Source organism: Campylobacter sp. RM16189 (genome assembly GCF_012978815.1).
Taxonomy (GTDB): domain Bacteria; phylum Campylobacterota; class Campylobacteria; order Campylobacterales; family Campylobacteraceae; genus Campylobacter_A.
In genome coordinates this window covers 1-57,471 of sequence record NZ_LIWR01000002.1, presented here as the reverse complement: position 1 = coordinate 57,471, position 57,471 = coordinate 1, and the positions used below count along the sequence as shown (strand labels likewise).

Annotated in this window: 60 protein-coding genes, 9 tRNA genes and 1 pseudogene (1 of these 70 only partly in view); 32 read left to right on the top strand and 38 right to left on the bottom strand. The window is 36.4% G+C overall.

The features are described 5' to 3' along the window. Positions 1 to 166, top strand: partial view of a M3 family oligoendopeptidase gene (locus tag CDOM16189_RS01215; RefSeq protein WP_169973674.1) — the 3' portion only. 1,547 nt of this gene lie to the left of the window's left edge; only the last 166 of its 1,713 coding nucleotides appear in the window; the start codon falls outside the window, past its left edge; its stop codon occupies positions 164 to 166. Continuing rightward, entirely contained in the window at positions 166 to 609 is a 444-nt protein-coding gene (locus CDOM16189_RS01210) for a hypothetical protein (RefSeq protein ID WP_169973673.1), read from the top strand. Before CDOM16189_RS01215 ends, CDOM16189_RS01210 begins: the two co-directional genes overlap by 1 nt. Positions 610 to 653: 44 nt before the next feature. Here CDOM16189_RS01210 and CDOM16189_RS01205 read toward each other — a convergent pair whose 3' ends face one another. Then, positions 654 to 1,526 carry a LysR family transcriptional regulator gene (locus CDOM16189_RS01205; protein WP_169973671.1) on the bottom strand — a complete coding sequence of 291 codons (873 nt, stop codon included), beginning with the start codon at positions 1,524 to 1,526 and terminating at the stop codon, positions 654 to 656. Between the two features lie 183 nt (positions 1,527 to 1,709). Between CDOM16189_RS01205 and CDOM16189_RS01200 the strand changes: the two genes are divergently transcribed. The 13 genes from CDOM16189_RS01200 to CDOM16189_RS01140 all read left to right on the top strand — a co-directional run bounded on the left by CDOM16189_RS01200 (position 1,710) and on the right by CDOM16189_RS01140 (position 12,946). Next, entirely contained in the window at positions 1,710 to 3,788 is a 2,079-nt protein-coding gene (locus tag CDOM16189_RS01200) for an ATP-dependent helicase (RefSeq protein ID WP_169973669.1), read from the top strand. Next, positions 3,785 to 4,606 (top strand): tRNA pseudouridine(55) synthase TruB, encoded by an 822-nt coding sequence (truB, locus tag CDOM16189_RS01195; protein ID WP_169973667.1) that lies wholly within the window; start codon positions 3,785 to 3,787, stop codon positions 4,604 to 4,606. The genes CDOM16189_RS01200 and truB overlap by 4 nt, the downstream gene beginning before the upstream one ends. After that, entirely contained in the window at positions 4,600 to 4,830 is a 231-nt protein-coding gene (csrA, locus tag CDOM16189_RS01190) for a carbon storage regulator CsrA (RefSeq protein ID WP_169973665.1), read from the top strand. Before truB ends, csrA begins: the two co-directional genes overlap by 7 nt. Then, complete coding sequence (locus CDOM16189_RS01185) at positions 4,827 to 5,594, top strand: 4-(cytidine 5'-diphospho)-2-C-methyl-D-erythritol kinase (RefSeq protein WP_169973663.1); 768 nt, start codon at positions 4,827 to 4,829, stop codon at positions 5,592 to 5,594. The genes csrA and CDOM16189_RS01185 overlap by 4 nt, the downstream gene beginning before the upstream one ends. Next, positions 5,569 to 6,024 carry an SsrA-binding protein SmpB gene (smpB, locus tag CDOM16189_RS01180; RefSeq protein WP_169973661.1) on the top strand — a complete coding sequence of 152 codons (456 nt, stop codon included), beginning with the start codon at positions 5,569 to 5,571 and terminating at the stop codon, positions 6,022 to 6,024. The genes CDOM16189_RS01185 and smpB overlap by 26 nt, the downstream gene beginning before the upstream one ends. A gap of 16 nt (positions 6,025 to 6,040) precedes the next feature. Beyond that, positions 6,041 to 6,646, top strand: coding sequence for a thioredoxin domain-containing protein (locus CDOM16189_RS01175; protein ID WP_169973659.1), 606 nt, complete (start codon positions 6,041 to 6,043; stop codon positions 6,644 to 6,646). Next, complete coding sequence (locus CDOM16189_RS01170; protein ID WP_169973657.1) at positions 6,636 to 6,947, top strand: ATP-dependent Clp protease adaptor ClpS; 312 nt, start codon at positions 6,636 to 6,638, stop codon at positions 6,945 to 6,947. The genes CDOM16189_RS01175 and CDOM16189_RS01170 overlap by 11 nt, the downstream gene beginning before the upstream one ends. Further along, positions 6,947 to 9,112, top strand: coding sequence for an AAA family ATPase (locus CDOM16189_RS01165; protein ID WP_169973655.1), 2,166 nt, complete (start codon positions 6,947 to 6,949; stop codon positions 9,110 to 9,112). Before CDOM16189_RS01170 ends, CDOM16189_RS01165 begins: the two co-directional genes overlap by 1 nt. Positions 9,113 to 9,208: 96 nt before the next feature. After that, the gene (gene aat / locus CDOM16189_RS01160) at positions 9,209 to 9,817 is read left to right on the top strand and encodes a leucyl/phenylalanyl-tRNA--protein transferase (RefSeq protein WP_211436554.1); all 609 of its coding nucleotides are present in this window, start codon (positions 9,209 to 9,211) and stop codon (positions 9,815 to 9,817) included. 65 nt (positions 9,818 to 9,882) lie between these two features. Further along, on the top strand, positions 9,883 to 10,320 hold the full coding sequence (gene flgB / locus CDOM16189_RS01155; protein WP_169973651.1) for a flagellar basal body rod protein FlgB: 438 nt from the start codon (positions 9,883 to 9,885) through the stop codon (positions 10,318 to 10,320). Between the two features lie 11 nt (positions 10,321 to 10,331). Next, a complete protein-coding gene (flgC, locus tag CDOM16189_RS01150) occupies positions 10,332 to 10,826 on the top strand; it encodes a flagellar basal body rod protein FlgC (protein WP_169973649.1) in 495 nt (164 codons plus the stop codon). 2 nt (positions 10,827 to 10,828) lie between these two features. Then, positions 10,829 to 11,128, top strand: coding sequence for a flagellar hook-basal body complex protein FliE (gene fliE, locus CDOM16189_RS01145; protein ID WP_169973647.1), 300 nt, complete (start codon positions 10,829 to 10,831; stop codon positions 11,126 to 11,128). 6 nt (positions 11,129 to 11,134) lie between these two features. Beyond that, positions 11,135 to 12,946, top strand: coding sequence for a peptidoglycan D,D-transpeptidase FtsI family protein (locus CDOM16189_RS01140; protein ID WP_169973645.1), 1,812 nt, complete (start codon positions 11,135 to 11,137; stop codon positions 12,944 to 12,946). Here CDOM16189_RS01140 and CDOM16189_RS01135 read toward each other — a convergent pair. The 3 genes from CDOM16189_RS01135 to CDOM16189_RS01125 are packed head-to-tail and all read right to left on the bottom strand — an operon-like array spanning position 12,941 to position 15,297. After that, a complete protein-coding gene (locus CDOM16189_RS01135) occupies positions 12,941 to 13,423 on the bottom strand; it encodes a response regulator (RefSeq protein WP_169973643.1) in 483 nt (160 codons plus the stop codon). The genes CDOM16189_RS01140 and CDOM16189_RS01135 overlap by 6 nt on opposite strands. A gap of 57 nt (positions 13,424 to 13,480) precedes the next feature. Next, entirely contained in the window at positions 13,481 to 14,437 is a 957-nt protein-coding gene (gene hemH, locus CDOM16189_RS01130; protein ID WP_169974027.1) for a ferrochelatase, read from the bottom strand. Then, positions 14,434 to 15,297: a Gfo/Idh/MocA family oxidoreductase gene (locus CDOM16189_RS01125; RefSeq protein WP_169973641.1), complete on the bottom strand. Its 864-nt coding sequence runs from the start codon at positions 15,295 to 15,297 to the stop codon at positions 14,434 to 14,436. The genes hemH and CDOM16189_RS01125 overlap by 4 nt, the downstream gene beginning before the upstream one ends. 200 nt (positions 15,298 to 15,497) lie before the next feature. Here CDOM16189_RS01125 and alaS point away from each other — a divergent pair, with 200 nt between their 5' ends. From alaS to CDOM16189_RS01105, 4 genes are read left to right on the top strand one after another with little or no spacing between them, the layout of a single operon-like run. Beyond that, positions 15,498 to 18,065, top strand: coding sequence for an alanine--tRNA ligase (gene alaS, locus CDOM16189_RS01120; protein WP_169973639.1), 2,568 nt, complete (start codon positions 15,498 to 15,500; stop codon positions 18,063 to 18,065). Further along, positions 18,065 to 18,559, top strand: a complete 495-nt coding sequence (locus CDOM16189_RS01115) for a 3-isopropylmalate dehydratase (RefSeq protein ID WP_169973637.1) — start codon at positions 18,065 to 18,067, stop codon at positions 18,557 to 18,559. The genes alaS and CDOM16189_RS01115 overlap by 1 nt, the downstream gene beginning before the upstream one ends. Next, positions 18,559 to 19,104, top strand: coding sequence for a septum formation inhibitor Maf (maf, locus tag CDOM16189_RS01110; protein WP_169973635.1), 546 nt, complete (start codon positions 18,559 to 18,561; stop codon positions 19,102 to 19,104). The genes CDOM16189_RS01115 and maf overlap by 1 nt, the downstream gene beginning before the upstream one ends. Beyond that, a complete protein-coding gene (locus tag CDOM16189_RS01105) occupies positions 19,104 to 21,029 on the top strand; it encodes a PBP1A family penicillin-binding protein (RefSeq protein WP_169974025.1) in 1,926 nt (641 codons plus the stop codon). The genes maf and CDOM16189_RS01105 overlap by 1 nt, the downstream gene beginning before the upstream one ends. Position 21,030: 1 nt before the next feature. On the opposite strand, the gene CDOM16189_RS01100 is transcribed toward CDOM16189_RS01105, so the two are convergent. The 34 genes from CDOM16189_RS01100 to CDOM16189_RS00935 form a co-directional block, all read right to left on the bottom strand. Then, positions 21,031 to 23,400, bottom strand: coding sequence for a tetratricopeptide repeat protein (locus CDOM16189_RS01100; RefSeq protein ID WP_502707245.1), 2,370 nt, complete (start codon positions 23,398 to 23,400; stop codon positions 21,031 to 21,033). A gap of 24 nt (positions 23,401 to 23,424) precedes the next feature. After that, positions 23,425 to 24,915, bottom strand: coding sequence for an NADH-quinone oxidoreductase subunit NuoN (gene nuoN, locus CDOM16189_RS01095; protein ID WP_170000687.1), 1,491 nt, complete (start codon positions 24,913 to 24,915; stop codon positions 23,425 to 23,427). Further along, a complete protein-coding gene (locus CDOM16189_RS01090) occupies positions 24,915 to 26,429 on the bottom strand; it encodes an NADH-quinone oxidoreductase subunit M (protein ID WP_169973629.1) in 1,515 nt (504 codons plus the stop codon). Before CDOM16189_RS01090 ends, nuoN begins: the two co-directional genes overlap by 1 nt. After that, positions 26,422 to 28,278, bottom strand: coding sequence for an NADH-quinone oxidoreductase subunit L (gene nuoL / locus CDOM16189_RS01085; protein WP_169973628.1), 1,857 nt, complete (start codon positions 28,276 to 28,278; stop codon positions 26,422 to 26,424). Before nuoL ends, CDOM16189_RS01090 begins: the two co-directional genes overlap by 8 nt. Continuing rightward, positions 28,275 to 28,583 carry an NADH-quinone oxidoreductase subunit NuoK gene (gene nuoK, locus CDOM16189_RS01080; protein ID WP_169973626.1) on the bottom strand — a complete coding sequence of 103 codons (309 nt, stop codon included), beginning with the start codon at positions 28,581 to 28,583 and terminating at the stop codon, positions 28,275 to 28,277. The genes nuoL and nuoK overlap by 4 nt, the downstream gene beginning before the upstream one ends. Next, positions 28,570 to 29,103 (bottom strand): NADH-quinone oxidoreductase subunit J, encoded by a 534-nt coding sequence (locus CDOM16189_RS01075; RefSeq protein ID WP_169973625.1) that lies wholly within the window; start codon positions 29,101 to 29,103, stop codon positions 28,570 to 28,572. Before CDOM16189_RS01075 ends, nuoK begins: the two co-directional genes overlap by 14 nt. Continuing rightward, positions 29,096 to 29,740: an NADH-quinone oxidoreductase subunit NuoI gene (nuoI, locus tag CDOM16189_RS01070; RefSeq protein WP_169973623.1), complete on the bottom strand. Its 645-nt coding sequence runs from the start codon at positions 29,738 to 29,740 to the stop codon at positions 29,096 to 29,098. The genes CDOM16189_RS01075 and nuoI overlap by 8 nt, the downstream gene beginning before the upstream one ends. Before the next feature lies 1 nt (position 29,741). Next, positions 29,742 to 30,731, bottom strand: a complete 990-nt coding sequence (gene nuoH, locus CDOM16189_RS01065) for an NADH-quinone oxidoreductase subunit NuoH (protein WP_169973622.1) — start codon at positions 30,729 to 30,731, stop codon at positions 29,742 to 29,744. A gap of 1 nt (position 30,732) precedes the next feature. Beyond that, entirely contained in the window at positions 30,733 to 33,186 is a 2,454-nt protein-coding gene (locus tag CDOM16189_RS01060; RefSeq protein ID WP_169974023.1) for an NADH-quinone oxidoreductase subunit G, read from the bottom strand. Between the two features lie 21 nt (positions 33,187 to 33,207). Continuing rightward, a complete protein-coding gene (locus CDOM16189_RS01055) occupies positions 33,208 to 33,942 on the bottom strand; it encodes a hypothetical protein (protein WP_169973620.1) in 735 nt (244 codons plus the stop codon). Positions 33,943 to 33,944: 2 nt separating this feature from the next. Next, complete coding sequence (locus tag CDOM16189_RS01050) at positions 33,945 to 34,175, bottom strand: NADH-ubiquinone oxidoreductase subunit E family protein (RefSeq protein WP_169973619.1); 231 nt, start codon at positions 34,173 to 34,175, stop codon at positions 33,945 to 33,947. Further along, positions 34,172 to 35,398: an NADH dehydrogenase (quinone) subunit D gene (nuoD, locus tag CDOM16189_RS01045; RefSeq protein WP_169973617.1), complete on the bottom strand. Its 1,227-nt coding sequence runs from the start codon at positions 35,396 to 35,398 to the stop codon at positions 34,172 to 34,174. The genes CDOM16189_RS01050 and nuoD overlap by 4 nt, the downstream gene beginning before the upstream one ends. Before the next feature lies 1 nt (position 35,399). Further along, entirely contained in the window at positions 35,400 to 36,194 is a 795-nt protein-coding gene (locus CDOM16189_RS01040) for an NADH-quinone oxidoreductase subunit C (RefSeq protein ID WP_169973616.1), read from the bottom strand. Further along, complete coding sequence (locus tag CDOM16189_RS01035) at positions 36,194 to 36,703, bottom strand: NuoB/complex I 20 kDa subunit family protein (RefSeq protein WP_169973614.1); 510 nt, start codon at positions 36,701 to 36,703, stop codon at positions 36,194 to 36,196. The genes CDOM16189_RS01040 and CDOM16189_RS01035 overlap by 1 nt, the downstream gene beginning before the upstream one ends. After that, positions 36,685 to 37,074, bottom strand: a complete 390-nt coding sequence (locus CDOM16189_RS01030; RefSeq protein ID WP_169973613.1) for an NAD(P)H-quinone oxidoreductase subunit 3 — start codon at positions 37,072 to 37,074, stop codon at positions 36,685 to 36,687. The genes CDOM16189_RS01035 and CDOM16189_RS01030 overlap by 19 nt, the downstream gene beginning before the upstream one ends. A gap of 109 nt (positions 37,075 to 37,183) precedes the next feature. Beyond that, complete coding sequence (cuyB, locus tag CDOM16189_RS01025) at positions 37,184 to 37,867, bottom strand: cysteate racemase (RefSeq protein ID WP_169973611.1); 684 nt, start codon at positions 37,865 to 37,867, stop codon at positions 37,184 to 37,186. A gap of 62 nt (positions 37,868 to 37,929) precedes the next feature. After that, positions 37,930 to 39,273 carry an anaerobic C4-dicarboxylate transporter gene (locus CDOM16189_RS01020; RefSeq protein ID WP_169973610.1) on the bottom strand — a complete coding sequence of 448 codons (1,344 nt, stop codon included), beginning with the start codon at positions 39,271 to 39,273 and terminating at the stop codon, positions 37,930 to 37,932. 78 nt (positions 39,274 to 39,351) lie between these two features. After that, positions 39,352 to 40,752: an aspartate ammonia-lyase gene (locus tag CDOM16189_RS01015; protein ID WP_169973609.1), complete on the bottom strand. Its 1,401-nt coding sequence runs from the start codon at positions 40,750 to 40,752 to the stop codon at positions 39,352 to 39,354. Positions 40,753 to 41,473: 721 nt separating this feature from the next. Next, positions 41,474 to 41,830 (bottom strand): 50S ribosomal protein L19, encoded by a 357-nt coding sequence (gene rplS / locus CDOM16189_RS01010; protein WP_169973607.1) that lies wholly within the window; start codon positions 41,828 to 41,830, stop codon positions 41,474 to 41,476. Continuing rightward, entirely contained in the window at positions 41,827 to 42,531 is a 705-nt protein-coding gene (trmD, locus tag CDOM16189_RS01005; RefSeq protein ID WP_169974021.1) for a tRNA (guanosine(37)-N1)-methyltransferase TrmD, read from the bottom strand. Before trmD ends, rplS begins: the two co-directional genes overlap by 4 nt. Further along, positions 42,531 to 43,061, bottom strand: coding sequence for a ribosome maturation factor RimM (gene rimM / locus CDOM16189_RS01000; protein ID WP_169973606.1), 531 nt, complete (start codon positions 43,059 to 43,061; stop codon positions 42,531 to 42,533). The genes trmD and rimM overlap by 1 nt, the downstream gene beginning before the upstream one ends. Next, entirely contained in the window at positions 43,051 to 43,296 is a 246-nt protein-coding gene (locus tag CDOM16189_RS00995) for a KH domain-containing protein (protein WP_169973604.1), read from the bottom strand. Before CDOM16189_RS00995 ends, rimM begins: the two co-directional genes overlap by 11 nt. 5 nt (positions 43,297 to 43,301) lie before the next feature. Continuing rightward, positions 43,302 to 43,532, bottom strand: a complete 231-nt coding sequence (gene rpsP, locus CDOM16189_RS00990; RefSeq protein WP_169941939.1) for a 30S ribosomal protein S16 — start codon at positions 43,530 to 43,532, stop codon at positions 43,302 to 43,304. A gap of 73 nt (positions 43,533 to 43,605) precedes the next feature. After that, complete coding sequence (ffh, locus tag CDOM16189_RS00985) at positions 43,606 to 44,946, bottom strand: signal recognition particle protein (protein ID WP_169973603.1); 1,341 nt, start codon at positions 44,944 to 44,946, stop codon at positions 43,606 to 43,608. A gap of 146 nt (positions 44,947 to 45,092) precedes the next feature. After that, positions 45,093 to 45,851 carry a pseudouridine synthase gene (locus tag CDOM16189_RS00980; RefSeq protein ID WP_169973602.1) on the bottom strand — a complete coding sequence of 253 codons (759 nt, stop codon included), beginning with the start codon at positions 45,849 to 45,851 and terminating at the stop codon, positions 45,093 to 45,095. Further along, positions 45,829 to 46,983 carry a lipid IV(A) 3-deoxy-D-manno-octulosonic acid transferase gene (gene waaA, locus CDOM16189_RS00975; protein ID WP_169973600.1) on the bottom strand — a complete coding sequence of 385 codons (1,155 nt, stop codon included), beginning with the start codon at positions 46,981 to 46,983 and terminating at the stop codon, positions 45,829 to 45,831. Before waaA ends, CDOM16189_RS00980 begins: the two co-directional genes overlap by 23 nt. Before the next feature lie 9 nt (positions 46,984 to 46,992). Next, on the bottom strand, positions 46,993 to 47,703 hold the full coding sequence (locus tag CDOM16189_RS00970; protein ID WP_169973598.1) for a zinc ribbon domain-containing protein: 711 nt from the start codon (positions 47,701 to 47,703) through the stop codon (positions 46,993 to 46,995). A gap of 15 nt (positions 47,704 to 47,718) precedes the next feature. Then, complete coding sequence (locus CDOM16189_RS00965) at positions 47,719 to 48,447, bottom strand: Nif3-like dinuclear metal center hexameric protein (protein ID WP_170000686.1); 729 nt, start codon at positions 48,445 to 48,447, stop codon at positions 47,719 to 47,721. Further along, positions 48,448 to 49,320: a glycine--tRNA ligase subunit alpha gene (gene glyQ, locus CDOM16189_RS00960; protein WP_169941920.1), complete on the bottom strand. Its 873-nt coding sequence runs from the start codon at positions 49,318 to 49,320 to the stop codon at positions 48,448 to 48,450. It abuts the gene before it with no gap. 8 nt (positions 49,321 to 49,328) lie between these two features. Next, the gene (locus CDOM16189_RS00955; RefSeq protein WP_170000685.1) at positions 49,329 to 49,751 is read right to left on the bottom strand and encodes an effector binding domain-containing protein; all 423 of its coding nucleotides are present in this window, start codon (positions 49,749 to 49,751) and stop codon (positions 49,329 to 49,331) included. Further along, positions 49,751 to 50,221, bottom strand: a complete 471-nt coding sequence (locus CDOM16189_RS00950) for a DUF3972 domain-containing protein (protein ID WP_169941916.1) — start codon at positions 50,219 to 50,221, stop codon at positions 49,751 to 49,753. Before CDOM16189_RS00950 ends, CDOM16189_RS00955 begins: the two co-directional genes overlap by 1 nt. Positions 50,222 to 50,232: 11 nt before the next feature. Continuing rightward, positions 50,233 to 50,730, bottom strand: a complete 498-nt coding sequence (gene purE / locus CDOM16189_RS00945; protein WP_169941913.1) for a 5-(carboxyamino)imidazole ribonucleotide mutase — start codon at positions 50,728 to 50,730, stop codon at positions 50,233 to 50,235. Next, the gene (locus CDOM16189_RS00940) at positions 50,727 to 51,986 is read right to left on the bottom strand and encodes a U32 family peptidase (RefSeq protein WP_170000684.1); all 1,260 of its coding nucleotides are present in this window, start codon (positions 51,984 to 51,986) and stop codon (positions 50,727 to 50,729) included. The genes purE and CDOM16189_RS00940 overlap by 4 nt, the downstream gene beginning before the upstream one ends. Beyond that, positions 51,983 to 52,708 (bottom strand): chemotaxis protein, encoded by a 726-nt coding sequence (locus CDOM16189_RS00935; protein WP_169973584.1) that lies wholly within the window; start codon positions 52,706 to 52,708, stop codon positions 51,983 to 51,985. The genes CDOM16189_RS00940 and CDOM16189_RS00935 overlap by 4 nt, the downstream gene beginning before the upstream one ends. A gap of 134 nt (positions 52,709 to 52,842) precedes the next feature. On the opposite strand from CDOM16189_RS00935, the gene CDOM16189_RS00930 reads away from it, so the two are divergent. The 13 genes and pseudogenes from CDOM16189_RS00930 to CDOM16189_RS00870 all read left to right on the top strand — a co-directional run. After that, positions 52,843 to 53,622 (top strand): histidinol-phosphatase, encoded by a 780-nt coding sequence (locus CDOM16189_RS00930; protein ID WP_169973582.1) that lies wholly within the window; start codon positions 52,843 to 52,845, stop codon positions 53,620 to 53,622. 88 nt (positions 53,623 to 53,710) lie between these two features. Further along, positions 53,711 to 55,141, top strand: a complete 1,431-nt coding sequence (glnA, locus tag CDOM16189_RS00925; RefSeq protein ID WP_169973580.1) for a type I glutamate--ammonia ligase — start codon at positions 53,711 to 53,713, stop codon at positions 55,139 to 55,141. Positions 55,142 to 55,261: 120 nt separating this feature from the next. Further along, positions 55,262 to 55,337: transfer RNA gene (locus CDOM16189_RS00920), tRNA-Lys, on the top strand. Positions 55,338 to 55,342: 5 nt separating this feature from the next. Continuing rightward, positions 55,343 to 55,418, top strand: a tRNA-Val gene (locus tag CDOM16189_RS00915). A gap of 12 nt (positions 55,419 to 55,430) precedes the next feature. Then, positions 55,431 to 55,507, top strand: a tRNA-Asp gene (locus tag CDOM16189_RS00910). A gap of 12 nt (positions 55,508 to 55,519) precedes the next feature. Beyond that, positions 55,520 to 55,595 (top strand) — tRNA-Lys (locus CDOM16189_RS00905). 14 nt (positions 55,596 to 55,609) lie between these two features. Further along, a tRNA-Glu gene (locus CDOM16189_RS00900) sits at positions 55,610 to 55,685 on the top strand. A gap of 37 nt (positions 55,686 to 55,722) precedes the next feature. Next, a tRNA-Val gene (locus tag CDOM16189_RS00895) sits at positions 55,723 to 55,798 on the top strand. Between the two features lie 12 nt (positions 55,799 to 55,810). Beyond that, a tRNA-Asp gene (locus tag CDOM16189_RS00890) sits at positions 55,811 to 55,887 on the top strand. Positions 55,888 to 55,906: 19 nt separating this feature from the next. Beyond that, positions 55,907 to 55,982: transfer RNA gene (locus CDOM16189_RS00885), tRNA-Lys, on the top strand. A gap of 16 nt (positions 55,983 to 55,998) precedes the next feature. Beyond that, positions 55,999 to 56,073 (top strand) — tRNA-Glu (locus CDOM16189_RS00880). Positions 56,074 to 56,405: 332 nt separating this feature from the next. After that, a pseudogene (locus CDOM16189_RS00875) lies at positions 56,406 to 56,651 on the top strand (ComEA family DNA-binding protein); the annotation flags it as partial. A gap of 453 nt (positions 56,652 to 57,104) precedes the next feature. Further along, positions 57,105 to 57,471 (top strand): transposase (locus tag CDOM16189_RS00870; RefSeq protein ID WP_170000683.1); only part of this gene is annotated, 367 nt, incomplete at its 3' end.

Below are 57,471 nucleotides of genomic sequence, written 5' to 3'. Positions count from 1 at the left end.
ATGTAAAAATTTCGTGCAAATTTACACTGAATTTTTAAGTCTTGGCGGAAGCCAAAGCCCAAAAGATATGGTTGCGAAATTTGGCTTTGACATAGAGGACTCAAAATTTTGGAACATAGGAATAAATGAAGTTAAAAAATTAGTTAAAGAATTTGAGGAGTTATAATGCTTGATAAAATTTTAGATGATGAAAAATTTGCACTACTTATGAAAATGCATGTTTACGAGTGCATAGACTATTTGCTTCAAAACAAGCATCCGTTTTCGGTAATGACAAACTCGGACTTAGTAAAATTTGAGCCGGAGCTTCCAAAGAGTATAAGCTCTACTTTTACATCTCCGGTAATTCTTTTTACTCTTGACGGATATACATTTTCTAGTGCTAAATTGATGCAAGACAGCCTTAGTTTTGAGGCGGGTTTTGGCAGTGATGATTTTGCTTCGCTTGTTAGCTTTCCACTTGGAGCAGTAGTTCAAATTTTAGTAGAAAATAGCCCAATTCTGATCAATTTTTCTATTCACAAAGCAAAAGAGGCTAAAAGTAAAACTCAAAAATCAATGTCAATCTTTATGTCAAATCCAAAAAATAAAGATTTTTTCAATAAATAAAAACACTTTTGCAGACATAGAATCACTATGTCTGCTATAAATTTTTAAAAATTAAAGCTATTTTTTATCTTTAAAAAGCTATTTAATATGTCTTCATTCTCTTTAAGTACCGCTACATAAACTGAGCGCGTAAGCTTTATTCTATTGATTTTGATCTCAAAAAGTTTTTCGTTTTTTAGATGATCTTCTATTAAAAATTTAGGCAAAAAGGCAACATAATCTTCAGCAAAATTATTTAAAATTGCTCTTTTTACCATTATTGAACCGTCTAATACATAAGCACTTTTTAAATCATTGTAATTTATTCCGTATTTTACGAAAATATCATTAAGATAGTATTTTGTGCGATCTTTTATCAATTTGTATTTATAAAGCTCTTCGGGCTTAATAGAGTCAACCAGTTTTTTATTGGAAACTAAAATAATCTCATAATCAAAAAGCTTTTTAACTATCAGATTTTCATCATAAGACTGATCTAAAACCATTGCAATATCGCTTCTTCTATCCTTTAAATGTGGAATTAGATCGTTTTGCTCTTTTATTCTTATGTCAAGCTCCGCATCGGCAGTTTGCGAAATTTTATCAAGCAATAAAGGCACAAAAGTTTCTCCGATAAGCTGAGTGGTTGATATTATAAGTGGAGCTTTGTCATTTTTGATATGAGAAATTTCATCTTTAAATCTAAACATTGCACTTTCAAATCTAAGACAAAGTTTATAAAATTTTTCACCCTCTCTAGTTAAAATTATTCCATTTTTTTTACGCATTATTAGAGTTGCTTGTAAAATCTCTTCTAGTTTTTTTATTTGAAGCGTAACAGCAGGCTGAGATATACCAAGAGTCTTTGAAGCCTTAGAAAAGCTCCTCTCTTTAACTATCTCCATAAAAGTGTAAATTTTGCTAAAATCATTAATCATATTTATCCCCTCTTTGATAAAGTAATATATATATTACTTTAAGTTATAAATTATAGCGGATATAATTATATTAATATATACTAAAATTTTACTGAAAGCGAAACGGTAATATTAATTCATGTAGGCGGGGATTTTTAAGCTTATTGTGTTAAAATCTATAAATAATATATTTTTGGAATTTTAATGCGAGATATCCTAGATAGTTTAAACGAAGAACAAAAAAGAGCTGCCACTCATTTAGATGGAGCTATGTTGATTTTAGCAGGTGCCGGAAGTGGAAAGACAAAGACTATAACGACAAGGCTTGTCTATCTAATAAGCGAAGTTGGAATAGATCCCACTAGTACGCTTACTCTTACTTTTACAAATAAAGCCGCTAATGAAATGCGAACCAGAGCCATTAATATGCTATCTGAAAATAACAAAAATTTTACTCCATTGCTCTGCACTTTTCATAAATTTGGACTCTTGTTTTTAAAATTTTATATAGACAGACTCTCTCGTAAAAACAGCTTTGTCATAATCGACACCGATGATAAAAAAAGAATACTAAAAAGCTTTGAAAGCTCAATCGCAACATCGATATTATCAAGTGAAATATCAAATTTCAAAAACTCCCTTTTAAGCGTAGAAGATGTTATCTCGAGCACCAATTTATTTGGCAATAACGAAAAACACAAAGATGGCTATTACTCAAAAATAGCAAATATATACAAACGGTATGAAGAGTATTTAAATACAAATAATTTAGTCGATTTTGACGATCTGCTCTCGCTAACTTATAAAATTTTAGACGAAAACGAAGATCTTGCAAATGAAATTTCACAAAGATATCGCTATATAATGGTAGATGAGTATCAAGACACCAATGATTTGCAATACAAACTTCTCAAAAAACTTTGCAAAACTCACGAAAATATCTGCGTAGTAGGAGATGACGATCAAAGCATCTATGGCTGGAGAGGCGCAAAGATAGAAAATATCCTAAATTTCAAAGACCAATTTAAAGATACAAAAATAATCAGGCTAGAGCAAAACTACCGCTCAACAAACTCTATCCTAAAAGCTGCAAATGAGCTAATTGATCATAATAGAAACCGTCTTGGCAAAAAGCTAATTAGCACCAAAGAGAGCGGAGAAGATATAGTATTTATGGAATCATCCGACGAAACCATGGAATCCGGCAAGATAGCAAAAAGCATCAAAGAGCTACTTGCAAAAGGCGTAGATGCAAGCCAAATAGCCATATTATACCGTATAAACGCACTCTCTCGCTCCCTTGAAGAGGGTCTTAATAAGGAAAAAATACCGTATAAGATGGTTGGCGGTGTAAAATTTTATGAAAGAGCGGAAGTAAAAGATGTTATTAGCTATCTTAGGCTAGTCGCCAACGAAAACGATGACTTTTCGTTAAAACGCATAATAAACCGTCCAAAACGCGGTCTTGGTAAAGTAAGCATAACCAAGATTGAGAAGATAGCTTATGAAAATAAAATTTCTCTATTTGAGTCAATATCTACTCTGGATGAAAAAGATGAAGCCTTTAGCAAAAAAACAATATCTGCTCTAAACGATTTTACAAGCGGTATAAAAGAGCTAAAGGAATGCGGCTCTTTATATGAACTAATTGATAAACTAGAGTCTAAATTCGGTATTAAAAAATATTACGAGAGTCTTCCTGACGGTGCTGAAAGAGTAGCAAATATCGATGAATTTTACGCGATGATCAAAGATCAAATCAAGCAAAATCCGGAATTTGAACTAGAAGAGTTCTTAAACGAACTTGCTTTAGCCAGCGAACAAGACGCCATAAGCGATAAGGCTATCTCTATAATGAGTATTCACGCAAGCAAAGGGCTTGAATTTGATCATCTTTTTGTAATCGGGCTTGAAGAGGGATTTTTCCCGCTAATAGGAGACGGAAGCGATATAGAAGAGGAGAGAAGATTGGCTTACGTGGCAATAACAAGGGCTAAAAAAACTCTTGTTCTAAGCTGCGTAAATTCAAGATTTTATAAAGGACAAAGAACAAGACTTGAAAGAAGCAGGTTTTTAAGCGAGGCAGGAATCTGCACAGGAAGCCTAATTATCCAGCCTCAAGCCACGAGCGAATATAAAAAAGGTGACTTGGTAAAACACAAGATATTTGGCATAGGACGAGTCACTGGCATAAGCAAGATCAAAAAAGATCTAAAGCTAACTATAAATTTTGGCGGTATAGAGCGAGATATAATGTCAAATTTTGTAGAAAAAGTTGTATGAACGCCCTATTTGTAGCAAATAAACCAATCGCAATCAGTTCAAATCACTTTCTAGGCCGTCTAAAAAGAAAATATTCAACTAAAAAGGCAGGTTTTTCAGGCACCCTAGATCCATTTGCAAGTGGTTGTCTTATAGTGGCTCTTGGTAACTATACAAGGCTTTTTAACTACATTAGCAAATCACCTAAAATTTATGAAGCCACGATGTGGATAGGGGCAAAGAGCAAAAGCGGAGACAACGAAAATATAAGCGAGATTGAAATTTTAAACCCTCTTGATTTAAATACCATCAAGCTTGCCAAAAAATCCTTACTTGGCAAAATCAGCTACACTCCGCCAAAATTTAGTGCAAAAAACATAGACGGAACGAGAGCTTATAAGCTGGCTAGAGCTGGAGTGGAATTTGAGCTTAAAAAAGAGGAGATGGAGGTTTTTAGCTGCGAAATAATGCATTACTTCCATCCTTTTTTAACGTTTAAAATTAGCGTGGATGAGGGCTCGTATATAAGATCATACACTCAAATTTTAGCTAAAAAACTTGGGGTAAATGCAACGCTTAGCTCTTTAAAAAGGCTAAGTGAGGGCAAATTTAAATTCGAAAAAGAGAAGTTTTTAAATCCTCTTGATTTTATAGACTTAGAAACTAACGAATATTTAGGTGATTTTAAAGATATTCTTTTTGGCAAAAAACTTGAATATACAAGCTTTAAAAAGCGTGAAGATGGAATATATTTAATAAAATTTGATAAATTTTTTAGTATTATTGAGATAAAAGATCAAACGGTTTCGTACCGATTAAACAAGGTTGAATTATGCTGATACTTTCGCGTAAAGAGGGTGAGAGTATATTGCTTGGAAACAATATAAAGATCACTATCGCAGGGATTTCAAAAAGCGGAGTTAAAGTGGGCATAGATGCTCCAAAAAACATGATGATATTGCGCTCCGAGCTTGCAGACGAAGTCGCCAACGAAAACAAACAGGCTATAAATTTAGCCAGCGAGATAGAGCTTAGCGAGCTTAGCCAAAAAATAAAAAAATGAAAAGCTTTGCCAAGATAAATATATTTCTTAAGATAGTCGGCACTCGGGCAAACTATCACGAGCTAGTCTCTCGATTTATTTTACTAGATCAAATTTATGATGAAATTTGGTTTGAAAAGAGTGAAAATTTTAAACTTGTTTGTGATAGTGCAGACATAAAAGACAATATTGTATTAAAGGCCAAAAAAGCGCTTGAAGACGCTGGATTTAAAAATGAGCTTGATGAGTTTTTTAGCTCGCATAAAATAGTTTTAAATAAAAATATCCCTATGGGGGCAGGACTTGGCGGAGGAAGTTCTAATGCGGCAACCTTTTTAAATCTAACAAATAACGAGCTAAATTTAAAAATTTCAAAAGAACGCCTTTATAAGATAGCAGAGAGCATAGGTGCCGATGTGGCGTTTTTCGTAAGCGGATTTAAAAGTGCAAACGTGAGTGGTATAGGCGAGATTGTAAAAGAATTTGATGATGAAATTCCTAAAATTAAAATTTTTACGCCTGATGTTTTTTGCTCCACTCCAGAAGTTTATAAAGAATTTAGAAGAAATTTTATGGATAAAATAGATACAAATTTGGCAAATAAGATGCAACATATAAAAAGTAGCGAGTTGCTCGCAACTTACAAAAATGATGTGTTAAACGATCTTTATGCGCCTTGTTTTAAAATTTATAACGATATGAAAGAGTATAAGGATATGTTTTTAAGCGGAAGTGGCAGTACTGTTTTTAAGGTAATAAATGGGCAAAGATTTAGCAAAAAATAAAAAAGCTCTGCATGATTTTAGTATAATAGAAACTTACGAGGCTGGAATTGTACTAAAAGGAAGCGAAGTAAAGGCACTTCGTGCAGGACGGGCAAATTTAAAAGATAGCTTTGTGAGAATTATAAAAGGCGAGATGTTTTTACTAAATGCGCACATCAGCCATCTTAGTACGACACATTCGACATTTCGCCCTGACGAAAGAGCTCCAAGAAAACTGCTTATGCACAGAAAGCAGATAGATAAACTCTTTGGAGCGGTAACACAAGAAGGTCTTACTTTAGTTGCGCTGGTGCTTTATCTAAACGATAAAAATATAGTAAAAGCTAAAATAGCCCTAGCCAAAGGTAAAAACTTGCATGACAAACGCGAAAGTTTAAAAAAGCGAGAGGCCGACAAAGAGGCTCGTGCAGCAATGAAAAGATATATATAAAATTTAAAGGAATAATATGAAAAAAATATTTTTAGCAATTCTATGTGTGATTTTTTTAGTCGGTTGCGGCAAAGAGGACGAGACAGCAAAAGCTCCTGCTAAGGTAGAGGGTTACAAAACAGGCGAAGAGATCAAGCTTACTAGTGTATTTGGAAAAGAGCTAACCTTGCTTAGAACACAAGGTGGATTTGTCATAAAAGGCGATGAGAGCAAGGTAATAATGTTTGATATCTTTGGCACATTTTGTCCTCCTTGTCAAAAAGAGGCGCCTGAACTAATGGATTTTCAGCTAAAAAACAATAAAGATTTTACAATAATTGCATTAACTCACTTTGAAAATGTAACAAACCAACACGTTATAGAGAATTTTGCACAAAAATACAACGCATATTATTTCATCTCAAACGATATGCCTGTGAACGATAAGCTTAGCGCTCAAATTCTAGAAGATATCAAATATCCGCATCTTGAGTCTGTGCCTATAAAAATGGTGCTTAAAAACGGAATCTATCAACCACTAACAGATATTGCCAGCGGAAAATTTGGAGTACATTACTATCTGGGCGGGATTCACTTAGACAAATTGACTCAGGATTTTGAGAGAATCAAAAATGTCAACTAAAACTAGCGAAAGAACGCTGAAAAATACGAGTCTAAAAGAAAAAATTAAATTTCCTAAAAAATTTAAAGTTATTTTATTAAACGATGATGTGACAAGTATGGATTTTGTAGTAGATGTTTTGACGCAAATTTTTCATCATAGCGCACAAAGCGCCATTGCATTGATGTTAAAAGTTCACAACGAAGGAAGTGCTGTATGTGGGGTTTATATCAAAGAAATTGCTCTTAGTAAGCAAAATGAAGTTAGAAAAGCGGCTATCAGCGCTGGATATCCGCTAAGAGTAAATATAGAGGAGGAGTGATGCTGGATGCAAATTTAAGCTATTTTTTGGAAAAAGCAGGACAGTTCGCATACTCAAATTCGCACGAATATTTAACAAGTGAGCATATATTATTTGTATTAATAAATCTAAATGAAGAGAGTAGAGATATGCTTACTCGTGCAGGACTTAAAGATATTGAAGGATTAAGAAACGATCTTAAAAACTATCTTGCACAAAATAACGAACAAGTTACACAAAACAAACAACCTAAAATGACACTGTTGCTTGAGCAAATTTTCAAAGAACTTACAGATGAAACAAAGGCGCAGAATAAAAATATAGGAATTAGAGAGCTTTTGTATAAAATTGCGGTCAGCAAAGATAGCTTTTGCTCACAAATTTTAGATTTTTATGGGGTAGATGCACAAAAGATAAAAGAGGAAACAACGGCTGAGAGCGATAAATTTGAAAATTTAAGTAAATTTGCAATAAATCTAACAGTTTTTGCAAAAGAGGGAAAGATTGATCCCATTATAGGCAGGACCAATGAGCTAGAAAGGCTTATGCAGACCCTAAGTCGCCGCAAGAAAAATAATCCTTTATTAGTCGGTGAGGCTGGAGTAGGAAAAACCGCAATAGTAGAAGGATTGGCGCTAAAAATTTCTCAAGATGAAGTGCCCGACAAACTCAAAGGGTCTCAAATTTTCGCCCTTGATCTGGGGGCTATGATAGCTGGCACAAAATATCGCGGTGATTTTGAAAAACGACTAAAAGATGTCATAGATGAGGCTAGCGATCACGAAAATGCGGTACTTTTCATAGATGAGATTCATACAATAATAGGAGCAGGCGCTACAAGTGGTGGAAGTCTTGATATGTCAAATTTACTAAAACCAGCCCTTGCCAACGGCTCACTTAGATGTATAGGTGCAACTACATATACCGAGTATAGAAATTTTTTTGAAAAGGAGAAGGCTCTATCAAGACGCTTTGCCAAAATAGACGTGGAGGAGCCAAGCATAGAGGATAGCGTTGAAATTTTAAAAGGGCTTCGCACCAAATACGAGAAATTTCACAGCGTTAAATATAGTGACGAGATTTTAAAACTAAGTGTAGAGCTAGCTAAAAAATATATCAATGATCGCTTTTTACCAGATAGTGCTATAGACCTTATAGATGAAGTTGGAGCAAGGTTGGCATTAAAAGAGAAAAAAAATGTAAAAGTTAAAAAAAGCGATATAAGCGAAGTTTTAAGCAAGATTGCAAATATTCCTAATACAACCGATGTAAAGACTAATGACATTTCATTTTTAAAAGATCTTGAAAAGAATTTAAAATCTGAAATTTTCGGACAAGACGATGCTGTTAAAACTCTAGCCGATGCGATAAAGCGCTCGTATGTAGGGCTTAAAAACCCTAATTCACCTATAGGCGTATTTTTATTTACAGGCTCAAGCGGTGTAGGTAAAAGTGAGCTGGCAATATCGCTGGCTAGAAATTTAAACATCAATTTTGAACGCTTTGACATGAGCGAATATATGGAAAAACATAGCGTATCAAGACTAATTGGAGCGCCTCCCGGATATGTGGGCTTTGAAGGCGGAGGCATGCTTACAAATGCGATCAAAAAGCACCCTTATAGCGTAATTTTGTTTGACGAGATAGAAAAAGCGAATGACGAGCTTGTGAATGTCTTTTTACAAATTTTTGATAGTGCTAGTTTAACTGACAACACCGGCGCGAAAAGTGATTTTAGAAATACTATCATCATTATGACTTCAAATTTAGGCTCAAAAGAGGCTCCAAAAATGGGCTTTAGCAAAGATGAAAGCAGTCGAAGCGATAGTGCTGTAAAAAGTTTTTTTAGCCCTGAATTTAGAAATAGAATTGATGCAGTAGTTCATTTTAAGGATCTTAACGAGGATATTTTAGTTCGAATAACCCAAAAAATAATAGATGAATTAAACCTCAACCTAAAAGAGAAAAAAGTTACAATCAAAGCCGATACAAAAGCCAAAGAGTATCTTTACAAAAAAGGCTATAGCAACGAATTTGGAGCTAGAAATTTAAAACGCATAATACAAGATGAAATTTCAACTAAAATTAGTGATGAAATTTTATTTGGAACCCTTAAAAATGGAGGAGCGGTCAATATTGGCATAAAAGATGGCAAACTAGCGTTTAAATTTGAAAAAGCGCAATAAATATTTTAGCCTGGCGGGATAAAGTTGCAAAATAATTTTAAAAGAATTTATCACTTCCCAAACACCCGACTAGCTCCTGCAAATTCCCCTCTTTGTATGGGCGGTGATTTAAGCGTGGAAGCCTTAACTCAGGCATACGAAAAAGGAATTTTCCCTTGGTTTTTACCACATGAACCAATTTATTGGTGGTGCCCGGATCCTCGTGCAGTTTTATTTCCAAAAGAAGTTAGAATCCAAAAAAGCATAAAATCATCTCTCAAAAAATTTAGCGTTAAATTTGACCATGATTTTGCAGGATTTTTAAAAATTTGTAAAAAAGAGCGAGCCAACAAAGAAGATACTTGGCTAAGTGATACCATCGTAGAAGCCTATACGGCGATGTTTGAAGCAGGATTTGCTCATAGTGTAGAAGTTTACGAGGATGAAAAACTTATCGGCGGACTTTACGGGCTAATTTTTGGTAAAGTCTTTTGCGGAGAGAGTATGATAAGTCTAAAAACAGGTGCTTCAAAGGTCGCTATCATAAAGCTTTGCGAGGTTTTAGCTAAATTTGATTTTATGATCGACTGCCAAGTGATGAATGATCATCTAAAATTTATGGGTGCGCAGGCAATGGGGCGCGATGAGTTTTTAAAAAAGTTTAAAATTTTAAAAAAAGAGCCGAGCGGATTTGAAAATTTCAAAGATTTGGAAAAATTGCTTTGAAATTTAGAATTTTGGGAACAAATTTTGCTTGTATATCTAGTGAAATTTAAATAAAAAGGCTAAAGATGTTTGCAGGTATATCAAGTTCAAAGTCAAAACAGCTTGTAGAAAGCGCGTTAGCTAGCAGAAATTTACGCCAGCAGCTTATATCAAGCAACATCGCAAACATCGATACACCGTTTTACAAATCACGCGATATCGCATTTGAAAGAGCGCTTAGCGAGAGAGCTGCTGAAATTTACGGCAAAAAAGAGACTAAAGAACTTGAGCTTGCCCAAACTGACGCCTCTCACCTGCCAAAGGTAAAATTTCCTGACTCAAAAATGGCTACGATCTTCCTTCGTGACGGACACATGGCTAGAAACGACGGAAATACCGTTGATCTTGACGTAGAGACAACCGAGCTTAGCAAAAATGCGATCATGATAACCGCGCTTGATAACGCGATGAAACGCGATAGTGCAAATTTTAAAAGCGTGATCGAAGCAAGCAGTAAGATTTAAAGGAAGTTAAGATGAGTTATTTAAGCGATTTTGATATAAGCGGATACGGACTAAGCGCGCAAAGATTTAGAATGAACGTAATTAGCTCAAATATAGCTAATGCAAATACGACTAGAGCGGCAGAAGGCGGACCTTATCGCAGGCACGAAGTTATATTTAAAGCAGTTGATTTTGATAGCACGTTAAATGAGCAAATCGCAAAAAAAACAAACATGCTTGAGTATGAAAACCCGCTTGATGACAGCTTTTGGCAAAAAGAAGCAAAACCTGCTATAATGAGCGTTGTAGTTGATAAAGTAGTTCGTGATGATAAGGATTTCAAACTAAAATATGATCCGTCTCATCCGGATGCCAATGCAAAAGGTTATGTAGCATATCCTAATATAAATCCGGTCATCGAAATGGCTGATCTAATTGAGGCTACAAGAGCCTATCAGGCAAATGTTTCTGCGTTTCAGAGCGCTAAAGCTATCGCTCAAAGTGCAATAGAACTATTAAGAGGTTAATAATGACAAATATAGATAAAATCGGCTCGGTTGCTTCACCTTTTAAAAAAGAGAATCTTAATTCTACACAAAATATAGGTGAAAATGACTTTGCAGCTATGCTTGATAACTCACTTAAAGAGCTAAACGAAGTTCAAGTAAATGCCGATAAGGCTATTGCGGATTTGGCTACCGGAGAGGTAAAAGATCTACACCAAGCAGCTATCGCTATCGGCAAAGCAGAGACCAGCATGAAGCTAATGCTTGAAATTCGCAATAAAGCTCTTAGTGCATACAAAGAGATATCAAGGACGCAAATTTAGCCTTAAATGAACTCTAGAAAATCAAAAACTCTAATTTTATTTTCTCTAATCGTATTTGGCATTATCATATTTTTAATCGTAATATTTTATAGAGCCAACATAGAAAGACGCTTGCCAAAGCTTGAAACAAGCGATATAAATACGGCTTTAAGAGGAAATATTATAACCAAAGATGGATTTAGTATAGCAAGCAGCCAAAAACTATATAAAGCTATGGTAGACACAAGAAATATCGATCCTGATAAGAAAGATATGTTTATCAAACTTTATTCTTTATATAGCGGCGACAATCCAAAAAGAGTTAAAAAGATACTAGACGGAGCAAAAGGCATCGTAACATTGTCTTATAAGATTGATGCCAAAGGTGCCGCTTACTTAAAAGAATTAACTAGAAAACTATATAGAAAAAAAATTTTTATCCCTTATGAAGATCCAAATACCGGCGTTGCCAGTCTAAGAGGTATGAGCATAGTCGAAAGCGGGGAAAATAGACAATACATTTCAAAAGATGCTTTAACTCCAGTTATCGGATACGTTAAAAAAGTAGAAAAAGATAACATTACAAAGGTTGAAGGCGTAAAAGGGGTTGAAAAATCCTATGAATACTACATCTCAGCTATTCAAGATGCGAAACTTATAGGACCAAAAGATATAGGCAATAATATAATTTTGACAAGCGATTCAAATCTGGCAAATAGAGTCGATGGATACGATACGATCTTAAGCATATCGCTTAAATTCCAAACAATGCTTGAAAAGATCATTGACGAGAGGAAGGAATTTCTAAACGCAAAAGAGATAATAGTAGGCGTTATGGATTCAAAAACAGGAGAGATGCTGGCACTTGCCACAACCTCAAGATATGACCCGTCAAATATCAGAAAGCAAGATTATAAGGCACTAAATTCAAGCGCTACGGAATACGCATACGAGGCTGGTTCTGTTTTTAAGCCTTTTATGTTCTCAGTTTTACTAGCCAATAATAAAATAAATCCCTTAGAAATGATAAACACATATAACGGAAAATACCAACTAGGAAAACGAATAATAAGAGATACTCATCCGGAAGCCTATATGACAGCGGAAGATATTATAGTGCATTCTTCAAACATAGGTATGATTCAGATCGCTCAAAGGCTTGACGGGCATCAAATTTACTCGGGGCTTTTAAAATTTGGCTTCACTCAAAAGACTGGAATCGATATGCCGTATGAGCAGGTAGGGAATATGCCTCCTATAGTCAAGATGAATTCGCAAATTTATAAGGCTACGATTAGCTACGGTTACGGTCTTCAGGCAACTTTTATACAGCTTTTAAAAGCCTATAATGTATTTAATAATAAAGGTATTATGGTAACACCAAAAGTCGTTAGCTCACTTTATAAAAACGGTAAATTTTATATTGTTAATAAGCCCGAACCGGTAGAAGTTTTAACACAAGATGTGGCAAAAAGGATGAAGAGAATCCTAATAAAGGCCGTTGAAAACGGAACAGGGAAAAAGACAAAAACTGCCGGACTTGAAATAGGCGGCAAAACCGGAACGGCACATATCGCATCAAAAGATGGCGGATACGCCAATAACTACAACGGGTCTTTTTTCGGTTTTGTTAATGATTCGGAAGGAAACAGCTACACCATAGGAGTGCTAGCTAGAGAACCTAAAAAACCATACTACTACTTTGGTGCTCAAAGCGCACTTCCAGTATTCAAACAAACCGTTGATCTAATGGTGGATGAAGGATTTTTAAAGCCTAGCGATATAAACAGAACCAACGAAAATATCGTAAAATCCGCCACTCAAAAACAAAAATTATAATTTTTGCAGGATAGAGCTAAGAGGAGAACCGTTTTGGCTAGCCGATGATAATCTTTGTTGTTTTTGCAATAAAGAGTTATTTTGTAAACTTGCCAGCAGATCCTTTTTAAACTGCTCTAATAGATCTTCAAGTATATTTTTTAGTTCTAAAATTTCATCTTTGCCTTTATTTTTTAAGCCCTCTTCATCAAGCCCCAAGGTCTTTATCAGTTCCTCTTTTTTAGCAGCTATTTTCTCTTCGATTTTTGATTGATTTAATTGACTTAAAAATGTCGCAGCGCCTAGATTTATCAAATTTTGTTTAAATTTGTCTAAATCCATACTGATTTTTGAATTTATATTGTCAAAATTTGAGTTGGTATCTTTTAAATACTTTTCAAAATCATCATTATGACTTGATGAACTTTTGGCTAAATTTAAACCTTTTGCTAAATTTTTTAAAGATAAAAGATATGAATCTATATTTTTAGACTCCATTTACTTTCCTTATAAATAATTTTATAAAGGGAAAGCAAATTTTATTCCGTTTAAGTTCTAGTTTACAGTGTTGTTGTTTATATAACTTAAGCCGGTTTGAAATATAAATTTGGCAAATTCTTCACTGTCATTAAGACAAGGAACTACGTCGTAATACTCGAATTTAAGCTGATTGGCAACATCCTTATACTCTTTTACGAGCTCAAAAACAGTCTCTGAGTTGTCGATGCAAAACGATATGGGATAAACTAAAGCCTTTTTGTTTTTAATGCCTGTTAAGGCATCGCCTAAAGAAGGCTCCAGCCATTTTACCGGTCCGAGTCTTGATTGATAAGCTAAGCTAATATCCGCGAATTTAATCTCTTTATTGATTAAATTTGAGAGTATTTCTACATGAGATCTTATATGTTTTTCGTAAAGATCACCATTATCTATTGTTTTTTGCGGAAGAGAGTGAGCTGAAAATATCAAGGTAATATCATCAGTGTTGATACCTTTTACACTATTTTTTATACTGTTTAAAACCGCATCATTATATGTTTGATTTTCAAAAAATGGCTCCACAATTTTTACTTTTGACTTCAAATTAAGCTCATTAAACGCCAGATTAAAATCATCTATACTCGATGAAATGGTTGTCACGGAATGATGAGGATAAAGTGGAAAAACTACAATTTCATCAAAGTTTTCATATTTTTTTAACACTTCTTTGGCAAATGGAGGCGTGTAGTTCATCGCAAAATCAACCGCATCAAACTCACTGCTTAAATTTGAAATTTTAGAGCATAAACTAGCTGTTATTTCACAAAGAGGTGACTTGCCTCCGATTTGATTATAGTTGCTTTTAGCAGCCTTTAAACGTCCTTTTGCGATCATAAAACCCACGAATTTACGTAAAATTTTATTTTTGATACCAAGAATATACGGATCATTAAACATATTTTTTAAAAAAATTTCAACCTCTTCTATATTGTTTGGGCCACCCATATTTAATAGCAAAAGCAATCTTTTTATACGCATATTTCATATACCTTTAAAGCATCATCAAGCGATGCCAAATTATTAAATTTATCATTTTTACAAAGCTCAAAAAACTCCGAATGGGCCTTTTTAATAGGTGAAATATCACTATCTACTTTTAAATTTTGCTGTCCATAATCAGTGTATTTATTTAATTTCATACCTATCAAATCTCCAAAATATATTCCGCTATTTGCCGAAACTTCGATTATAAACCGATCTATAGGATAATTTATGGAGTTATGTATACTCACTAAAGTTTGATTTTTCATTTTCAGCTGACAAAGAGTATTTGTTGGATTCTTTTTATCCTCTTTATGAACTTCAAATTTAGAAAATTGCGCTATATCACTAGCCGCTACAAATCTTGCCAGATCAATATTTTGCAAGATTTCTAAATTTAAATTCCTGCTTAAACAAAAGCCTCTTGTAATATTTATCGAATAAATCTTCTCTTCTCTCTCAAGAGATTTTTTTAAAGATACTATCACAGGATTAAACCTATCAAAAAATCCAGCGACACTCATAACTCCACTTAGATTAGAGTAATATTTCATCTCATGAATTGCACCTGTATTTTTAGCTATAGGATGATGGATAAATATATGTTTGCAGGTTTTCACACACTTTGAAAAAAGCTCAAGATACTGTATTCCATCTGTTATTATAATAGCTTCCGGATCTGCGGATTCAAACAGCTCGTTTAGATCGCTATAAATTTTTATACGCCCAAAAGATTCGCTATTTTTTTGACAATACACACCGACAAGATCGAATTCATCGGACCTTCTAAGTTCATTGCAATGAAACTTTCCGACATCATTAAACCCTATGATAGCAAGCCGTTTTTTCATAAAATTTTTCCGAATTTATCTTTTTTATAGCGATTATAATACAAATTGGTAATTATATAATTAACTTACTTGAAAATTACAAAACACTCTCAATTTAATATTATAATTTTCCACACATTGCACAGTATACAGGTGTCTTAGAATTTATAATTTTTATGCTAAAATCAGAACTATTTTATAAATTTTAAATAGGAAAATTAATGAAAAATTGCGATACAAATATTTTTGATGTCAGAGAAGCTTTTTTAAATTTTTTCAGCTCAAAGGGACACGAAATAATACCTTCCGCTCCGCTTGTTCCAAATGATGCAACACTGCTTTTTACAAACGCTGGAATGGTGCCTTTTAAAAGTATTTTTACAGGTGAGATTCCACGCCCTACCCCGCCGATTCGCACAAGCTGCCAAACCTGCATAAGAGCGGGCGGTAAACATAACGACCTTGATAATGTCGGATATACGGCACGCCACCACACTTTTTTTGAAATGCTTGGAAATTTTAGCTTCGGAGAATACTTTAAAAAAGATGCGATAGCTTACGGATGGGAATTTGTAACAGAGATATTGAAACTACCAAAAGATCGCCTTTACGTAACAGTTCACGAGAGTGATGATGAAGCGTATGAGATGTGGCAAGAGCATATAAGCAAGGATAGAATTTATAAATTTGGAGATAAAGACAATTTCTGGCAAATGGGCGATACCGGACCTTGCGGACCTTGTTCTGAGATATTTTACGATCAAGGAGCAGAAAATTTTAACTCCGATGAAGACTACATGGGTGGAGACGGAGATAGATTTCTTGAAATTTGGAATCTCGTATTTATGCAGTATGAAAGAGGCGCAGACGGAAAGCTAAGCCCTCTTCCAAAACCTTCAATAGATACAGGCATGGGACTTGAACGTGTAACGGCAATAAAAGAGGGGAAATTTAGCAACTACGACAGCTCTCTTTTCATACCTTATATAAATGAGGTTGCAAGGCTTTGTAAAAAACCTTACGAGTATTCAACCGGAGCAAGCTACCGCGTAATCAGCGATCATATTCGCTCGGTTACTTTTTTGTTAGCTCAAGGAGTAAATTTTGATAAAGAGGGTAGAGGATACGTTCTGCGACGAATTTTACGCCGCGCTGTTCGCCACGGATACTTACTGGGTATAAAAGAGCCTTTTATGTATAAGCTAGTTGATAAGGTATGCGAACTAATGGGCGGACACTACGCTTATCTAAATGATAAAAAAGAGGCGGTTAAAGAGCAGATTAGATTAGAAGAAGAGAGATTTTTTGCAACTATAGCATCGGGTCTTGAGCTATTTAACAGCGAGCTTAAAAATACTAAAGATGTCTTTAGCGGAGAGATCGCGTTTAAGCTTTATGATACTTACGGCTTCCCACTTGATCTTACAGCCGATATGCTAAGGGATAAAAATCTAAAAGTAGATGAAGCAAAATTTGAAGAGCTGATGAATGAGCAAAAAACTCGTGCAAAGGCCGCTTGGAAAGGAAGCGGAGATAAGAGTGCAAAGGGAGATTTTAAAGAGCTTTTAGAAGAATTTGGAGAGAATGAGTTTATAGGATATGAAAGTTTGAGCTCAAAAAGCAAAATTTTAGCCTTGCTTGATGAGGATTTTAAAAGGGTTATGAGCTTAAAAGCCGGACAAAACGGCTGGGTTATGCTTGATAAAACTCCTTTTTATGCACAAAGCGGCGGACAATGCGGAGATACTGGAGATATTTTAAATTTTGCAAAAGTGGTTGATACGCAGAAATTTCACGGATTAAACCTATCATCTATAGAGCTAAAAGCAAATTTAAGCGCAGGAGATGAGGTTGAAGTAAAAGTAAGCGACGAAAGAAGCGAAATAGCTCGCCACCATAGTGCAACACACCTACTTCACTCGGCACTTAGAAGCATTCTTGGAACACATGTGGCACAAGCAGGATCAAGCGTAGAAGCTACCAAGCTTAGATTTGACTTCTCTCATCCTAAGGCTCTTACAAGCGAAGAGATAAACAAAATAGAAAATTTTGTAAATAACGCTATAGCCAACGGAGCCGCTGCAAAAACCGAGATAATGGATATAGAAAGCGCTAAAAACAGCGGTGCTATAGCTCTTTTTGGTGAAAAATACGATGACAACGTAAGGGTCCTTAGCTTTGGCGATGTTAGCAAAGAGCTTTGCGGAGGAACTCACGTAAAAAATATTAACGAAATTGGGGCATTTTTTATAACAAAAGAGAGCGGAGTGAGTGCAGGAGTACGTAGAATAGAGGCGATATGCTCAAAAGCTGCCCTAAATTTCGCCAAAAATTTAAGAGATGAACTTGAAGAGATAAGAGGCGAGCTAAAAAGCGTAGAGCCGATGACGGCGATAAAAAAGTTAAAGAGCGAGATAAAGAGCCTAAAAGATGAGCTTAAAAACGCTGGCGGGTCAAAGGCTATAAATCCAACTGATATCGGCGGAATAAAGGTTTGTGTAGAAATTCTAGAAAGCGGAGATATAAAAACCGCAATAGATGAGATAAAAAACTCAAATGAAAAAGTTGCTGCACTATTTATGCAGGTTAAGGACGAAAAAATAGCCATCGCAGCAGGCGTTAAAAACGCAAACATAAAGGCCGGAGAGTGGGTTAAAATGACGGCTCAAATTTTAGGTGGAAATGGCGGTGGCAAGGATGATTTTGCAACCGCAGGTGGTAAGGATGTGAGTCAGATAGATAGAGCCAAAAAAGAGGCTTTTGAATTTATTAAAGGAAAATTAGCTTAATGCCTGAATTTAACATAGCTTTTGCAAAACTTAGTCACATTTTGCCATTTTTACATACGGTTGCCACGATAGTATTTGTGGGATTTCAAGCCAACTTTTGGTTTATGGCTAAATTTTTTATGAAAGATATTGCAAACAATCACAAAAGATACATTCTAGTGATCTCTGCACTAAAATATCTTGGATGCGCGGTTTATATATCTTTGGCTGTGATTATCGCAACCAGCATGCTAACAGGAGAAGATGACTACTCTAAGGTTGCAGACCCTATGTTAAATACGATTCTAGCTACCAAATGGACGGTCTTTTGCTTTTTGTTGATAAATGTAATATATGTAACATATAGAATAAATAGAGCGGTCAAATCAATGAAAAAAGGCGAATATATAGAGCTTCATGAAAATTTGATAGTAGTTATATATTACTTTATACCGCTAAATGTCGTATTTGCACTGTTTGCAACCTATCTTGGTATAGCTTATAGGGCGTTTTGATGATAAATCTAGCATCAAGCTCTATCACAAGAGCTAAAATTTTAGAAGAAAATGAAGTTAAATTCAGGCAGTTTTCTTTTGATTTTGACGAAAGCGAAGTTGATAGAAATTTAAAACCCGCAAGTTATGTTTTAAAAGTAGTTCAAACGAAAAAAGAGCAATTTTTAAAAGAGCATCCAAATTTAAAAAATCTCCTTTTTGCAGATAGTGCAGTCGTGTGTAATGGTAAAATCTTAGGTAAGGCAAAAGATAAACAAGAGGCTTTATATATGCTAAATTTACAAAGCGGTAATGAAGCTAAAATTATAACAGCCATGATATTTTTAGGTGAAGAATTTGAACTTACCAATATAAGCTCTACAACATATCAATTTGCCAAATTTAGCCAAGATGATTTAAACGAATACATAAAAAGTAACGAATGGCAAGGAAAAGCTGGCGCAATGATGATAGAGGGATTTAATAAAAAATATATATTAAAAAAGATAGGCAATGAAAGCACGGCCAGAGGCTTAAATATAGAGCAATTAAAGGCCTTTTTATGATTAGATTTTTATCTTCACTTTTTTTTATAATTTTTGTCTCAAGCGGCGCAGCCTTTATATACCTATATTATCAAATTCAGCCCGATATAAGTGGAATAATAGAGTATAAGCCAAAACTTACTACACAAATTTATGACAAAAACGGAAATCTCATAGCAAATCTTTTTGAGGAAAATAGAATTTACGCCAGATACGACGAGATTCCTTCTCGTGTAATAGAGGCCTTAGTAGCGATAGAAGATACAAGCTTCTTTGAGCATGGAGGCATAAATCCTGAGGCTATTACAAGAGCCATTATAAAAGATATAAAGGCCGGCAAGCTGGTAGAAGGTGCTAGTACACTCACTCAGCAGCTTGTAAAAAATATGATACTAACCAGAGAGAAGAAATTTACTAGAAAAATACAAGAGATGATTGTGGCAATGAAGCTTGAAAAAGAGCTTACCAAGGAGCAAATTTTAGAAAGATACCTTAATCAAGTATATTTGGGTCACGGATATTACGGTATAAAAGCTGCGGCTAAAGGGTATTTTAGAAAAGAGCTAAACGAGTTAACCATAAAAGAGATAGCTATTTTAGTAGGCTTACCAAAGGCTCCAAGCGCTTATGATCCCACAAAGCACCTTGATCTATCTCTTGGTAGGGCGAACAATGTAATCTGGCGTATGAATATGCTTGGTTGGATAAATGAGGATGAGTATAAAAAAGCCATAGCCGAACAACCTATAGTATATGATGATACTTTAACTCAAAACGTCTCTCCTTATGTGGTGGACGAGGTTATTAAAGAAGCTTCAAAGATATTTAGCGATATTAGAGTTGGCGGATATAGGATAGAGACTAATATCGACCTCAAAGTTCAAAAGATGGCAGAAGATGCACTGAAATTTGGCTATAGTGAAATTTTAAAGCGCGATAAAGACGCCAATGCCTCGGTTTTAAACGGAGCCATCGTCGTAACGGCACCAAAAAGCGGTGAAATTTTAGCCCTAGTTGGCGGAGTTGATTACTCCAAAAGCAGCTACAATAGAGCTACCCAGAGCATGAGACAGCCGGGATCTAGCTTTAAACCATTTATATACCAAATTGCGCTTGATCTAGGCTACTCTCCGATGAGTAAAGTAGCCGACATATCAAGAGTTTTTAGTTCAGGAAACGAGCAAGACTGGAAGCCAAAAAATTATAGCGGTGGATTTCAAGGCTATATAACGCTAAAAAATGCATTAAGACAGTCAAGAAACTTGGCGACTATAAATTTGCTTAACGAAATTGGACTTGATACGACATATAAGCTCATTAGCGATATGGAATTTAAAAATATATCCAAAGATCTATCTATGGCGCTTGGAAGCTTTGGCATATCGCCTTTGGAATTTGCCAAATTTTACTCTATGTTTCCAAATGGTGGAGAGATAGTCGAACCTCAACTTATACGAAAGATTATAAATCCACAAAATTTAGAGACAGCATTTGAGACAAGGCGAATTCAAACAACAAAGCCGGAGCAAGCATATCTAATGGTAGATATGCTAAAAACGGTTGTAAATAGTGGTACAGGACAAAACGCAAGAGTAAAAGGCATTCAGATAGCTGGCAAGACAGGCACTACAAACAACAATATAGACGCTTGGTTTTGCGGATTTACTCCGGAAGTGGAAGTTGTGATATGGTATGGAAATGACAATAATACGCCTATGAGAAAAATAGAGGGTGGAGGAAGAACGGCTGCGCCGGTATTTAAGGCTTTTATAGAGCAATATATAAAAGAATTTCCCGAGACAAAGAGAAATTTTATAGAACCCGAAGGGATATTTCATACCATGTATGAAGGAAAAGATGAGCTATATACCAAAACTTCTCCGCTTCCTAAACAAGACGCACAGGATAATCTAATCAAGCAAGATAATGAAGGAATGATATTTTAGCCTACTCTACGAGCTTAATCTGCTCGGAGCATAGGCTTTTCCAAGAGCTTTCAAAATTTAGCCCGACGCACTCCTCTAGATATGGCTTAGCATCTTGTGGACGTTTTTGCTTAATGTAAATTTCTGAAATTTGTGCTAGTGCCCTTACTCTATCAACAGGCTCAAGCTTAGTTTCTAAAATACTTTTTAAATTATTAAGAGCCTCATCCAATCTATCAAGCCTATTAAGAGCGTTTATATAATCAAATTCCACTTTCGGACTAAAAGTATTGATATTTAGTCTTTTTTGCATATCTATTGCCTTCTTGGCATAGATTACAGTATTTAAAAAGTCTTTGTTCTTTTGTGTGATTTCAGACATCTTTGCATACACTTCAATAATCCTAAAGTCATTTTCCCTCAAATCCTCTATAGCCTTTATCGTAGCCATTGCATCAGGTATTCTATCCAGCTTTATAAGCGCATCAAAGCGGTCGAAAAATACAGGAGATACATCAGCATACTCCTCATTTGCAGCTATTGCCAAGACTTCATCGGCAACACGAACCACATCTTTATATTTTTGCATTTTAAGCAATACAGAACTTAAATTTACAAGCCACTCAACCCTATCTAACATATCTGGCGATGCTATATTCTCTTTAGCTAGCTCATAAGCACTCTGATGTCTAGACATCCTCATAAAGCAGTTAAATAGCTTAAATTTAGCCTCTATATCAGCTCTTATCTCATAGCCTTCCACTAAATCCACTGCGGCCTTGCAGTTATCCTTTCTTATCATGTCATTCGCCAAAGCAAGAGCTGCGAGGTTTAAATTTTTATCATTTTCAGTGTCGTTTATATCTCTTACGGCATTTGTATATCGTAATACATCATTAAATTTTTTCTCTTTCAGGTATAGAGCAACCTGCTCTTTTAGAGCCTTTTGACCTATGTCATTTTTGCCGTATTTATCCATAAGCAGATCATAGTGCTGATGAAGCTTTGTAGAGTTTGTTTCATTTAACTCAAAAAATAGCCTATCCATACCCTGCTTGACTTGAGCTATATATCCGCCCTCTCTAAACTCATTTTGATATTTTTGCAGATATTTATAAGCCTTCTCTACATCTTTTGTGCCGACAAGGCTAAGAGCTAAATTTTTAAGAGCTATCTCATATCTATCATCACTCTTTTTTAAATTTAAGACCAAAATTTCATATATCTTAGAGGCTACGTCATTGATATTTTTATCGCGAAAAATTCCAGCCAAATCCATCGATTTTGAGATATAGTTTAGCAAGTAATTTGGATTGGCGTTTAAAATTTTTAGCATATATCCTTTGGCAATCTCAAATTGAGAATCGTCTATGCTACTATTTACTAAGCTCAAAGACGCTCTACTTGCCACATCAATATTATTAGACGAATAGAGCACATCTTCGTACATCCTAATCGCATCTTGTCGCTTTCCTGTGTTATATATCCTGTCGGCAAACTCCAAGATCGCACTTTTAGTCCAGCTAGAGTCCTTATGCTCATTCATCAATATATCAAGTATATAGTTTGCATCACTTGTCATATCCTGCTTGAGATATGACTTCATGACCAAATAAAGCACTTCAGGATAGTTTTCATCTGAGGCGAATAGCTTCATCCAAGCCCTACCCTCATCTACCATATTTGCGGGCGATAAATTTTCATGGCTATCTTTTGTATCAAAAATTTTATCAAGCGCCCTTAATCTATATAGCATAAATTCGCTTGTAAAAATGCTGTTTTGATGCTTTCTAAGCGCGGATTCGCTGCTGCTTATAACATAATCATAATGTTTGCTTTCATACTCTTTTTTAATGCTAAGATATGAATTTATATCGTGACCATCTGGATTTTCGATAGGTGCTTTATTTAGATCAAGAGCTCCTACACTCGGATATTTCATATCTTTAAATGTCGGAGCGAAATTTATCCCATCCATTTTTGGCTTATCAAATTCACTAAAAAGTGGGTCTATGATGATAGAGTAGTGTTTGGATAAATTTTGATCCACCATTATTACACTATCTGTCTTAAATAGTGGTTCTTGATATGCGATTAGCCTTGAGTTGGCTCTTGGCACTATGGTTATCTTTGTTGAGTTTAAATCCTGAGTAAAGTTAATCTCGACCAAAGAGAGAATTTTGTCATCTATCTTTGGTATCGCTCTATCTTTTATTTCGCAGACGTAAATTTTATTATCATAAGCTAAAATTTCCTCTCTACAACCAAACTCACTATCGTTTTTTAAGTGAAGAATGCTATATGCCACTCCACCCTCTTTGCCGGAATTTAATACCAAAGCAAAGGCGAAAGCAAGTATCGGAGAAAATAAGAGTAAAAATGTTTTTTTCATATTGACATTATAAAATTTTTAAATTTAAAAACCACTTGCGATAACGAAACTTGCGATAAACTCAAGCAATGAATCCACCATAAATATCGCCCCTATGGTAGTTATCGCGGCAAACCCTACAATGGCTTTAAGTGCGCCAGAGGTATTTGCAATATAGAGGTTTTTATCACTTACTATTGGCTCTTTTAAAAACATCACAACAACGAGCTTTAGATAATAGTATATTGCTATCGCACTATTTAAAGCCATTACGACTGCTAAAACCACATGATCACCTGCAATAGCCGAAGATATCAGATACATCTTACCCCAAAATACGCTAAAAGGCGGAATTCCGGCTAAGGCAACCATAAAAATCGCCATTATCACCGCATAACTTGGAAGGGTCTTAATAAGCCCTGCAAATTTCTCATAAGGGTGTTTAAATCTTTTGTCCCAGCAGACTGTATCATCACATCTTGCAACCCAGAGCATAGAAAATGCACCCAAATTTGCAAACAAAAACATAATCCAGTATAAAAACAATGATACATTTGCTTGAGAGGTTCCTATAACTATAGCGCAAAGCACAAATCCGGCATGCGCTATAGAGCTAAATGCGAGCATTCTTTTTACATCTCTTTGAACTAAAGCCATAATATTGGCAAGAGTCATTGTCAAAATAGCAGAAATATAGAGCATATAATGCACCCAGTATATATTAGAATGCGCAAGTGCCTCAAATAGCCTTAAAGCTACTATAAATCCGGCTACCTTAGGCACTACAGACATATATCCAGCTAAAGGAGCATTGGCACCCTCATAAACATCAGGTACCCAGGTATGAAAAGGTATCAATGAGAGCTTAAACCCTATAGCGCCAAACATAAACACACATCCAAGAGTGGCTATCATACTGCTTTGTAGTCCGAATTGCTTTATCGCATCAGCTATTAAATTTATCTCTACACTTCCTGTCGCCATATAAAACATAGCAGCGCCAAATACAAAAAATCCAGAACTAAGAGCCCCCATCGTAAAGTACTTTATAGCAGCTTCTATTGATTTTATCTTATTATGAAGAGCGATTAGAGTATAAAGCGCCAAAGAAGAGGTTTCAAGTCCTATAAATATCAAGATAAGATTATTACTACTAACCATAAACTCAAATCCGGCTATCATAAATAAAAATAGCGCGTAAAATTCGCTTATTTCGTATTCAAAAAACCTCTTAGTGCTAAGCGAAAGCGGGATAAATAAAGAGGATGCTATAAGAATAATAATCTGAGACAAAACCGAAATACCATCAACCAGCAATAAATCAAAAAAACCCTTTGATAGTATGTAATGATCTATGACTATTCCTAAATTTAGCATGATAGCTATTAGAGAAAATATCGCATAAAAGGTCTTTGACAGATCTTTTTTAAATGTGCCTATACAAAGAATAAAAAGCGCAAAAAAGATCAAAGATAGCATTGAGGCGACAGAAGATATATTTAACTCTTCTAAGCTTACAAATATCAGCTCACTCATTATCTACCTCCGATTCTATTGGAATTTACAATAAACTCTTTTGTCTCGCTTTTTAAAGATTTATTATACATCTTGACCATCATTTGATTTACGCTCATATCTATAGGCTTTAACATAATATTTGGACTAACCCCAAGATAGATAACAAGCAGACAAAGAGGTACAAGGGTGACAATCTCTCTTAAATTTAGATCATTTAGCTTCAAATTTTCTTCTTTGTCGCATACTCCGTAAAAAACCTTTCTAAAGAGATTTAGCATATATATTGCACCGACTATTATGCCTATGCCACCTAAGAGAGCGTATATGAAATTTGCTTTAAAAATTCCAACTAGACTTAAAAATTCGCCCACAAATCCTATTGTAAGCGGAAGCCCTATGCTGCCAAGCATAACTACACAAAAAATCAAAGCATATCTTGGCATAACATTAGCAAGCCCTCCAAATTCCGCTATCATCTTAGTATGCCTTCGCTCGTATATTATACCAACCAGCAAAAATAGAGCACCGCTAACTATACCGTGGCTAATCATCATAAATATAGCTCCGCTAACACCCTCTATGTTCATAGCAAAAATTCCAAGCACTATAATACCCATATGCGAAATAGAGCTATAGGCTATAACCTGCTTCATATCGTCTTGAGCATAGGCTATTAGAGCCGTATAAATAACCATAATAACGGCTAAAATCGCGACTAGATTAAATAGCTCTACGCTAGCATCGGGAAACATAGGAAGAGAAAATCTTACAAAGCCGTAAGTTCCCATCTTAAGCAAGACCGCAGCAAGTAAAACTGAACCTATGGTAGGGGCTTGACCGTGAGCGTAAGGAAGCCAGGTGTGAAACGGAAACATAGGAGTTTTTACCGCAAAGGCAATAAAAAATGCTAAAAATAGCCAAATTTGAGTGTTTAAAGGTAGCTGTAAATTTTGCCAATCTAGTATAGAAAAACTCCAAAATCCATTTGTCCTATAGTGCAGATATGCCATCGCCAAAATCGCTACAAGCATAAAAACAGAGCCAAAAAAGGTATATATGAAAAATTTAACCGCGGCATAAATTCTATTTTCGCTTCCCCAAGCGCCTATTATATATAGCATAGGCAATAGACTAAGCTCCCAAAATATATAGAATAAAATCGCATCAAGAGCCAAAAACACACCCATCATCGTCATCTCTAAAAATAGGATCGATATGATAAGATGTTTTAAATTTCCCTTTAAATTTAAAGATATAAGCCCAATAAGAGTCATGAACGAGCTTAAAATAACCAAAAATAGTGAAATTCCATCAACTCCGACAGTATAGTTTACATTTAAAAACCCAACCAAAGAGAGATGATTTATAAGGCTAAATTCCTCAATGCTTCCACTAAAACTAAACCACATAAAAAGAGTCAACAAAAACTCTATAAAGGCTATACAAACCCCATAAACCTTAATGCTCTTCTCGTCTATCAAAAAACCAAGCATTGCAGCAAAAGCTGGGAAAAATATTATCAAACTAAGCATTTATAGCCTTTGTAAACAAAAATGCAAGGGTTAGTAAGATGGCAAATCCGAGCACCATCAATCTAAGCATTATACTTAGATCTCCGCTTTGCATATTATCTGAAAATTTAGCCAAAGAATGGATCGATTTTGCGATAAAATCAACACTTCTATCTATTATAGCCTCGTCAAATTTTCTGCATATCTTTGATATTGCCTGATAACCTCTTACAAAAAATCTATCATAAATTTGAGGTATATAGTATTGTCGCTCTAAAATTTTATAAACCCAAAATTCTTTAACATCTTCTTTAAAAATCCCTTTTTTATATGCAAATACGGAAAAAACGGTTGAGAGAGAAACTATCAAAAGCGTAAAAATTACCATAAAATTTCTAGTGCCGTCTTTAATATCAAATAGATAATCTGGCAAAACTATAGTTGAAACGATCTCAAATTTATGCTCTAAAAATCCTGCCAAAAATGACATTATCACAAGAGGCACAAGAGAAATTATAGTAGATCTGTTCGCCTCATGCGGATGGTGCTCAAATTTGCTATCTGTAAAAAATACAAGCATTATAAGTCTAAAGCTATAAAATGCTGTCATGGCGGCTGTGATTAAAAGAATGGCATATATGATAAAATTTCCTTCGCTAAACGCTACTTCTAAAATTTTATCTTTAGAGAAGAATCCTGCAAACGGATAAAATCCAGCCAAAGCAACAGAGCCGATTACCATAAATATAGCGGTTATCTTCATAAATTTATAAAGCCCGCCCATCTTTTTAATATCAAGCTCATCATTCATCGCATGCATTACATTACCAGCGCACAAAAACAACAATGACTTAAAAAAGGCATGCGTGGCAAGATGAAACAGCGCTATCCAGTAAGCTCCCAGCCCTGCGGCTACAAACATATAACCAAGCTGAGATAGCGTAGAATAGGCTATTATCTTTTTCAAATCTCTATTAACTATGGCCATTGATGCAGCAAATATCGCTACAAAAGCACCAAGATAGGCTATAAAGCTACTAATTTCTGGAGTAAGAGCAAAAATTTCATTGGCTCTAATAACCAAATAAACTCCGGCGGTTACCATCGTAGCGGCATGAATGAGTGCCGATACCGGAGTTGGACCCTCCATTGCGTCTGCAAGCCAAGTATGAAATGGAAATTGAGCACTCTTGCCCATCGCACCCACAAATAAACAAGCCGCAATTAGTATTATCAGATAAGAGTCAGCGCTTGAGACCATACTAAAAACCTCATCATATCTTACGCTTCCAAACTCTTGATATATCAGAAATATTCCTATTAGTATAGCCAGATCCGCTACCCTATTCATTATAAAGGCTTCATTTGCCGCCCAGCTTGCACTCTGCTTTTTATACCAAAAGCCAATTAGCAACCAAGAGCATAATCCCACGCCCTCCCAGCCTATAAATAGCCCGATAAAATTATCGCTCATTACAAGTATTAGCATAGAGAAGACAAACAGCCCAAGATAGCTAAAAAATCTATTAAATCCAGCATCATTATGCATATAGCTTATAGAATAGATATGCACTACACTTGCTACTATACCGACAACAGACATCATTATTACGCTTACTTCATCTATAATAAAGCTAAATTCGCTCTCAAATCCGCCCGCTACGATAAAATCTTTAAGATAAATCTCAATCTCTCCGCCAACTATTACCAAATTTAAAAATATCAACGAAGATACCGTGCTTAAAGCTATAAGAACAGAGCATATTACTCCCACAAAATTCATCTGTCTTGAGTGTGAAAAAATACCGGCAAATATTGCAGAGACAAGCGGTAAAAATAGCGAAACTACAAACAAAACAGCTTGATTCACGACCCTCTCCTCATGCTCTTCATGCTTGAAATCTCTATAGAGCCTGTCTTTTTATACCAAAGCACCAAGAGTCCAAGCCCTACCGCTAGCTCGCTAGCAGCAACAGCTATAATAAAAAAGGCAAAAATTTGCCCTGTCATATCTCCGCTAAATTTAGATATCGCGGCCAAAGCCACATTTGCTGAGTTTAATAAAATTTCAGTAGAAAAAAATAGCATTATTAGGTTAGTTCTTTTTATGATGCCAAAAATACCAAGTCCAAACATAATTGCCGAAACTATCAAATAGTGACTAAGCGTTATCATCGCTATCTCCCCTGTCCATATCTTTATGAGCGAGCACTATCGCGCTTACCATAGCAACAAGTAGCATTACAGCCGCCAATTCAAACACAATTAGATATTTTGTAAATAGCAAAATTCCTATTATCTCGACGTTACCGACATTTTCTACGATAGGATATTGAGCGTCTAAATTTGATGAAATGATCGGAGCTGAAAATATAAGCACCAAAATCAGAGCGGACAATACGCTAAGAGTGTATATTAGCCTGTTTGCCACCTTGCTTCTATTTTCCACTACGTCTTTACTGACATCAAAGAACATCATCGAAAATGCATACAGAACCATCACGGCTCCAGTATAAACGATTATTTGCACAACTCCTAGAAATTCAGCCCCAAGCAAAAAGAAAAATCCGGAAATAAAGATCATTCCGCCCGCTAATGCGCTCATAGCATAAAGAACATTTTTACTAAATACGCTTATACCAAAGCATGCTATCGAGGTAGCGGCGAAAAAATAAAAGGCTACTACTTCAAACATCTTTATTTTCCTTTGAAATTTCACTCTTTTTTTCTGGCTCATTAGAAATTTCATCTATATTTATATATGCATTTGGAGTTGCTTTGACAAATTTATCCGCATCCTCTCTTAAGCTGCCATATCCAGGGAATTCCACCTGTTCACAAAGCTTATCTTTTGGAGTTAAAAGATCCTCTTTAAAGCCAAAATAAGCTCTTTGCTCGCTTGCGTTTTCATATTCGCCTCCATGCACTATGGCAATTTCCGGACAAACATCGGCGCAAAGCCCGCAATATACGCATCGACCATAGTTTATAGAGTAATTAACAACTCTCTTACGTCCATTCTCATCAAGCTTAGTCTCCATAGCGATACAGTTGCTAACACAAATTTTCTCACAGAGTCCGCACCCTATACATCGTTCGTTTTCACTCTCTATAAATCTCATAAGCTTATGCACGGCCCTATATCTAGGGCTGAGCTGCATCTTTTCAAGAGGATATAAAAGAGTATGCGACTTACCGCTAATCATCTCTTTTAGAACTATCCAAAGCCCTTTAAAAAGCTCAAGTTTAAAGGTTCGCCTTACTAGCCTTTTAAATTTATCAATATTAGAGATCGCCGCATCATCTGTTTTTATAAAAATATAATCTTTCATCTCACACCAACACTAAACCGGTTATCAGGATATTTAAGACAGCCAAAGGCATCAAAACCTTCCAACAAAGCCCCATAAGCTGATCAACTCTAACATGAGGCCATGCAGCCCTAGTCCAAAGAAATAGGAAAAATATAAAACTAACTTTTAAAAGTATCATCAGTCCGCCCGGCAAAAACCAAACAGGATTAAATCCGCCTAAAAATACAAGACTTACTAAAAATGAAGCTGTTATCATATTGGCATACTCACCTATAAAAAACATGGCCCAACGCATACCGGAATACTCGGTGCCATAGCCGGCGATTAACTCCGTCTCATTTTCGGTCATACAAAATGGAGTTCTATTAGTCTCTACAAACGACGATATCAAAAATAGTATAAAAGCTAGTGGCTGCTTAAAGATAAGCCAGCCTCCAAGTCCGGTGTTTTGGTAACTATTAATATCTATTAAGGATAAAGAGCCGACCATCATGATTACGCTTAGAAGCGAAAGTCCCGTTACAACCTCAAAGCTAATAAGCTGCATAGAGGCCCTTGCCGCAGCTATAAGCGCATATTTATTATGGCTTGAAAGCCCTGCAAGAAGCGGAGATAGTACGCAAACTCCACCAACTCCGAGTACATAAAGCACTCCCACACCCACATCGGCTAAAATCGGCCTAATTGTGCGTCCAAAAAGTGTAAATTCAGGGAAAAACGGTACGACAGCTAGCGCCGCAAAGGCTCCAACAGCCGATATAATAGGAGCTATCATAAAGATAGGCTTGTTTGCAAACTGAGGAATGATATCCTCTTTAGTAAAGAGCTTTATCATATCTGCCACAAGCTGCAAAATACCTCCGGGACCAACCATACTTGGACCTATTCTACGCTGCATATAGGCTAAAACCTTTCGCTCGGCATACGTTCCAAGACCGGCAAGAGTGGCAAAAACGGATATAACAATAAAAGATTTAACGATAGTTTCGACTATAAAAAACCCGTCCATATCACGCCCTCTCTATCTTTAAATTTGCATATCTGCTTATAAAAAACGGCTCTATATCAATATGTTCGTCAAAATCTCCAATATAAGCCGCTACACCCTCTAAATAGCTATCCAGCTTTAACCTAATCGCCAAAGTTAAATTTTCATTTTTTAAATTTACTATCTCGCTATCCTTAAAGCCGTTTTCGTCTAAAAATCCGCTTGATACATACAAGGCTCCGGTTTCATTGAGCTGAGAAGCCATATTTGTAAATTTTGAAAATTGATGAATAGGATTTGCCCTATATATATTAAATTTAATCTCTTCGCTCTTTAAATTTTTAAAATCAAGCCTTGCTTCACTATTTATTTTTTGAGATTTTAAGAGATACCCTCTTTTGCAAGCTCCTGAATTTTCATAAAAATTATCAAGCTCATCAAACTCCACTCTTTCAAATTCATCAATATCTCCAAGCTTTAACGTATAGTCAATTGTCCATTTAGAACTGATTCCAAGCTCGTTTGCCAAATCGTTTAGAGTATAACCCTCATATTTTAAAGCCGCATTTGTAGGCACAACGCGCTTATCGTAATTACTAAAGGTTCCTTCTTGCTGAGTAAGCGCGGGCGCATCGATATCACCTTCGGAAATACTCATAGTAAAATCTGCCTTTTCGTTATATCCAAAACTAAACCCGCTCTCTTCATTTGATAATTTACAAATTTTAGCAACTCCGAGAGAATTTGTTCTAGGTGGGATTAAAATCACCTTAAACTTCGTAAATTTGGCTATAAGTCCTGCAAGAGCGGCTAAGGCAAGAGCATTTTCATGACAGTAAAAATCTTCTCCGATAATCAGTGCAAAGCTTTGCTTCTTATCGGTTAAAGCCTTTATTCTATCCTCATCAATGCCTAAATTTAGAGCAAATTTTGAAACTTCTACGCTTACTTCCTGTTCTTTTTTTTCATTAACCTGCTTTTTAACTACCTCTTTAATCTCTTGCGTTTCGCCGTTTTCATCGGTAATCTTCTTAACGATCTCTTCTTCTATCTCTTTTGGCTCTAAAATTTCTACTATTTTTTTAGAAGTTATTAAATTTTCTTTTAAAAATTTATCAAGATCACCATCTAAATTTTCTGCAAAATTTTGCAAAATCCAAAGCAGTATATCAAGCTCTAAACCCGCTTTATGATGAATAAAAAGCAAATTTTTAGAGTAGTTTTTAATAACCTTATCTGCTATTGCATGAAAGTAAATTACCGAGGATTTATTGATTTTAAGCGCGTTATTTAGGGCGTAGCTTATATTGGGACTGTCATATCTTAAAAGAGTTCCTACACTTATAATAAAATCCGTTTTATTTAAGCTTTCTACATCGCCGTTATATAGGCTCTCGCCGCTAAATTTAGCAAATTCGTTTAAAAAGTCCTGATATTTTTTAGCCTCGCTATTTACTAAATTTAACCCGAATTTTCGCCTTAAACGCTCTAAAATTAAGGCTTCTTCATTTGTGATAAAGCTATTAAATTTTATATTTTTTACTTCACCGTTTTTAAATTTATCCACTATCTCTTTAAATTTACTCTCATCTTTTTTAGCATTTTCATTGGCAAAATCATATCCGTATCTAGCTGCCGTATTTAAAGTGGTAAAGTGAAAATCGTTACTAACTCTATAAATTCTCTTTTTGCGATTTTCTATCCCGCTCTCTTTAATGTCGTAATACATCAATTCACAATCGCTTGAATGCGGATTTGAAGCAGGTATTTTGGTTAATTCCCATGCGTTTGAGCTGTATTGAAACTCACTTCCTACAAGAGCTCCAACGGGACATACGCTAGTGCACTCACCGCAAAACGAACAGTCCAAATTTGCTCCCACACTAGGCGCTATAAGACTCTTTTGAAATTTGTTCCAAACAGCAAAAGCATCTTTTGGCATACTGTCTTTTAACTCCTTAGCAGGCTGATCGCCGCCTCTTGGAGTAGTTTTTAGCGCACTTTCGCCGATCTTATCAGAGCATACGGTAACACACCTCTCACAAACTATGCAAAGAGAAGGATCGTAGTTTATCTTGCCCCAATTTTTATGAGGTTTATAAGTATCTTTGATGGCGTATTTTTGACTGCTTACTCCCATGAGCGTAGTGAAATTTTGCAACTCGCACTCGCCGCTTTGATCGCATACTCCACACTCAAGAGGGTGATTTATACAATAAGTTTGCATAATAGCATTACGCTCTACGCTAATTTCATCAGTATTTGTAACTACATTCATGCCCTCTTTGACTTTCGCATTGCAGGCATATACTCTCTTTCCATCAGCCTCCACCATACATAATCTGCAGGCCAAAGTCGCCGAACATCCGGTAAGATAGCAGATTGCAGGGATAAATATCCCGTTTTTTCTTGCGGTGCCAAGTATATACTCACCTTCATATGCTTTGCATTCTATGCCATCTATAAAGAGGGTGATTTGCTCACTCATATTATAATCTCATCCTAATTTGCTAATTTTTGCTACTTTGAAGTTGTAGCCATTAATTTGACTATCTTTAAATATCGCCACAGTTCCTTTCATCGCGCTATTTAGTCTAAATTTTCTCTCTATATCAAGTCCATTGGCTCCTACTTTAATCTCATCTCCATCTTTTACTTTGGCCGCAATAGCAAAGCTAGAAGATCCTACAAGCTCACGGCTATCTCCGACAAGCCCAAAGACAACGCTTCCATCAAAGCTTTCAAGCTCTTTTAGCTCATTTAAATTTCCATCCGTCTTAATCTCTTTTATATCGCTATCTGCGACTACGGTGTTTAAATTTAATAAATTTAAACACTCAAATATCATCTTAGAGTCAGGATGTGAAAAGAAAGTGCTATCGATTATGATATTTTCACAATCTTTCATAAAAACAGCAAGGTCCTCAAACTCCTCCTCGCCGATATTGCACTCTCCGCTTAAAAAGCCTTCATCAAGCTCATCAAAATACTCTTTGATGTCGCTTTCAAATTTTGAAAAATCAAGGCAGTACTTGCAAAGAAGAGCTAAAACATAGCTAATAGATCCTATTTCGCAACGAATTAAACTTTTGCTGCCTAAAATTTCATCCTCAAAACAAGAGATATAGATAAAATCTTGATTTTTTAGCTCGTTTGCCAAAGTCAAATTTTGAAGACTAAGCAGACTTGCAAGACTTAATGTTTTTGCACCTTTAAACTCTTTAAATTTCATATTCACCCTTTAATTTTCTTCACTACTATAGTCCAATCTACCTGATTAAATTTAAGCGAATTCATAAGCTCACAGCTCTCTTCTCGTATCAAATTTACACTTTTTTCGATATTGTCAAACTCTACAGGCTCAAATAAAAATATACAGACCTCGCCATCGTTGAGCCTTTTTGCCTGATTACTTAATTCGCTTAAAAAATCACCTTTTAAATGTCTTAAATCAACTCTTTTCATCTATCGATTTCACCTAAAATTATATTGCTACTACCTATTATAGTAACCACATCAGCCACATATTGCCCCACCAAAAGCTCCTCGTAAAGCGCACAGTGAAAAAAGCTTGGAGCACGAATTTTCAAGCGATATGGACTACTCTCTGCAGTAGAGTAAATATAAAATCCAAGCTCTCCCTTTGGCGACTCGGTAGGATGATAAATCTCTCCACGCTTTGCCTTAAGCCCTTGAGTAACCAGCACAAAATGCTGCATCAAAGAGTAGTTTTGTGTCATTATCTGCTCTTTGCTGGCGCTTACAAATTGAGGCGAATTGGCTAAAATTTCAGGCCCTGAATTATTATAAAGCTTCTCGCATTGAAGCAGTATTTTTACACTCTGCCTCATTTCTTCCATATAAAGCTTATATCTTGCATAGCAATCACCGGTATTTGAGTATGGCACTTCAAAATCAATCTCGTCATATACTAAATATGGCTCAGCCTTTCTAATATCAAATTCTACACCGCTAGCTCTTAGCATAACTCCTGAACATCCCCAGCTCAGAGCGTTTTCACGGCTTAAAACACCAACTCCCTCAAGTCTCATACGCCAAATTCTATTCTCGCTTAAAAGTCCCTCATAAGTGGCTATATCGCTTGGAAATTTATTACAAAATGCCAGCAGTTCCTCAGTCCAGCCGCTAGGTAGATCAAGAAATACTCCGCCTATCTTAATGCTTGAGTGCGTAAGTCTAGCACCACAATATTTTTCAATCAAATCCAAAATATACTCACGCTCTCTAAAGGCGTATAAAAACACGGTCATTGCACCAACATCAAGCGCGTGAGTGGCTAAAAACAGAAGATGCGAGCTTATGCGGTTTAGCTCCAAAAGCATGGTTCTTATTATCTGAGCTCTTCTAGGCACCTCGATATCGCAAAGCTTCTCAACCGCCGCACACAAGGCATAATTATTTGCACTTGATGCTATATAATCAACCCTATCAGTTACAGGCAAAAACTCCTGAAAGGTCATATTTTCAGCCATCTTCTCAACACCTCTATGCATGAAGCCTATCTCAGGCATAGCACGCACCACCTTTTCGCCGTCAAGCTCAAGCACAAGCTTTAGCTGACCATGCGCAGAAGGGTGTTGAGGACCGAAATTTAGTATCATCTTTCCGTTATTTTCTTCAAATTCTATATTTTCAAAAAACGGTCTGAGCTTGCTTGGATTTTGCATTCTAAGGTCTTTTTTCTAAAATTTTACTACTACCGCGTTTTGCGCGCTTAACAAAGGCTACACCGCCATCTTCTTGATACTCTTGCAAAATTTTCTCATCTCTTGGCTTGGCTCCACGCTCAACCTCGTGATAGATTCGCCCAAAATTAAACGTATCCTTACTATCTATTTTGGCGCTATCTCTATTCTCAGGACCTATTATCTCGCGATATTCACGACCGAAAATTTTATCAACCTCATACCATCTGGCATGTTCATCTCCATGCAACGGATAGCTCTTTAAAAGAGGGTGCGAATGCCAATCATCAGGCATTATAAGACGCTTTAAATTAGGATGGTTTTGTATAAAAATTCCAAACATATCATACATCTCTCGCTCTGACCAATTGGCACTTTTGTAAATTTCAACCACACTTTTAAGCATTTCGGCTTTTTTTACAAAGCATTTTACTCGCGCTCTTTTTTTATTTGATATAGACAAAAGCTGATAAAAAACCTCAAAGCCACCCTTTTGAGAAATAAAATCAACCGCCGAAATTTCAGATAATACCTCGTATCCAAGAGATTTAAATATCCTAAGGGCTTTTAAATTTTCACTACTTTTTACATAGACTACAAATTGACCAAGCTCTACATATGAGTCTAAAATTTCTAAATTTTCAGAGTTTAAAGCCTTTAAATCCTCACTAAATTCACTCTCTTGCGCATCAAATTTCCTAGTTTGTTCTGCAACATAAAATGAATCCTTATAATAGTGCTTTTTTTGAGCGTTTTTTCTATCTTGATACTCTCTCATCAGACCAACCTTTTTGGAGCTTGCGCCCTAAACGGACTCTCTTTGCGAATCTTTTTTTGAAGTATCATTAGCGCATATTGAAGAGTTTCTGGCCTAGGCGCACATCCTGGCAGATATATATCAACTGGGATTATGCGGTCAACTCCTTGCACAGTTGAATATGTATTAAACATACCTCCGGTATTTGCGCAGCTTCCCATCGATATGACCCATTTTGGCTCAGCCATCTGGTCATATAGCCTACGTGTAAACTCAGCATGCTTTTTAGTGAGAGTTCCGGCTATTATCATTACTTCAGAGTGTCTAGGAGAGGCTCTAAAAATCGTTCCAAACCTATCAAAGTCATATCTGCTGGCTCCGCTTGCCATCATCTCTATCGCACAACACGCAAGCCCATAGCTAAGTGCCCAAAGCGAGTTGCTCCTGCCCCATTGCACAAGCTTATCAACCGTAGTAAGCACCACCGGCAAACCGCCGTTTTGTGCATAATTTATCTGATGTCTTGCCACGTAAACGCTCCTTTGCCCCATGCATAGATAAATCCTATCGATAACAGTATGATGAAAAATGCCATCTCAATAAATCCAAATAATCCTAAAATTTTAAAATCCACAGCCCAAGGAAACATAAATATAACCTCAACATCGAAAAGCACAAACAAGATAGCGTATAAAAAATAGTGAATATTTATCCTATTTGGTTGCTTGATAACCTCTGGTCCGCACTCATAAATAGATAGTTTTAGACGCTCCGAGTTTTTATTTGCCATTTTACTACCTATTTTGCTTGATAAAAACACAATCAAGCAAAATACTACAATTGACAAAATAAGTATTACAAAAGCACCAAAATATGAGCTTGCGAATTCAAAATGAGACATCTAATGCCTTTTAAAATTTGTATTAATATAAATTTTATAGAAATTTGTTTTAATAGGCGTTTAAATGTATATGTTAAAAGCAGTAAGTAAGCTAGCTAGTATAAAATATCTATTTCTCAAGACTAAATTTTACGGCAGCCTTAGCAAGCTCAAGAGTCGCATCAACAAATTTATCTTTTTTCTTTGCATAAGGCAAAAATAGCGGTATTTCGGTACAAGCAGCTATATAAACATCGGCTTGGACTTGATCTATAGTATCATTAAAAAGCTCAACATACTCTTTTAGCTTATTTGCTTTCGCGCCTTTATAGATACAATCCATTATATTTTCAAGTAAATTTTCTGGGATTTGCACACACTCAAAGCCATTTTCTACAAGCTTGTTCTCGTAAATTTTAGCCTTTGTAGTTCCTGTTGTCGCTATAACGGCTATTTTTTTAGCATTTGGGTACTCTTTTTTAATCGCGTCTACGGCAATGCTTGCTATATGAAGTAGATTAATCCCAGTCTCTTCTACAAGCCTATCAGCAAAATAATGAGCAGTATTGCACGCCATAAAAACCGCTTCACATCCTGCGTTTTTAAGCCTTAAAGCAGCCTCTTTCATAAAAGGAAATGGATCTTCTCCGCCGTGAAGTATATAGGCGGTTCTGTCTGGAATTTGTGGATAATTATCGATGATTATAGGTATATTATCTTGATCTTTTTTGGCATCTGTAAGTTCAACTATCTTAGCATATAAATCTATAGTGGCAAGTGGTCCCATTCCGCCTAAAATTCCAACTCTTTTCATCTTATTATCCTTTAAAATTTAAAAAGCCAAGAGAGTATCTCTTGGCAAAAATTAGTTTGTCCTTATATAAGAACAGGAGCTATTAAAAATCCTAGCGCAACTGAGATCGCAACCATGATTGTACCAGGAATAAAGAATGAATGGTTAAATACAAATTTACCAACTTTTGTAGTTCCTGTATCATCCATTGCGATAGCACCTAGTGTTGTAGGGTATGTAGGTAGAACGAATAGTCCTGAAACAGCTGCAAATGAAGCAACTAGAATCCAAACATTTTGTGAATTTTCAGGGCTTGTCATACCAAGAGCAACTGCAATAGCAGGCATCATAACACGAGTTGTAGCAGCTTGAGAGTATAGCAAGGAACTTAGGAAGTAAAGCGCCACAGCCAAAATAAATGGATACTGAGTAACCACGCTTTTAGCTACATCTTTAATGCCTTCAAGGTGACCGTTAACAAATGTTGTTCCAAGCCATGCGATACCGATAACGCAGATGATTGCGTTCATACCGCTTTGGAATGTGCTTGTTGAAAGTAGTTTACCTGTATCAACCTTGCAAAGTACAACAATCATAAAGCCTATTGTTAGCATAAAGCTGATAATTGCGTTATCTCTTGTTAGGATTGGGTTTTGAATCAGTCCTAAACTTTTTGAAATAAGCAATGCATAAGCAACAACTATTAAAACGCCTATACCAAATATTGCAACAGATTTCTTCGCATATGGTTTAAGCTCTTTATACTCAGCATCTTTAACCTCTTCTACTAGACCTTTTGCAAGTCTCTCTTGGTAGATTGGGTCTTTTGAAAGATCTAAATCGTAAAATTTATTTACAAAGAATGCAGTTGCAAGCATAGCAACAAATGTTGTAGAGACGCATATAAATAGTAGCATCGGATAGCTAACACCAAGTGGCTCGACAACACCTGTCATAGCAACGAAAGCAGCTGAAATCGGGCTTGCGGTAATTGCAACCTGAGATGAAACAACAGAAAGTGCAAGAGGTGCTGAAGGTTTAATATTTTGTCCCTTAGCAACTTCTGTAATAACAGGAAGCATTGAAAAAGCTGTGTGACCTGTTCCTGCAAACATTGTTAGCATATACGTAACAGTAGGGGCCAAGTAGTTGATTTGCTTTGGATTTTTGCGTAAAATTTTAGATGCAACCTGAACAAGATAATCAAGACCACCAGCAACTTGCATAGCTGTAATAGCAGATATAACAGAAGCGATGATAAGGACAACATCAATAGGAATACCCTTCATCTCTACCTTCATACCAAGTATCGCTAAAACAACGACACCAAGACCACCTGCGTAGCCAACAGCCATACCACCTAGCTTAACACCTAGGTAGATACCTCCGAATAGGACTATAATCTGTAAAATCAGCATTATATCCATAAAAACTCCTTTATAAAGATTTATTTCAAAACACAAATCTTAAACACGCCAAAATAAATTTGGCGTGTTTAATTAAATTTATTTACCCATATGAGGGTTTAACATATTTTTAGGCTCTAAAATTTTATCAATTTCTTCTTTGCTTAGATAGCCTCTCTCTAGGCAGATATCTCCAACTGCTTTACCTGTTTGAAGAGCTTCTTTGGCAATACTTGCAGATTTCTCATATCCGATATAAGGGTTAAATGCTGTAACTATACCAACAGATCCAAGAACTGATTTTAAGCAAGCCTCAGGGTTTGCAGTTAGTTTTCTGATAGCTTTTTCAGCTAGAGTTTTCATAGCGTTTTCTAGGATGAATATAGAGTTAAATAGACCATAAGCGATTCCTGGCTCAAACGCATTTAGCTCAAATTCACCTCTCTCTGAGCAAAGCATGATTGTTACATCATTGCCGATTACCTCATAGCAAGCCTCTCCAACAACCTCAGCTATAACAGGATTTACCTTACCTGGCATAATTGAGCTTCCTGGTTGCATTTGAGGTAAATTTATCTCACCAAGACCGCATCTTGGACCAGAGTTCATCAAACGAAGGTCGTTTGCTATCTTACTAAGTCTAACAGCAGCAGTTTTTAGTGCACCACTTACATGAACAAAATCAGCAGTATCTTGAGTGGCTGCTATGAAATCATCTGCTGGTTTGAAGTTTACGCCTGTAATTTGGCTTAGAATTTTATGAACAGAAGCTTTGTAGTCTGGGTGGCAGTTAATACCTGTTCCGATAGCTGTTGCGCCCATATTTAGATATGTCATTGACTCTCTAGCAGCTGTAATTTTTTCTATATCGCTTTTGATGTAGCTTGCAAATGCGTTAAATGTATTTCCAAGTGTTGTAGGAACGGCATCCTCAAGCTCGGTTCTACCCATTTTTATAATATCTTTAAAATCTTTTGCTTTTATTTCAAGTTCTGTTTTAAGAAGCTCCATAGCCTTTAGAAGATCTGTTAGTTTTGCATAAGCGGCTACTTTGATAGAGCTTGGATATGTATCGTTTGTACTTTGACCTAGGTTTGTGTGGTCATTTGGGTGAAGATATTGATATTCACCTTTTTTGTGTCCCATGCTCTCAAGCGCAATATTTGTAATAACCTCATTTGAATTCATATTTGTAGAAGTTCCTGCGCCACCTTGAATCATATCAACTACGAACTGATCTTGGAATTCTCCTGCAATCAATCTATCGCAAGCTTTTGCTATAGCGTCGGCTTTAGCTGCGTCAAGTACACCAACCTCTTTGTTTGCAAGTGCAGCAGCTTTTTTAATTTGAGCGAAGGCTTTTATAAAATAAGGATAGTCACTAAGTTTTCTTCCGCTCATATGGAAGTTCTCAAGTGCTCTAAAAGTTTGAACACCATAATAAACATCGTTAGAGATCTCAAGCTCACCTATAAAATCATGTTCTTTTCTAAAACCCATAACGGTCTCCTTTAAAAAAATTTTGATTACTGAAACTATACTACAAATTTCATAATTTTTAAATTAAACTATTAATTTTTTCTTTATTTTTATTTTTAAAAATATTTATAATTATTAGAAAATAAGCTCATTAATATTAGATAAAGCTTTAAAAAGATTAAATATATTTTGATTTAGCATATCAATATATATACTGCCTTAATTAAATTAAATAATTGATCTATATAAGAGTATTTTAGGGTAATTACACTTTATAAAAGCTACCAAAACACACTTAAAATCTAAAATATATTTTAACAAATCTTGATAGTATTATTAATATAAATTTAAAGTAGAATATTAGTATATTTAAAATAGAAATTTATAAAAGTATCAATACAATTTGCGATACGATATCAAAACCTATATATATCCTATTAAAATTATTGCAAAGTAACGGATAAGTAACTCTACAAAAATGAAATTTCAATTTCAAAAATAATATACCAAGCAACCTTTATAACAGTTAAAAATATTGTATTAAAATTTGAATATTTTAAAAATTTTAGTAGTATTTAGTATGTAAATAATAGTTTTTAGTATAAAAATAGGTACAGATAGTTTAATTACCTAATTGATAAAAAAGTGTATTATGATAGCTAAATCGATTAAATTAGAATATTATGTAGAATATGGGTGAAATTTTGCATAAATTTCACCCTTTATTAAGAAATAATAAATTTTACTTTTTAAGCTCTCTAATACGTGCAGATTTACCACGTCTATCACGTAGATAGAATAGTTTTGCACGTCTTACACGTCCACGTCTTAAAACAGTTATGCTCTCAAGGCTATCGCTGTAAATAGGGAAAATTCTCTCTACACCTACACTGTTTGCGCCTATTTTTCTAATCATAAAGGTCTCGCCTGTACCGCTTCCACGTCTAGCTATACATACACCTTCAAAATTTTGAACCCTAGTTTTATCGCCCTCTTTGATACGGATAGCTACACGAAGTGTGTCGCCGGCACGAAATTCAGGCACAGACTTGCTTGCTATTTGAGCATTTTCAAATGCTTCAATATACTTATTTCTCATCTTTTATCCTTCATTAGCGGCTTGTATTTTCGGTATAAATCAGGACGGAAAAACCTAGTTTTGAAGCACGCCATATCATTTTTTAAAGCCTTGATTTTAGCATGATTTCCCTTTAAAAAATCTGAAACAACATTTAAATTTTCATAGATATTTGGCTTTGTAAACGCGGGCGATTCAAGCAATCCAAGCTCAAAACTCTCTTCACTTAAGCTTTCATCATTGCCCAAAACACCGCTTACATTTCTTGAAATCGCGTCAGCAAGACAAAGTGCCGGCAGCTCTCCTCCGGTTAAGATAAAATCACCTATACAAAACACCTCATCTGCATATTTTTCCACCATACGCTCATCAAACCCCTCATATCTTCCACAGATAAAGCAGATATGATCTTTTTTGACAAGTCTTTTTGCATCGTTTTGTTCAAATTTTTTAGCAGCAGGGGTTAAAAAAACAATATGAGTATTTAAGTTTTTTGCTTTTACAAATTTTATAGCGTCCTCAAGCGGTTGAGCACTCATAAGAAGTCCCGCTCCACCGCCTATCATATATTCATCAACTTTTTTATGTTTATCTTTGCTAAATTCTCTTGGATTTATAAACTCTAGTTTTATTAATTCTTCACTAGTTGCACGACCTAAAATTGAGTCCGTAAAATAAGGCTTCATCAAATTTTCAAAAAGCGTGATAAAAGTGAATTTGATCATGAATTTTTTAAGATTAAAAGAGCGTTTTTGGTGTAAATTATCTTGTTTTCTATATCTATTTTTTCTATGTAGGCGTTTATATAAGGGATGTAAAAATTATTAGCAAGTCCTTTTTGCACAAGCTCTTCATCTGTTTTTATATAAAAAAGATGATTTGCGCTCGCATCTTCTATATCTTCAACTACTCCTAAAATTTGCTCGTTTTCACAAATTTTACAACCTAAAATATCAAAGTAAAAAAACTCATCTTTTTTTAGCTTACAGGTTTGCCTAGTAAGTTCCTTGGTTGTGTATATCGTGCTATTTGTGAGAGTTTTAGCCAAATCAACATCTTCAAAATCATAAAAAAGGATAGAGCTATTTGCACTATTGAAGCTTTTTACAACTAGCTCATTACCGTCTTTATCTATAAATTTCGCGTCTTTTTTAAATTGCTTAGGGAAATCGCTCTTATCATGAAGCTTAAGAAATCCTTTTAAGCCGACGCTTTTACCGAGTATGCCGACTTCTACAAGATCACTCTTCAAGAGGCTTTACCGTAACCCTATATGAGGTCGCATCTTTTGCTTTGCAACCTATTATTACAGTTTTTATAGCATTTATCATTCTGCCGTCTTTTCCTATAAGCTTGCCGGTATCTACCTTATCGGCATAGACTATCACTTCGGCGAAATTCTCTCCCAACTCCACTCTTTCGACTTTTACTTTGTCAGGAAAATCTGCTATAAGTTTTGCGTATTCGCGTAAAAAATCTTCAACCATTGTTATTATTTGCTAGTTATTTTTGCAACTCTATCGCTAAGTTGTGCACCAACACCCTTCCAATAAGCAAGGCGCTCAGCATCAAATTTAACTACTTCAGGCTCAACCATTGGATTATAGTATCCTATAGACTCTATCCAGCCGCCATCTCTTCTTTTTCTGCTGTCTGTTACAACTATACGATAAAATGGTCTTTTCTTACGTCCCATTCTTGTTAGTCTTACTACTGTTGCCATATCTTGTTTCTCCTTCTAAATTTTAAATAAGGCTTAAATTTAGGCACAATTATACCCAAATTTAAGCCCATTTTTAACTAGGGCGATTTATCTTAGCTTGAGAGAGTAAATTTCCAAGCCCTCTCATGCCGTCTTTTCCTGAAAATTTTTTAGCGATTTTTGAAGCGTTTGTAAATTGCTTAAGAAATCTATTAACCTCAACCTGACTAAGACCCGCGCCTTGCGCCAAACGTCTTTTTCTGCTATTGTTTAAAAGATCGGGGTTTTCACGCTCTTTTAAAGTCATAGAATTTATCATGGCTCTTATATGAATTATCTCTTTTGAGTTATCCAAATCTATATCTTTTATCTGGTTTGCCACACCTGAAAGACCAGGGATCATGCCTATGAGCGACTTCATATTTCCAAGCTTTTTAACACTTTCCATCTGCTCTAAAAAGTCGTTAAAGTTAAACTGACCTTTTTTTATCTTTTTATTAAGTCTTTTTGCCTCTTTCTCATCAATAATAGCGCTTGTTTTTTCAGCCAAAGTCGCCAAGTCTCCCTCACCCATAATCCTGCTTACTATGCGATCAGGTATAAAGCTCTCCAAATCAGCTGTTTTTTCGCCAATTCCAACGAATCTAAGCGGTATATTTAGCTGCTTTGCTATTCCTATAGCGACACCACCTTTGCTATCTGAGTCAAATTTAGATAGCACTACGCCTGTTATCGCCAAAGCATCATTAAATCCTGCTGCGGATTTTATACCGTCCTGCCCGCTCATCGCATCGGCAACATAGAAAATTTCATGCGGATTAAGCTCTGCTTTTATACTTTTTATCTCGCTCATCAAAGCTTCATCTATAGCCAGACGTCCCGCGGTATCAACCAAAAGCACGTCATAAAGTCCGTTTTTTGCCTTTTCAAGCGCCGCTTTAGCTACTTTTATAGGGTTTGTTTCGTTTTCTATACCAAAAAGCTCTATCTCGTTAGCTTCGCAAAGTTGGCGAAGCTGTTCAACGGCTGCAAGCCTTTGAAGGTCACAGGCCGCCACTAAAACTTTCTTTTTTCTAAGTTTTAGATAGCTTGCAAGCTTTACGGTCGTAGTTGTCTTACCGCTACCTTGAAGTCCCGCCATCAAAACCACGGTTGGAGCTACAGGCGCATAGACAAATCCTTGATTTCCAGGAGCCGTTAAAATTTTAGTCAAATTTGATTTTATAGAGTCCAAAAACTGCTTTTGCCCTATACTGCTTTGTTTCAAATCAGCCTCAATCAGCGCCAGCAAATCTTTAGTAACTTTGTGATGAACGTCAGCTTTTAAAAGAGCTTTTTTAAGAACATCAAGAGCGTTTTTTAACGCTTTTTCATCATCAACAAATCTGATTTTACTAACGGCCAAACGAAAAGATTCACTGATTTGTTCAAACACAATTTTACCTTTTTTAATTTTATTTGCTAGCCAAATATGGCTTTTGGCTTATCCTAAGCACTTTAAAATGCCTAAAATTTTGCCTATTTATAATTAATTTAAACACACAAGGGACGCATTTTACTAAATTTTAGCTTTATCACTCTTTAAACTTCAAAATTCTTGCCTATCTCAAAGCCAAAATCATTAAAATCACTTCCCAAATTCGCCCTAAATTTATATCCTAAAATTTCTATCTTATACGCATGCAAATACATTCGCTTTGATCTGTTTTTAGCGTATTTTTCATCGCCGACTATACCAAATCCGATATGATTTAGGTGCACTCTTATCTGATGAGTTCTGCCTGTTGGGATTTCAACTCTCACCAAGCTTTTTTTGCCTGCCACCATGATAGGTGAGATTATAGAAACAGCCTCTTTCCCGTCTTTTGAAATTTTCGAATACGCTCCGCCTTTATTTTTAAGAGTGATTATAGGTTCATCAACCCTTACATCTTCGCTTAAAATTCCTTTAACCATCGCGATATACTCTTTTTTCACTCGGTGATGTTTAAATTCCTCAATGGCTTTTTTTTGAAATTCCTCATTTTTAACAAGCAAAAGCACTCCGCTAGTCTCTTTATCAAGACGGTGTAAAAGCGGAAATTTGTAAATTTGACTTACTTTTTCGGATGTCAAAAACGCAGGCTTATTGATAGCGATTAAATTTTCATCTTCAAATATCACGCTAGGCTTTGGCATCTTCTGCACGCTAAATTTAGTAGTAACACTCATCATAGCTCTTGCAACTACGATTTTTTGTCCCTTTGCGCTTACTAATCCGCTATCTATGAGCTCCTTTGCTTCGTTGTTTGAAATTCCCTCTTGCAAAGCAAGGAGTTTATAAGCTTTTTCCTCTTTCACAACTATCCTTAATGTCTTTTATGATCTCGTCCGCACTTCCAAGCGAACGGATTTTACTCTTTTTTAACTCTTTTTTAAGTAAATCGCCGATACACTCGGCTTTAGTAAATACCACGTCATCAACCTGTTCAAAAAGAGCCTTTTGGTTAAATATAAACTCGCCCGTAATTATACTATTTTCAAACTGAGCCGCCTCGATCGGATTGTGTCCACCGACATTTGGCACAAAGCTGCCGCCCAAAATCACGATATCCGATATAGCATAGATATTTACAAGCTCACCCATCGTATCAACAAGCACGCATTTGGCGCTGAAATTTTTAGATTTTGAAAATCTCTCAAAACCAAAGCCGTGATTGCAGGCAAATTTAGCCAAAATTTCACCTGCTTCATCAAATCTCTCAGGATGGCGCGGAACCAAAATAAGCTTATCATTATCTCTTAAATTTATATGATTTAGCAGTAGCTCTTCTTCGCCTTTGTGCATGCTTGCAAGCACTATAATGCGCTCTTTTGGCTTTGTGTAAGCTTTACTAATGCTAGGTAAAAAGGCCGATTTGATATTTCCGCTTACGACTACGTTTTTTGCGCCAAGACTGATTAATCTTTGCTTATCAATCTCGCTTTGCGCATAAATTTTATCTATAAATTTAAAAATTTCATTATAAAAAAACCTGAATTTCAAGTATCTTTTATAGCTTCTGTCTGAAATTCTAGCATTGATCAAAATAACTCTTGAGCCTTTAAATTTAGCCCAAAACACAAGCATAAGCCAAAGCTCGGCTTCAAAGATAACTAAAATTTTAGATCTTTTAAGCCAAAAAGGGATAAAAATTTCAAACGGCAAAAATCTTGTATTTGGCGTTATCTTTTTAGCTTCGTCAAATCCTGTTTTTGTTATCACGCTTACGGCAATGCTTTTAAATTTTTTTAAAAGTGGCGCAATAGAGCGAATTTCACCAAACGAGCAAGCATGGAAATGAATGTCTGCTTCATCAAATTTGGGATTATTAAAAAGAAAAAATCTAGCGGGAATCGAGCGGTGATATTTTGTTTTAAAAGCGATAAAAAGAAGCGGTAAAGCCCCAATCGCAAATGCAATCAGAGCTAAAATATAATATATTATTACCAAATTTTAGGGCTATTCAGCCGTCTCTTTATATAAAATTCTTCCGCAATGCGGGCAAGTAACGACATCTTCGCCCTTTATAACAGCAGAGTAAGTTTTGTCGTTTATCTGCATGAAACAGCCATAGCATGCTTGTTTTTTTACAGGTACTACGGCGGTGTTATGAGCCCATTTGCGAATTTTCTCGTAAAATGTAAGAATTTTTTGATTCATATCGCCGATTAATTTCTCTTTTTTTGCATAAATTTCAGCTCTTTCTTTCTCTATAGCGCCCACTTCTTGAGCGATGTCTGCTTCTATCTTTTCTAAATTTGCGGCAACTTCCGCACCTTTTGCTTCAAGCTCGGCTTTTAGATCGTTTTTGCTTGCGATTATCTTTTCAAGCCTTTCTATCTCTTCATTTGCCGCTTCAAGCTGCTCTCTGGCAAGCCCATCTTCAAGCTGAAGAGCCTTGATCTCTTTTTCAGTTTTTGCTGCTGAGCTTTTCTTTGATACATCTTTGATCTTAGCTGAAAACTCCGCGATATGAGCGTTTGTTTGTGATTTTTGAGACTTTAGCTCGCTAACCGCTTCATCAATGTTTGAAATTTGCTCCGTGATGCCTGCTTGCTCGTCCTTTGTCGCTCTTAAAACACGCTCAACCTTCTCAAGCCTAGGTCCAAATCCATCAATCTCTTTGTCGATTTGAGCAAGATCGACAAGTTGCTCTAAATATTTATTCATAACTTTCCTTTTTGTTTAGCAGTATGTAAATGGGTTTTTTGAATTAGATATTATAGTGACAATTGCGAAATTTTGCAAATATTTCGCCAAAGATGCCCCAAAATAGCGCTCAGTCTCAAAGTGTCCGATGTCTATCAAATTTAGCCCGTTTATCTTAGCCTCAAGCGCTTGGTGGTATTTAAAATCCCCGCTCAAAAACGCATCAGCTTTAACTTTTGATATCAGATCTCCGCCGCTTCCCGTGCAGAGTGCAAGACGGCGAATTCTCTTTTCATTTGTAGTTTTTGCAACTCTTAGAGTTTGCAGGTTAAATTTATCCTTTATAAATTTGCAAAGCTCTTCAAAGCTAAAATCCACATCCATGTATAGTAAAAACTCATCCTTTTCATACTCTTTAAAGCCCAAAACCTCGCTTGCCACATACTCATTTAGGTGACTTAAGTCGTAGTTTGTGTGAAGGCTGATTAAGGAAATATCCTTTTTTATCATCTGAGTTATGAGCGAGCTTGGATAAAGGCTTGAATTTATGCTTTTTAGCCCTTTAAATATCAGCGGATGATGCGTAATGATAAGCGAATTTGGCTTAACTTTGCTCAAAAGCTCAAAATCAATATCAAGGCTTAAATAAATTTGACTCACTTCATCATGAGGCGAGCCGATTACAAGTCCGCTATTATCCCAACTCTCTTGATTTTCAAACGGACTTAGCTCATTTAAAAATTTATAAATTTCAGCTATTTTCATTTACAAATTCGCCTCTTGCTCATCTATGCTAGCCTTGTAAGTTAGAGCGCATTCTTTAGCCAGCTCGCGAATTTTCAGGATATAATCTTGTCTTTGAGTTACGGAAATCGCTCCACGCGCGTCAAGCACGTTAAAAGTATGTGCCGCAAGCATGCAATAATCATACGCAGGAAGCGAAATTTTAGCCTCCAAGCAGTTTTTGCACTCGTTAAAGGCATTTTCAAACTGATTAAAAAGCATCTTCGTATCGGCAACTTCAAAGTTATATTTACTCCACTCATACTCGCCTTGCTTATGCACATCGCCGTAAGTTACGACATTGCCGCCATTATCGTCCCAAACGATGTCATATACGCTATCAACATCTTGCAGATACATAGCAAGGCGTTCAAGCCCGTATGTTATCTCGGCACTTACTAGATCGCAAGTGATGCCGCCCACCTGCTGAAAATACGTAAATTGCGTTACCTCCATACCGTCAAGCCAAACTTCCCAACCAAGTCCCCATGCGCCAAGTGTTGGGCTCTCCCAGTTGTCCTCGACAAAGCGGATATCATGTTTCTTAAGATCAAAACCAAGCTTTTCAAGGCTTTTTAGATAAAGCTCTTGGATGTTTTCAGGACTTGGTTTTATTAGCACTTGAAACTGATAATACGCCCCCAAGCGGTTTGGATTTTCTCCGTATCTGCCGTCGGTCGGACGGCGAGATGGCGCCACGTAAGCCGTAGCCCAAGGCTTTTTGCCAAGACTTCTTAAAAATGTCGCTTGATGGTATGTTCCTGCGCCTGCGGGCATATCGTATGGCTGAAGTATCACACAGCCAAGCTCTTGCCAGTAGTTTTGCAGTGTTAAAATAATTTGTGAAAATGTCATTTTTATCCTTACTTTATAGATACATAAATTTCTATTTTATCTTTTAAATACTTTTCAAAGTCCGTCATGTAAGCTCTTTTTAAATTCGAGTTTTCAAAAAACTCCCAAATTTCACGCCAAAGCCCTATCACGGCTTTCTCGTCGGCGCCTTCTTTGCTAAATACCACATATTTGCCCGCTTTTACAGTCACTTTTTCATAAACTCCGCGCGGCGAGCCTTTAGTGCCTACAAGCAAAGAGTAAGAGCCGTTTACATCGCTTTCATACTCATGATAAACAGCGCAAATTTCATCTGTTCCGTTATAGCTGGAGTTTAAAAACTCTCTCCATAAATCAGCTATTCTGCCCTCGCCGTTCATCTCGCTAGCGTTATCTGTGCGAATTTTTAGTCCGCAAATTTCAAAGCTTTCTTTTAACTCTACTATTTGCACTAACTATCCTTGAAATTTTCTACAGCCTTATTCCACATGAGCTTATATTTACGCTTTAAGAACTCAATCTCTTCATTAGCCTTTTTAAGCTGCTCGTTAAGCGTATCTATGGTCTTTCTATCCTCATCGTAAAGCTCTTGCATCGAATAAAGCGCCTCTTTTAAAAATTTATTCTCATTTCTTAAAGCCTCAAGCGTTTCATCCTTAGCATCAAGAACCTTTTCGTGCAAATTTAAGATAGTGCCTATCGTCTTTTCAACGAAGCTAAATCCCTCGCTTGGCTTGCTTGTTATGCTTAAATTCGCACTTACGCTTGGAACTACGCTCATCGTGCCTTCGTTTGCCTCTATGTAAATTTTGCCGTCTTGCTCTTTTGTATTTAACACTCCACGCTTTATCATGCCTTCTATCACTTCACGATCCAAATGCACAAGCTTGCAAAATTCATCGATGCTTAAATAAGTCTGCATTTTTGCTCCTTTTACGCGAGTAAGACCTCCACTTTTTTCGAGTCTTCCTCGACCGCTTTTGCTTTAGCTTCTCTATCGGCTCTTAAGCTCTCATCAAGCGAGCTATCGTTAAGCGCTAAAATTTGAAGTGCAAGATAGGCCGCATTTACGGCTCCGGCCTTGCCGATAGCGACAGTTCCTACCGGCATGCCCGCAGGCATTTGCACCGTAGAGTAAAGCGCATCAACACCGCTTAGCGAGCTTCCGCCCATCGGTATACCGATAACCGGGCGAGTTGTATTTGCAGCGATCGCTCCTGCTAAGTGAGCCGCCATGCCTGCTGCTGCGATAAACACTTGAGCTCCTCTGCTTTCCGCGCTTGATACATATTCACTGGTTCTCTTTGGGCTTCTATGCGCCGAAGAGATGATAAGCTCGTAGCTTACTTCAAATTTTTCTAAAACTTTCGCCGCTTCGTTTACTATCTCGTAATCGCTCTTGCTTCCCATTATAATCGAAACAAATTTCATCTTATCTCCTCTCTCAAAAAGCTAAATTCAGGTAACTTCACGCCTAAATTGACCTCATTTTCATTTCCGCTATGAATTTCGCTCATCTCTTTGCCTTTTTTCGTGATGAGCTTCTTAAACTCTATAAATTTCTTGCCATCTTTGGAGTAAATTTTACAAATTTCATTATCCGCTTCGCTTACGTCTTTGCCGATTGGCATTACAAGCTCGTAAGGTCTGTTTAAAACTATCTTAAATTTGCACTTAAAGAACTCTCCATCCTCGCTTATGGCATTTACCTGATGAGTGCCCTCTTCTAGGCTGCTGAAGTGATTTTGAGTGCTCGGTCTTTCAAATGGTCTATGCACCAAATATCCATCGGTAAAGCCGCGATTTTTAAGCGTATTTAGCTCGGTATCATAAATTTGTGCGTCAAATTTACCCGCCATCGCGTCATCTATCGCCATTTTATAAGCCCTTGCCGTGCAAGCTACGTAATATTCGCTCTTTGTGCGACCTTCTATCTTAAAGCTATCAACAACGCCTGATTTTATGATCTCCTCAACGTGAGCGGCAAGCTTTAGATCCTTTGAGTTCATGATGTGTGTGCCGTTTTCATCCTCTTCAAGGCGAAATAGCACTCCGCTTTCGTCATTTTTGGCGTAAAGCTCGTATTTAAAGCGACAATCATTCGCGCAGCTTCCGCGATTTGCCATGCGTCCGCTTTGCACCGAGCTTACCAAACAGCGCCCAGAATACGCAAAACACATCGAGCCATGCACGAAAATTTCGATATCAAGCGTAGGTATCGCCTCTTTTATCTTTATCACATCTTTTAAATTCATCTCGCGCGCCACGACTATACGCTTTGCGCCCATATCGTGATAAATTTTAGCATCCAAGAAATTTAGCACGTTTGCTTGTGTGGAGAGGTGAACCTCTATCTCGGGTGCTATCTCTTTAGCTAGGCTCATAACGCCTGGAGTTGCGATGATAAAAGCATCGGGCTTCATCGCTGAAATAGTCTTTAAGTGGCGCTTTAAAGGCTCGATTTGCGAGTTAAAAGGAAAAGCATTAACCGTAGCGTAAAATTTCTTACCCTTTGAATGGGTGTAGCTTATCGCCTCTTCAAAGGTTTGCAAGTTAAATTCTCTTGCCGAGCGGGTTCTAAGCGAAAAGCTAGCCACGCTGGCATATACGGCGTCCGCTCCGTACTCAAGCGCGATTTTTAGCTTGGTTAAATTTCCCGCCGGACTTAGTAGCTCAGGTCTTTTCACTTCTTGCCCAAACTTTCGATCAAGGCTTCGATATCATCGTTGCTTACCAAGTTTTCAGTCGTAGTGTCGCCCGCGATATACACGGCAGATCCCACGCGCTTTTCATCATCGATCTTGCCCTCAAACAGGCTGCTCATATACTTGCTAAGCGCGCGCATAACGTTTATAACGCGCTCTATCTTTTGGCGGTGGATGTCTTGATACTGCATCATATCCATGGTCATCATAACTTCATCTTCGCCCATTTGGATATTTCCCAGCACGTCTTCGGCGCTGTTTTTAAGCTCGCTGTTCTTATCAAGTGCCTCTTTAAAAGCAACTACTTTTGGGAATTTTTCATGCAATTTCGTAAAAATTTCTATGTTGTATTGAGCTACGCTTATGATATCCTTGCAGCCGCTTTCGGCATCCATAAAAAAGTTATTGATCGCATCAAGCTTATCAAACATCTGAGTGGCTTTCTCTTCGCTATCTTTTGTGACATCATCAAGTTGATGAACCATCTTGTGATCGTCAGTCGGCGGAGGCGGAGGCCAAGCTATATTTGCCGATACGCGGTATTCGCTATAAATTTCAACGTCATCCAAGCCTTTTGCCTCGCTAACAGGCTCTGGTTTTTTCTCCTCTTTTGCCTTTGTGACAGGCTCTTCTTCTTTTATCTCTTCCTCATCAAGTCCGTCAAGTCCGCCTGCCATAAGGGCGTCTAACTCTTCTTGCGTCATAACAACTCCTAATCCAAATTTGGCAAGATTATATTAAAATTTAACGAAATATTAGTTTAAACAAAAATTTTGCTCTTAAATTTAATAAACTTTTGATAGCATTTTAACTGCTATTGAAAGTAAAAGGAAATTTGATGAAGGTGGATCTGCACAACCACACTCCGCTTTGCAAACATGCAGTAGATGAGCCGCGGGAGTACGTTTTGGCGGCGATTGATTCGGAAACTTCTTATTTTGGATTTTCAGATCATGCTCCGATGAAATTTGACGAAGCTTACAGAATGAGCTTTGATGAGATGGAAATTTATGAAAAAGAGGTGCTTGCTCTTAAAGATGAGTTTAAGGATAAAATCGAAATTTTGCTTGGGTATGAGGTTGATTTTTTAGAGGGCCTTATGGATGAGCGAGTGCTAAATAGAAAGGTTGATTATCTAATCGGCTCGGTGCATTTCATAAACGGCTGGGGCTTTGATAATCCCGAATTCATAGGCGAATACAAAAACAAAGATATAGATAAAATTTGGGAAGATTATTTTTACTGCATAAGCGCGCTTGCAAGAAGCGGGAAATTTGACATCGTGGGACATCTTGACCTTATAAAGGTGTTTAAATTTCTACCAAAAAAAGATGTAAGAATGATAGCTAAAGACGCCCTAGATGCGATCAAAAAGGCAAATTTGGCAGTCGAGATAAACGCCGCAGGGTTTAGAAAGCCTATATCCGAGCAGTATCCGTCAAATCTGCTTCTTGAAGAGCTTGCGAATTTAGATATCGCTATAACCTTTGGCTCTGACGCGCATGCAAAAGATCAGGTCGGGCTAAACGGGCAAAAATGCGAGGATATCGCTAGAAAATTTGGCTATAGCAAATGCGCTTGCTTTAAAAACAGAGATAAATTTATGGTTGAATTTTAAAACGGGTGAAATATTAATATAAAAACAAACTTAAACATTAAAAAATGTGGTAAAATTACGAGATTTAAATCCAAGGAGATATAAGATAATGGGAAAATTTGTAAAGAGTGTCGATCATTTTTTTGAATTTTGTAAAGAAAACGAGGTTAAATTTATTGATTTTAGATACACCGACATAAACGGCGCATGGCACAGTCTAACTTATAATGTAAAGGCGGTTGAAAAAGATCATTTTATCAACGGAATTCCTTTTGACGCAAGCTCTACAGGTGGCTGGCAACCTATCGATAAATCGGATATGATTTTAAAGCCTGAAGCAGAAAGTGCGTTTTTAGATCCATTTACGGCAGATATTACCGCTGTGGTATTTTGTGATGTATTCGATATTTACAAAGATCAAATGTATGAAAAATGTCCGCGCTCGATAGCCAAAAAGGCTATGGCTTATGTAAAAGAAAGTGGCATAGGAGATGTGGCGTATTTTGGTCCAGAGAATGAATTTTTCGTATTTGATAACGTTAAAATAATAGATCAGCCAAACTGCGCGATGTTTGAAGTGGACACTGAAGAAGGAGTCTGGAATGATGCAAGAGACTTTAAAGATAGCTACAATACAGGTCATCGTCCTCGCACAAAAGGCGGATATCTAGCCACTCAACCGACAGATAGCATGGTTGATCTGCGTGCGGAGATGGTTCAAGTACTTGAGCAAGTGGGCCTTGAAACCTTTGTCGTGCATCACGAAGTGGCTCAAGGACAAGGCGAGATAGGCGTGAAATTTGGCACTTTGGTTGAAGCTGCCGACAACGTGCAAATTTACAAATACGTCGTTAAAATGGTTGCTCACCTAAACGGAAAAACCGCTACATTTATGCCAAAACCTCTATATGGGGATAACGGAAGCGGCATGCATGTGCATCAATCAGTCTGGAAAGACGGCAAAAATTTATTCTACGGCAAGGGAAATTACGCGAATTTGAGTGATTTTGCACGCTGGTATATCGGTGGAATTTTACATCACGCAAGAAGTGTGGCGGCATTTACAAACCCGAGCACAAACAGCTATAAGCGCTTGATTCCTGGATTTGAAGCACCTTCGATACTAACATATTCGAGCCAGAACCGCTCGGCTTCTGTTAGAATTCCTTACGGTTCTGGTGAGAAATCAGTAAGAGCGGAAATTCGCTTCCCTGATAGCACAGCAAATCCATATCTGGCATTTTCAGCTATGCTTATGGCGGGACTTGACGGAGTAAAAAATAAATTTGAGCCCGTTGGACCTATGGATGAAAATTTATTTAAACTACATCTTGACGAAATTCGCGAAAGAGGTATAGAACAACTACCTCACACTCTAAGAGGAAGCCTTGAAGCTCTAATTCGCGACAATGAATATTTAAGCCCTATTATGACAGATATATTTATAGATGCATTTCAGCACTATAAATTTGAGACGCAAGTCTGGCCTTATGAGGCTCGCCCTACGGCTTATGAGTTTAAAACTTGCTATTCTTGCTAAAACAAGGGGTGATTCCCTTGTTTCAATTTATAAATTTTAGTGTGTTTTTCGATATTTCTTCATATATTCTTGACAAATAAGTTCTTTTTGCGTATAATCACACTTCATTTTCAAAAAATTGTCTTGTTAGCTCAGCAGGTAGAGCATTTCACTTTTAATGAAGGGGTCGCTGGTTCGAGTCCAGCACAGGACACCATTTTCGGTCGCTTAGCTCAGTTGGTAGAGCGCCACCCTTACAAGGTGGATGTCATAAGTTCGAGTCTTATAGCGACCACCATTTATCTTGGTTGCGGCGGTAGTTCAGTTGGTTAGAATATCGGCCTGTCACGCCGGAGGTCGCGGGTTCGAGCCCCGTCCGCCGCGCCATTTTTATTTGAAGTCTTGTTAGCTCAGCAGGTAGAGCATTTCACTTTTAATGAAGGGGTCGCTGGTTCGAGTCCAGCACAGGACACCATTGTTTAGGGTTATGACCCTTTCGTCTAGTGGCCCAGGACTCTACTCTCTCAGTGTAGTAACAGAGGTTCGAATCCTCTAAGGGTCGCCACCAAAAGCTAAATTTTAGCTTTTTGTTATTTAATTTCGGTCGCTTAGCTCAGTTGGTAGAGCGCCACCCTTACAAGGTGGATGTCATAAGTTCGAGTCTTATAGCGACCACCATTTATCTTGGTTGCGGCGGTAGTTCAGTTGGTTAGAATATCGGCCTGTCACGCCGGAGGTCGCGGGTTCGAGCCCCGTCCGCCGCGCCATTTTAAAATCTTAGTGTGTGCCTCGTTAGCTCAGCTGGTAGAGCATATCACTCTTAATGATGGGGTCGTAGGTTCGAACCCTACACGGGGCACCATTTGATTTTGCTTGATGGCCCATTCGTCTAGCGGTTAGGACACCAGCCTCTCACGTTGGTAACACGAGTTCGAGTCTCGTATGGGTCACCAATTATTATTCTTAAACAATATTATCATTATTTTTGTATAAAAGTCTAAATTTATTATATTTTTAAAAAATGTACAATAAATTTTAAAAATTTATAACTATTCAAACTATTTTATCCATCAGCAAACAAGTCTTTAAATTTATGCGTTTATATATTACTTTTTTGATGGCAATGCATTAAGTATCTGTAGATTATATGTCTATTTTTATAATCTATATACTATTTAAAATCATAATGCTTATAAAAATATACAAAACTACTTATATTTTTTAATATTTATATAATATCTTTGTACTATAATTTTATTAAAATTCAATTCAAAAGGAGTCAAAAATGAAAAATATATTAGGTAAGATATTTTTATCTTTAATTTTTTTATCCTCATATGCATTAGCTATAATAAATATTAATACGGCTACAAAAGAAGAGTTAATGAGCTTAAACGGCATAGGAGAGGCAAAAGCTGATGCTATTATAGAATATAGAAAAACAAATACTTTCAAAAGCATAGAAGATCTAAAAAATGTAAGCGGAATAGGAGATAAAATATTTGAAAATTTAAAAAGAGATATTTCTATATCAGGAAAAACCAAAATACCTGAAACCAAATCAAAAGACAAGACTAAAGAAGCAAAAGATAAAATAAACAAAAAAGTGGACAATGTAAAAGAAAAGACTAAAAACAAAGAACAGAATATAAAAGAGAAAGTAAAAGAATCAAAAGATATTACAAAAGAAAAATCCAAACAAAAAACAGAAGCAAAAAATAAGATGAAAGACAAAAAAGAAATTATCAAAGACATCAAAAATCAGTAAAATAATCAATCGTATCTGAGTAATAAACTTACTCAGATACTTTTATATACTCATTCTAACAAGCAATCTCTCTAGTAAAAAATTTATGGCCCTATAAAATAAATTGTGTAAATGGCTGAAAAATGATATACTAGGAGAAATATTATGACAGCCAAAAGAAAGAAAAAAGAAAAAGATGTAATCGATTTGATGCTTGACTAATTCGATTTTCATGGGATGACAAAAGACGAACTTATCAGCAGTGAAGGGCTTTTGAGACAGCTTACGAGTAGGTTCTATGAGCGTGTGTTGGAAGCCGAAATGGATGAGCATCTTGGTTACAGAAAACACGACAATGCAGGGGATAATTCGGGTAACAGCCGTAACGGTTATACCGACAAGACTGTAATTATGGACGACAACAGTACTACCAATATACATGTACCGAGAGATAGAAACAGTACCTTTGAACCCATCATTATTCCGAAGCATGAGAAACGAAGTCCCTTGTTCAACGATCAGATCATTTCGATGTATTCATACGGTATGAGTTGCCGTGACATTCAGCGGCACTTACAGGAAGTTTATGGTGTAAATGTTTCAG

Excerpts from the sequence above, each read along its gene's own strand:
- nuoN (WP_170000687.1), bottom strand. The coding sequence starts at position 24,915 with ATGAGTGAGCTGATATTTGTAAGCTTAGAAGAGTTAAATATATCTTCT.
- CDOM16189_RS01055 (WP_169973620.1), bottom strand. The coding sequence starts at position 33,942 with ATGAAATTTAAAGAGTTTAAAGGTGCAAAAACATTAAGTCTTGCAAGT.
- CDOM16189_RS01090 (WP_169973629.1), bottom strand. The coding sequence starts at position 26,429 with ATGCTTAGTTTGATAATATTTTTCCCAGCTTTTGCTGCAATGCTTGGT.
- glnA (WP_169973580.1), top strand. The coding sequence starts at position 53,711 with ATGGGAAAATTTGTAAAGAGTGTCGATCATTTTTTTGAATTTTGTAAA.
- CDOM16189_RS01050 (WP_169973619.1), bottom strand. The coding sequence starts at position 34,175 with ATGAAAAGAGTTGATTTAAGACATTTAAAAGGTGATTTTTTAAGCGAA.
- CDOM16189_RS01170 (WP_169973657.1), top strand. The coding sequence starts at position 6,636 with ATGTCAACTAAAACTAGCGAAAGAACGCTGAAAAATACGAGTCTAAAA.
- CDOM16189_RS01125 (WP_169973641.1), bottom strand. The coding sequence starts at position 15,297 with ATGAAAAAACGGCTTGCTATCATAGGGTTTAATGATGTCGGAAAGTTT.
- CDOM16189_RS00995 (WP_169973604.1), bottom strand. The coding sequence starts at position 43,296 with ATGGTTGAAGATTTTTTACGCGAATACGCAAAACTTATAGCAGATTTT.
- flgB (WP_169973651.1), top strand. The coding sequence starts at position 9,883 with ATGTTTGCAGGTATATCAAGTTCAAAGTCAAAACAGCTTGTAGAAAGC.
- CDOM16189_RS01115 (WP_169973637.1), top strand. The coding sequence starts at position 18,065 with ATGCCTGAATTTAACATAGCTTTTGCAAAACTTAGTCACATTTTGCCA.
- nuoI (WP_169973623.1), bottom strand. The coding sequence starts at position 29,740 with ATGAAAGATTATATTTTTATAAAAACAGATGATGCGGCGATCTCTAAT.
- CDOM16189_RS00930 (WP_169973582.1), top strand. The coding sequence starts at position 52,843 with ATGAAGGTGGATCTGCACAACCACACTCCGCTTTGCAAACATGCAGTA.
- CDOM16189_RS01185 (WP_169973663.1), top strand. The coding sequence starts at position 4,827 with ATGAAAAGCTTTGCCAAGATAAATATATTTCTTAAGATAGTCGGCACT.
- CDOM16189_RS01030 (WP_169973613.1), bottom strand. The coding sequence starts at position 37,074 with ATGTCTCATTTTGAATTCGCAAGCTCATATTTTGGTGCTTTTGTAATA.
- cuyB (WP_169973611.1), bottom strand. The coding sequence starts at position 37,867 with ATGAAAAGAGTTGGAATTTTAGGCGGAATGGGACCACTTGCCACTATA.
- maf (WP_169973635.1), top strand. The coding sequence starts at position 18,559 with ATGATAAATCTAGCATCAAGCTCTATCACAAGAGCTAAAATTTTAGAA.
- alaS (WP_169973639.1), top strand. The coding sequence starts at position 15,498 with ATGAAAAATTGCGATACAAATATTTTTGATGTCAGAGAAGCTTTTTTA.
- csrA (WP_169973665.1), top strand. The coding sequence starts at position 4,600 with ATGCTGATACTTTCGCGTAAAGAGGGTGAGAGTATATTGCTTGGAAAC.
- CDOM16189_RS01165 (WP_169973655.1), top strand. The coding sequence starts at position 6,947 with ATGCTGGATGCAAATTTAAGCTATTTTTTGGAAAAAGCAGGACAGTTC.
- rplS (WP_169973607.1), bottom strand. The coding sequence starts at position 41,830 with ATGAGAAATAAGTATATTGAAGCATTTGAAAATGCTCAAATAGCAAGC.
- nuoH (WP_169973622.1), bottom strand. The coding sequence starts at position 30,731 with ATGGACGGGTTTTTTATAGTCGAAACTATCGTTAAATCTTTTATTGTT.
- CDOM16189_RS01040 (WP_169973616.1), bottom strand. The coding sequence starts at position 36,194 with ATGAGAGAGTATCAAGATAGAAAAAACGCTCAAAAAAAGCACTATTAT.
- fliE (WP_169973647.1), top strand. The coding sequence starts at position 10,829 with ATGACAAATATAGATAAAATCGGCTCGGTTGCTTCACCTTTTAAAAAA.
- aat (WP_211436554.1), top strand. The coding sequence starts at position 9,209 with ATGGGCGGTGATTTAAGCGTGGAAGCCTTAACTCAGGCATACGAAAAA.
- CDOM16189_RS01210 (WP_169973673.1), top strand. The coding sequence starts at position 166 with ATGCTTGATAAAATTTTAGATGATGAAAAATTTGCACTACTTATGAAA.
- CDOM16189_RS01135 (WP_169973643.1), bottom strand. The coding sequence starts at position 13,423 with ATGGAGTCTAAAAATATAGATTCATATCTTTTATCTTTAAAAAATTTA.
- glyQ (WP_169941920.1), bottom strand. The coding sequence starts at position 49,320 with ATGACATTTTCACAAATTATTTTAACACTGCAAAACTACTGGCAAGAG.
- nuoD (WP_169973617.1), bottom strand. The coding sequence starts at position 35,398 with ATGCAAAATCCAAGCAAGCTCAGACCGTTTTTTGAAAATATAGAATTT.
- CDOM16189_RS01020 (WP_169973610.1), bottom strand. The coding sequence starts at position 39,273 with ATGGATATAATGCTGATTTTACAGATTATAGTCCTATTCGGAGGTATC.
- CDOM16189_RS01075 (WP_169973625.1), bottom strand. The coding sequence starts at position 29,103 with ATGTTTGAAGTAGTAGCCTTTTATTTTTTCGCCGCTACCTCGATAGCA.
- CDOM16189_RS00965 (WP_170000686.1), bottom strand. The coding sequence starts at position 48,447 with ATGAAAATAGCTGAAATTTATAAATTTTTAAATGAGCTAAGTCCGTTT.
- CDOM16189_RS00935 (WP_169973584.1), bottom strand. The coding sequence starts at position 52,708 with ATGACGCAAGAAGAGTTAGACGCCCTTATGGCAGGCGGACTTGACGGA.
- CDOM16189_RS00950 (WP_169941916.1), bottom strand. The coding sequence starts at position 50,221 with ATGCAGACTTATTTAAGCATCGATGAATTTTGCAAGCTTGTGCATTTG.
- purE (WP_169941913.1), bottom strand. The coding sequence starts at position 50,730 with ATGAAATTTGTTTCGATTATAATGGGAAGCAAGAGCGATTACGAGATA.
- truB (WP_169973667.1), top strand. The coding sequence starts at position 3,785 with ATGAACGCCCTATTTGTAGCAAATAAACCAATCGCAATCAGTTCAAAT.
- smpB (WP_169973661.1), top strand. The coding sequence starts at position 5,569 with ATGGGCAAAGATTTAGCAAAAAATAAAAAAGCTCTGCATGATTTTAGT.
- CDOM16189_RS01205 (WP_169973671.1), bottom strand. The coding sequence starts at position 1,526 with ATGATTAATGATTTTAGCAAAATTTACACTTTTATGGAGATAGTTAAA.
- CDOM16189_RS01175 (WP_169973659.1), top strand. The coding sequence starts at position 6,041 with ATGAAAAAAATATTTTTAGCAATTCTATGTGTGATTTTTTTAGTCGGT.
- CDOM16189_RS01140 (WP_169973645.1), top strand. The coding sequence starts at position 11,135 with ATGAACTCTAGAAAATCAAAAACTCTAATTTTATTTTCTCTAATCGTA.
- nuoK (WP_169973626.1), bottom strand. The coding sequence starts at position 28,583 with ATGATAACGCTTAGTCACTATTTGATAGTTTCGGCAATTATGTTTGGA.
- CDOM16189_RS01200 (WP_169973669.1), top strand. The coding sequence starts at position 1,710 with ATGCGAGATATCCTAGATAGTTTAAACGAAGAACAAAAAAGAGCTGCC.
- CDOM16189_RS00970 (WP_169973598.1), bottom strand. The coding sequence starts at position 47,703 with ATGAATAAATATTTAGAGCAACTTGTCGATCTTGCTCAAATCGACAAA.
- CDOM16189_RS01015 (WP_169973609.1), bottom strand. The coding sequence starts at position 40,752 with ATGGGTTTTAGAAAAGAACATGATTTTATAGGTGAGCTTGAGATCTCT.
- rpsP (WP_169941939.1), bottom strand. The coding sequence starts at position 43,532 with ATGGCAACAGTAGTAAGACTAACAAGAATGGGACGTAAGAAAAGACCA.
- CDOM16189_RS01100 (WP_502707245.1), bottom strand. The coding sequence starts at position 23,400 with ATGAAAAAAACATTTTTACTCTTATTTTCTCCGATACTTGCTTTCGCC.
- flgC (WP_169973649.1), top strand. The coding sequence starts at position 10,332 with ATGAGTTATTTAAGCGATTTTGATATAAGCGGATACGGACTAAGCGCG.